Here is a 57,671-nt window from a genome sequence, read left to right as displayed (position 1 = left end):
CGCTTAACGCTCGTCCGCCTGGCGGACCATGCCGCCCTTGCGCGGGTGCGCGGCGCGGGCGCCGCCGGCAGCGCGGAAGCTGCGCGCCCGGCGCTCGTCATCGTCACGGGCGCGGTTGGCGCGTACCGCTCCTTCGAACCCATTGTCTGCATACGCCCGGTCGAGGCGACCGTCGTAGCGAGCAAGGAAAAGATACTTCCACATCTTGGCTCTCCTATCCGTCACCAGCGACCGCCTCGGCCGGAGAAACCCGGCCTGCGCGATCCTGAACCTCACTTCTGCTCATCGGCAGCGACTCTTATGTAGCAAAAGCGCACTCAATGCGCAATAGCTTTTTCGTGAGAGCACCGTGTGCGCGTTACGACGGGTATAGTGTCATGAAACTGTCGTGGAAGCGACTAGGTTCCGGGCAGGCCCAAAAAAAAAGCGGCGCCGGAGCGCCGCTTTTGGTGTCGTCACAGGAGAGGACGACGTCTCAGGTCTCCTGAATGGCGGAGAGCTGCCAGGTGCCGCCGACAGGGCGCACGAAGGTCCAGATCTCGGTCGTCTCGCTCGGGGTGGTGTCGCCTTCGCGAATCTCGCCGGTCTGCCGGTCGCGCATCACGTCGACGCTTTCGTAGCGCATCGCCACGGTGGCATATTCCTGATTGCCTTCGCGCCAGGCTTCGGACAGGTCGCCCTCCAGGAATTTGACGCCGGTCACCTCGTTGCGCACGCCGTTGACCGCGTTCTGGCTCAGCTCTTCGGAGAGGAAGGAGACGATCTCGGGGGTGCAGCGGGCGCGCAGGGCCGCATAGTCCTCGCGGGTGAAGGCGGCCTGCACCTCGGCCAGGAGCTGCTCGAAGGCGTCGTAGTCGTCACCGCCGAGGCCGATCTCGTCCGACGGGGCGCCGGAGCCGCTCTGAGGTGCGCCCATGGCAGCACCGCCGCCCGTCGCGCCGCTTCCCATGCCGCTGCCGCCGCCGAAGAGACCGCCGCGGGGCGCGCCTTGGGTCTCGTAAGCGTGCGAGCTGGTGTCCTGCCGGGGCGGGGCCTGGAAGCGGTCGCGGGAGGAGGAGGCGCCGGCCATCGCCGTCTGCTGCTGGCGGCCGCGGAACAGGCGCATGACCAGCATGACGACGAGGATGCCGAGGCCGACCTGCAGAAGAAGGCCGAGGAAGCCGGCCATACCGCCGAGGCCGTTGCCCATCAGCATGCCGATGAGGCCGCCCAGCATCAGACCGCCGAGGAGACCGCCGGCGAGGCCGCCGAACATGCCGCGACGGCCCTGCTGCGCGGCCTGGGCGCCGGCCGCGGACTGCGGGGCGGCCTGCTGGCGCGGGGTCATCGAGTTGTTGATCGGGCTCGTCGTGCGCGGGGCCGTGCTCGTCGGGGCGGGGGCGCTGAAGGTGCGCGCGCCGCGGCTGCCGAACGAGCCGCCGCGCCGGGCCTCGGCATAGTCGACGGTCACGAGCGAGACGCTCATGGCGAGGACGGCAAGGGCCATCACAGCCTTCAGGGAGTGGAAGAAACGCATTGTCACCTCGGTGAGGGGGTGGGTTTGCAGATGCATATGGGGGTTGCGCCAGGCGCATACAATTTCAGCAACGGCCTTCGTTCCGCATTGTCATGCGGTGAAGCACCGCACCCCCATGGTGGACCGGCGGGCGGAGCCTCCCCGTACCGTGATGACGCACCGCGCACCGGCTGACATAAGAGACGGTAACTTCGCCGGACGCCGCATGGAGGGGACGTGACCGGATCGAACGCGCGTCCGTCACCTGCCGCAGCGCGGGCGGACCGGCACTATCACCGGCGCCGGCGCATCCTCGCCGTCTTGGACGGTTATGATCCTGTCTTCGGCCGCGCGGTGGCGTTGGCCATCCAGGCGCTGATCATCGTCTCCGTCGTCTCGATCGCGGTGGCGACGATGCCGAACCTGCCGCCGTGGCTCCATAGAGCGCTCCTCATCGAGGAGTGGGTCGTCGTCGTCATCTTCCTGGCCGAGTATGTGCTCAGGGTTTATGCAGCGCCCCACCGGCTGCGCTACATCTTCTCCTTCTTCGGGCTCGTCGACCTCATGTCGATCCTGCCGACGCTGCTGCTCCTCGGCTACGATGTGCGCTCCATCCGCGCGCTGCGAGCGATGCGTGTGCTGCGCCTCTTCAAGCTCATCCGCTATGTGAAGGCGTTCGAGCGGCTGGGCCGGGCGTTCGCGCGGGTGCGGGACGAGCTGACCGTGTTCGCCGCGATCGCGATCATCATTCTCTATTTCTGCGCGACGGCGATCTACCATTTCGAGCATGAGGCCCAGCCGGAGGCCTTCGCCTCGATCCCCAAGGCGATGTGGTGGGCGATCGTGACGCTGACGACGGTCGGCTATGGCGACGTCTATCCGATCACCGTGGGCGGACGGATCTTCACCGGAATGGTGTTGATTTTGGCGCTCGGCATCATCGCGGTGCCGACCGGCCTTCTGGCGACGGCGCTGTCAGAGCAGGTCCACGCCGAGCGGAACGAGGAGGGCGGCCGCGGCAGCGCCCCGGCGGCGCAAGAGCCGGGCGACTAAGGCCCTTTGCGGTCGACAAGCGCGCGCTGGGGGCCCAATTGGGCAGGTGTCATCATCCGCGTTCGAAGTCCGATGCCAACAGATCCATTCAACCGCCGCGTCCTCGTTCTGGCCGGTGCCGCCGCCATCCTCATGCTGGCCTACGAGGCGGGGCCGGCGCTGCGCCTTGCCCTGATGTCGCCCGCCGCCGAGCCGCGAACCGTCACAGCCCGCGGTGACCTTGCCGCCAGCGAGGCTTCGGTGATCGAGGCCTTCGAGGCCTCGCGCGACGCGGTGGTGTCGATCTCCACCTCGCGCCGCGTCGTCGACTATTGGACGCGCAACGCCCATGACGTTCCGCGCGGCACCGGGTCCGGCTTCTTCTGGGACAAGGCGGGGCACGTCGTCACCAACAACCACGTGATCCAAGGGGCGAGCGCGGCGACGGTGCGGCTGGCGGACGGGCGGCAGTTCGATGCCGTTCTGGTCGGCGCCGATCCCACCCACGACCTCGCCGTTCTTCAGATCGACGTGCGCGACGCGGACCCGCCGGTTCTCCCCATCGGCACCAGCGCCGACCTCAAGGTGGGGCAGAGCGTGATGGCGATCGGCAACCCCTTCGGCCTCGACTGGACGCTGACGACGGGCATCGTCTCCGCGATCGACCGGGAATTGCCGAACGAGACGGGCGGGCTGATCCGCGGCCTGATCCAGACCGATGCGGCGATCAATCCCGGCAATTCGGGCGGGCCTTTGATCGATAGTGCGGGGCGGCTGATCGGCGTCAACACGGCGATCTACAGCCCGTCCGGGTCGAGTGCGGGGATCGGCTTCGCGGTGCCGGTGGACACGGTGAACCGCGTCGTGCCGCAGATTTTGAAGGCCGGCCGCTATACGCCGCCGGTGCTTGGCGTCGCGTCGGACCAGCGGGCGGACGAGATTTTGGCGCGTCAGGGGCGCACGGGGGTGATGGTTCTGGGGGTCGATCCCGGCAGCCCCGCGGCCAAGGCGGGGCTTGTTCCGGCGCGTCTGACGGGGCGCGGCCAGGTGGTTCCGGGCGACGTGATCGTGGCGCTGGACGGAGAGGCGCTGCGCGATACGGCGGATTTGCGGGCGGCGCTGGACCTTCGCGAGGCCGGTGACGTGATCACGCTGAGCGTGATGCGCGCAGGTTCACGTCTAGAAGTTGAGATTACTTTAGAAGCAGCGCAATGACAGCCAAGAGGGGACGGGAGGCTTGGGGGCGGTGGACGTGCCACCGAGCGTCCGCTAAGAGACCTTATCCGCTGGGGTTCCAGTCGGCCGCACTTCGTCACGTTCGCGCCGCGCGAGAGACCGCATGACCATTGCCTCGCTGTTCTTCTACCTCTTTGCCGTGGTCTTGTTGGCCTCGGCGTTGATGGTGATCTCGTCGCGAAATCCGGTTCACTCTGTACTGTTCCTGATCCTCGCATTCCTTAACGGTGCCGGCATCTTTATGCTGACCGGCGCCGAGTTCCTCGCCCTGATCCTGATCGTGGTCTACGTGGGTGCGGTGCTCGTCCTGTTCCTCTTCGTCGTGATGATGCTCGACGTGGACTTTGCCCAGTTGCGGCAAGGCTTCATGCAGTATCTTCCGGTGGGGGCGCTGGTCGGTATCGTGCTTCTCGTGGAGCTGATCCTGGTCCTCGGGGCCTACACCTTGGCGCCGGCTGTGGCTGAGCACGTCGTCGTGCCGATACCGCCACCGTCCGAGGTGTCGAATACCGAGGCGCTCGGCCTGGTCCTCTATACGCGCTACGCCTTCTACTTCCAGGTGTGCGGGCTCATCCTGCTGGTTGCGATGGTGGGGGCGATCGTCCTGACCCTACGCCACCAGGCGAATGCCAAGCGCCAGAACGTGGCCGCGCAGGTCAACCGCAGCGTCGAGGACTCGGTCGAAGTTCGCGACGTGGCATCGGGCAGGGGGCTCCAGTTGTGATCGACATTTCCCACTACCTGACCGTCTCGGCGATCCTGTTCGTCATCGGTGTGTTTGGCATTTTTCTCAATCGAAAGAATGTCATCGTCATTCTGATGTCGGTCGAATTGATCCTGCTCGCGGTGAACATCAACTTCGTCGCCTTTTCGGCGGAGTTGAACGACCTGGTGGGTCAGGTCTTCGCGCTCTTCGTTCTCACGGTGGCGGCGGCCGAAGCCGCCATCGGCCTCGCCATCCTGGTGGCCTTCTTCCGCAACCGTGGCTCGATCGCGGTTGAAGACATCGACACGCTGAAGGGCTGACCCGGTGGTCCAACTTCTCGTCTTCCTGCCGCTCTTCGGCTTCCTCTTCGCCTTCCTGTTCGGCCGCAAGGTCGGACACACCGCCGCGATGGTGGTGACGACGGGCTTCCTGTTCGTCTCCGCCACGCTCGCCTGGATCATCTTCATCGCCTGGGGCTTCGGCGACGCGCCGACCGAGCGGATCGTCCTCATGGAGTGGATGATCTCCGGCGACCTCGAGATCGACTGGGCGCTGCGGGTCGACACGCTCACCGCGGTGATGCTGGTGGTGGTCTGCACAGTCTCCGCGCTCGTCCACCTCTACTCCTTCGGCTACATGAGCCACGATCCGGGCAAGGCGAAGTTCTTCGCCTACCTGTCGCTCTTCACCTTCGCCATGCTGATGCTGGTGACGGCAGACAACCTCCTCCAGATGTTCTTCGGCTGGGAAGGGGTGGGCCTCGCCTCGTACCTCCTCATCGGCTTCTGGAACGACCGCCCGTCCGCCAACGCCGCCGCCATCAAGGCCTTCGTCGTCAACCGCGTGGGTGACTTCGGCTTCCTTCTCGGCATCTTCACGCTGTTCGCCGTCTCCGGCGTCGTCCAGCTCGACGCGGTGTTCGCCGCCGGCCCGGCGATGAGCGAGACGACCTTCACCTTCCTCGGCATGACCTTCAACGCCGTGGAGCTCGCCTGCTTCCTCCTCTTCATCGGCGCGATGGGCAAATCCGCCCAGTTCGGCCTCCACACCTGGCTGCCGGACGCGATGGAGGGGCCGACCCCGGTGTCCGCCCTCATCCACGCCGCCACCATGGTGACCGCCGGCGTCTTCATGGTCGCGCGCATGTCGCCGCTCTATGAGTTCGCGCCGACCGCACTCGCCTTCGTCACCTTCATCGGTGCCACCACGGCGATCTTCGCGGCCACCGTCGGCTGCGCCCAGAACGACATCAAGCGCGTCATCGCCTATTCGACCTGCTCGCAGCTCGGCTACATGTTCGCCGCTCTGGGTGTCGGCGCCTACGGGATCGCCATCTTCCACCTCTTCACGCACGCCTTCTTCAAGGCGCTCCTGTTCCTCGGCGCCGGCTCGGTGATCCACGCCATGCACGACGAGCAGGACATGCGGAACATGGGCGGGCTCGCCAAGAAGATCCCCTACACCTACGCGGCGATGATGATCGGTACTCTGGCGCTGACCGGCTTCCCGCTGACGGCCGGCTACTTCTCCAAGGACCTCATCGTCGAGTCGGCCTTCGTCGGGCAGAACTTCTGGGCGCCCTACGCCTACATCATGCTGGTTCTGGCCGCGCTGCTGACGTCCTTCTACTCCTGGCGCCTGGTGTTCATGACCTTCCACGGTCCGACCCGCGCCGCCGCGGACGTCTACAAGCACGCCCACGAATCCGGCCCGGTGATGCTGATCCCGCTGCTGGTCCTCTCCCTCGGTGCGCTCCTCGCGGGCTACGTCTTCGTCCACGCCTTCGAGAGCGATCCGACCGGGCACTTCTGGAACGGCGCGCTGTTCGCGGGGGCGGACAACCACGTCATCCACGACATGCACGAGGTCGGCACCCTGGTCGCGCTGTCGCCCACCTTCGCGATGGTGATCGGCTTCCTGATCGCGCTCGTCACCTATCTCCTGAAGCCCGAGCTGCCGAAGCGCTTCATCGAGAAGGCACCGCGCTTCCACCAGTTCTTCCTGAACAAGTGGTACGTTGACGAGCTCTACGACTTCCTCTTCGTCCGCCCGGCGCGCTTCCTCGGCCGCCTCTTCTGGAAGAACGACACGCAGGTGATCGACGGCTTCGGGCCGGACGGCATCGCCGCGCGGGTCAAGGACCTCGCCGGCTTCGCCCAGCGCTTCCAGTCCGGCTACCTCTACCACTACGCCTTCGTGATGCTGACCGGGATCGCCGTGTTCATCACCCTCATGATCGCATTCGACAGGGGCATTCTATGATCCGCCCGTCCCTCACGCTTGAGGCGGAGGTTTCTCGATGACCGACTGGCCGCTCCTTTCGATCCTCACCTTCCTGCCCCTCGTCGGTGTCGCCTTCATCCTCGCGGTGCGCGGCGACGATGCGGCGGCGGTGGAGAATATCCGCCGCGTCGCGCTGATCACGACGATCTTCAACTTCATCCTCTCGCTCGGCCTGTGGTTCGCGTTCGACCCGGCCGACGGCGGCTTCCAGTTCGTCGAAAAGAGCGAGTGGATCCCGGGGCTGATCTCCTACCACCTCGGCGTCGACGGCATCTCCATGCCGTTCGTGGTGCTGACGGCGTTCCTGATGCCGTTCTGTATCCTGGCGTCCTGGAAGGCGATCACCGACCGTGTCCGCGAATACATGGTCGCCTTCCTCGTCCTCGAAATGCTGATGATCGGCGTCTTCTGCGCACTCGACATCGTCATCTTCTACATCTTCTTCGAGGGCGGCCTCATCCCGATGTTCATCATCATCGGTGTCTGGGGCGGTGCGCGGAAGATCTACGCTTCGTTCAAGTTCTTCCTGTACACGCTGACCGGCTCGCTGCTCATGCTGCTCGCCATCATCGCGATGTACTGGCACGCCGGCACGACCTCGATCCCCGACCTCATGCAGGCCGACTTCCCGGTCAGCATGCAGATCTGGTTGTGGCTCGCCTTCTTCGCCTCCTTCGCGGTGAAGATGCCGATGTGGCCGGTCCACACCTGGCTGCCGGACGCGCACGTGGAGGCGCCGACCGCGGGCTCCGTCCTGCTGGCGGGCATCCTGCTGAAGATGGGTGGCTACGGCTTCCTGCGCTTCTCGCTGCCGATGTTCCCGGACGCGTCGCAACAGCTCGCCTGGCTCGTCTTCACGCTGTCCTGCATCGCCATCGTCGTCACCTCGCTGACGGCGCTCGCCCAGCGGGACATGAAGAAGCTGATCGCCTATTCGTCGGTCGCCCACATGGGCTTCGTGACCATGGGCATCTTCGCGATGAACACCCAGGGCATCCAAGGCGCCGTCTATCTGATGCTGTCCCACGGCATCGTGTCGGCCGCGCTGTTCCTGTGCGTCGGCGTCGTCTACGACCGCGCCCACACGCGCGAGATTTCCGCTTATGGCGGCCTTGTTCAGCGCATGCCCTGGTACGCGACCGTGTTCATGGTCTTCACCATGGCCAATGTCGGCCTTCCCGGCACCTCCGGCTTCGTCGGCGAGTTCCTGGCGATGGTCGGCACCTATAAAGCGTCCGTGCTTACGGCCTTCGTCGCCGCGACCGGCGTTATCCTGTCGGCCGCCTATGCCCTTTATCTCTACCGGCGCGTCGTTCTCGGCCCGCTGGAGAAGGAGGCCATGCGCCGCATGACGGACCTCGACGTGCGCGAGAAGTTCATCATGGTGCCGCTGGTGTTCTTCACCATCCTGTTCGGCGTGTGGCCGAACCCGGTGCTGAACGTCACCGATGCGTCCATCAACACCCTCGTCGGCATCGTCGCCGAAAAGACCGGGACGCCGCCCGAGGGCCCGCAGATCGACGCCTCGCAGTTCACCGCCGCACACGGCTCCTCCGCCGATGCCGTCGCGCGCGGCATGGAAGCCATCGGCATGACGCCACCGGCATCCGGCCACGGCGAGGGGGCTGCCGAAACCCACGGCGCCAGCGAAACCCACGGCGCCAGCGAAACGGACGCCGCCAGCGTTACGCACGGCGCCGCCGAGAGCGGCGACGCCACCCCTGCGGCCGCCGAGGGCGAGGCGCCGGGGACCGAGACACCGGGTGAGACGAACGAGACCCAAGCGAGCGAATGATGAACCACATTGATCTGCCATCGCTTGCGCCGCTTCTGCCGGAGATCATCCTGGCGCTGTTCGCGATCGTCCTTCTCATGGCCGGCGCCTTCTCCGACGAGGAGGCGACGCCCACCATCTCCATCATGGCGATCGTCGGCATCATCGGCGCGATCGTCGCCATCTGTCTGACGACCCCCGGCCAAACCACCTTCGATGGCGCCTACATCGTCGACGGGTTCGCGCGCTATCTGAAGATCCTCGCCTTGATCGGCGCGGCGATCTCGATCCTGATGACGATCGGCTTCGCGCGGCACCAGGCGTTCGGCCGGTTCGAGTATCCGGTGCTGATCCTGTTGTCGGCCGTCGGCATGATGCTGATGATCTCCGCCAACGACATGATCGGCGTCTATCTGGGCCTCGAGCTTCAGTCGCTCGCCATCTACTGCGCCGTCGCCATCAACCGCGACTCCACGCGCTCGACCGAGGCGGGTCTGAAATATTTCGTCCTCGGCGCGCTGTCGTCCGGCATGCTCCTCTACGGCATCACGCTGATCTACGGCTTCACCGGGGCGACCATCTTCCCGGACATCGCCCGCGTCCTGTCGGACGGCGACGCCTCGCTCGGCGTCATCTTCGGCCTCGTCTTCGTCATGGCGGGTCTCGCCTTCAAAGTGTCGGCGGTGCCGTTCCACATGTGGACGCCCGACGTCTATGAAGGTGCGCCGAGCCCGGTGACGGCCTTCCTCGCCGCCGCGCCCAAGGTCGCCGCGATGGCGCTCTTCACCCGCGTCGTCTTCTCCGCGTTCGAGCCGATCTCCACGGATTGGCAGCAGATCGTCATCTTCCTGTCGATCATGTCGATGGTTCTGGGGGCGTTCGCGGCCATCGGCCAGACCAACATCAAGCGGCTGATGGCCTATTCGTCCATCGGCCACATGGGCTACGCGCTCGTCGGCCTCGCCGCCGGATCGCCCGAAGGCGTCACCGGCGTGGTGGTCTACATGACCATCTACATGATCACGACGCTCGGCACCTTCGCCTGCATCCTCGGCATGCGCCGTGCGGACGAGGGCATGGTGGAGGACATCTCCGACCTCGCGGGCCTCGTGCGCACCAAGCCGTGGATGGCGGCGGCGTTCACGCTGCTCCTCTTCTCATTGGCGGGCATCCCGCCGCTGGTCGGCTTCTTCGCCAAGTTCTACGTGTTCCTGGCGGCGGTGAAGGCTGACCTCATTCCGCTCGCCATCATCGGCGTGCTGTCCTCCGCGGTGTCGGCCTTCTACTATCTGCGCGTCATCAAGATCATGATGTTCGACGATCCACGCGACAGGTTCGAGCCGATGGCGGGTGAACTCAGGACGGTTCTGGCCGTCGCGGGCGCCTTCTCGCTGCTCTTCTTCCTGGTGTGGACGCCGATCCTGTCGGCGGCGACGGCCGCGGCGCAGAGCTTCTTTTGACGCCCGGCCGCGCGGACCCGGCCTCTGCGACGCTGATCCTGGCGGGCGACGTCGGGTCCACCAACGACGACGCCATGGCGCATCTGCGCGCCACCGGCGCCAGCGTGTGGGTTGCGGCGGAGCGACAATTGGCCGGGCGCGGGCGACGCGGGCGGCCGTGGGTGTCGGAGCGCGGAAACCTTTACGCCTCGTTCGCATTTGCCCCCACATGGTCGAACGAAGCGTTCGGCATTCTGCCGCTCGCGGCAGCCGTGGCCTTGGCCGACGCCATTGCCAAACTGGGGATCACGGCCACATTGAAGTGGCCCAACGATGTGCTGGTGACGGGCCTCAAGGTATCGGGGATCCTGATCGAAAGCGAATGGGCGGGAACGGAGCGGCGCGTGGTGGTCGGTTATGGAGTCAATGTTGCGCACCACCCTGAGACCATGCCTGCGACGCACCTGAAGGCGCATAGGCCCGACCTCTCCGTCGACATCGTCCGTTCCGCGCTGATTGGCGAGGCCGCGGCGACATTCAACGCCCTCGGCCATGGCGACGGTGTCGCCACCATCCGCGCGCGCTGGCTGGACCGCGCCGCAGGCATCGGCGGCCCGATCGACGTCCGGCTCGACGACGAAACCCGTTCCGGCGTGTTCGAGGGGCTGGACGAGACCGGCCGGCTGATGCTGCGCCGTCCCGACAACCGCCTCGAGCGCATCAGCGCCGGGGACGTCTTCCTCAAGGCCGCATTATGAAGAAGGGTTCGGAGCTCGTCTTCCTGCCGCTCGGCGGCGTCGGCGAAATTGGCATGAACCTCGCCCTTTACGGGGTGGGGCCGCCGCACGACCGCAAGTGGCTGATGGTCGACTGCGGCGTCACCTTCGCCGAGCCGCGCTGGCACCCCGGCATCGACCTCATCCTGCCGGACACCTCGTTCATCGAGGAGGAGGTGCAGGACCTCGTCGGCATCGTCATCACCCACGCCCACGAAGACCACTACGGCGCGCTGCTGGACCTGTGGCCGCGCCTGAAGGTGCCCGTCTTCGCCACGCAATTCACCGCCGGCCTTCTGAAGGCCAAGGCGGTGGAGAATGGCAAGCTGATCGCGCCGGACGTCACCGTCGTGAAGCCCGGTGAAACGATCGACCTCGCCCCCTTCAGTGTCGAGCTCGTCGCCGTGTCGCACTCCATTCCGGAGCCGACGGCGCTGGCGATCCGCACCTCACACGGGCTGATCGTCCACACCGGCGACTGGAAGATCGACCCCGATCCCGGTGTCGGCCCGGCGATCAGCGTCGACCGCTTCAAGGAGCTGGGCGAGGAGGGCGTTCTCGCCCTCATGTGCGATTCCACCAACGCCACCCGTCCGGGCCGATCGCCGTCCGAGCTGGAAGTCGCGGCGGGGATCCGCGCCTTCGTGGAGACCGCGCCCCACCGCGTGGCCGTCACCGCGTTTTCGTCCAACGTCGCCCGCATCCGCGCGATCTGCGAGGCTGCGGCGGCGTGCGACCGTCATGTGGTGGTGATGGGCCGTGCCATGCGGCGCGTCATCGAGGTCGCCACCGAGTGCGGCTTCATGGACGGCCTGCCGCGCTTCCTGTCCGAGGACGATGTCGGCCATTTGCCGCGCGACAAGGTGCTGGTGCTCCTCACCGGCAGCCAGGGAGAGGAGCGGGCCGCGCTCGCCCGCATCGCCGGCGACACTCACCCCCGCGTGGCGCTGTCCGAGGGCGACCGCGTCATCTTCTCCTCGCGCACCATTCCGGGCAACGAGAAAGCGGTGAACGAGGTGATGAACGGCCTCGCGCTGCAGGGCATCGAGGTCGTCACCGACGCGCAGGGGCTGGTGCACACCTCCGGCCACCCGCGGCGGGACGAGCTGGTCGAGCTCTACGGCTGGCTGAAACCCAAACTCCTCATCCCCGTCCACGGCGAGCCGGTGCACCTTGCCGCCCATAAGCGTCTGGCGGAGGCGAACGGCATCGCCAACGTCTTCCTCACCGGCAACGGCAAGATGACGCGTCTCGATCCCGGCCCGGCCGCGGTCGTCGACGAGATCGAGCCGTCGATGTTCCTGATGGACGGCCGCCTGTTGCGCACGCCGGAGGAGTCCAACGTTCGCGAACGGCGGGCGCTCGCCTTCGCGGGTGTCGTCACCGCCGTCGTGACGCTGGACGAGCGCTACGAGCTGGACGACGACCCGATGGTGGTGCTGATGGGCATCCCCGCGCGGGACGACGGCGGCGAGACCTTCCGCGAGCAGTTGGTGGACGAGATCGCGGGGGCGATCGAATCGATCCCGCGCAATCGCCGGCGCGATCGGGACACGGTGGTGCAGGCGGCGCGGCGGGCGATCCGCTCTCACATGTCGCAGAACTGGGGCAAGAAGCCGCTGTGCCACGTCTTCGTGGTCAACGCCTCCTGACCGCGGGGCCCCGCGTGATTTCGGTGCTTTGCCGCGGCGGCCCGCCAGCCTAAGACGGGCGGCAGGCCGGGCAAAGGCGAAGCGGGAGGATCTATGATCGGGCGTCTCAATCACGTGGCCATTGCGGTGCAGAATGTCGCCGCGGCGTCGGAGGTTTATCGCGGGGCGATGGGCGCTGTGGTGACCGAGCCGCAGGACCTGCCCGAGCATGGCGTGCGCGTCGTCTTCGTGGAACTGCCGAACACCAAGGTCGAGCTGCTCGAACCGCTTGGCGAGGGTTCACCCATCGCGGCCTTCCTCGCCAAGAATCCGTCCGGCGGGCTGCATCACGTCTGCTACGAGGTCGACGACATCGAGGCGGCGGTGGAGCAGGTCACGGCCGGCGGCGCACGGGTGCTGGGTCCGCCGAAGATCGGCGCCCACGGCAAGCCGGTGATCTTCATCCACCCGAAGGACGTCTCCGGCGTGCTCACGGAGCTGGAACAGGTCTGACCCGCGCGGCGCCCGCGCACGCCACGTGAGGCGCGAACAGGATCGGGGCCACTCAGCCTGACCACCGGAGCCGCCGTCGCCCCAAACCCTCGGCGGAGGCGGTGGTGCCTTGCAAAGGAGCCGTAGGCCGGCTTTAGCCGCTTGTCCTTGGCAAGGTGCCGCCGTCTCTGCCATGCGGTGCAGGGGGGATGGCAGCTCCGGTGGTCAGGCGGGCCCTGACCATTGGTGAGCCCGAGCCCGCCGGAGGCAGGCGGTACCGCCCCCTCAGCGAAACCGTTCGAGCCACCCCAGCGTCGCGCCGGTCTCACCGCCGGGCTTGTACTCGGCGCCGAGGGGGCGATCCCAACCGAGGCGTACCAGCTCCGGCAGAATGAACCCGAAATCGAGCTCGCCGTGGTCCGGGGCGCCGCGGTCCGGCACGGCGGCAAACTGCACGTGGCCGATGAGCGGCAGCAGCGCGGCGAAGCGGGTGGTGATGTCCCCCTCCATGCGCCCCACGTGGTAGCAGTCGAACATCAGCTTCAGGTTGGGGGCGGCGACGTCACCGATGACGGCGGCCGCCTCGGCGGTGGTGGTGAGGAAGTAGCCGGGCGCATCGTGCCGGTTCAGCGGCTCGATCATCATCGTGATCTCGGGCGCGGCGGCGCAAGCGAAGGCGAGGTTATCGCGGTAGGTGCGCGCAGCGTCCGGCCCCGAGGCGAAACCCGCCATCACGTGGATCGCGCCGCATTGAATGGCGCGGGCGTAGGCGATGGCCTCCTCGATGGCGGCGCGTGCGTCCGCCTCGCGGCCCGGAAGCGCGAGGAGCCCGTTCTCGCCGGGGGCGCCGCGGCGAGTGTTGAGGCCCAGCATGGGGAGGCCCGTCTCGGCGAGGGCGGCGGCGACGTCGGCGGGCGGCACATCGTAGGGCCAGTGGCATTCCACGGCGTCGAACCCGGCGGCCTTGGCGGCGCGGATGGCTTCGGGCAGCGGCAGATCGGCCCAGAGGAAGCCGAGATTTGCGGAAAACTTCATCCGTCCCACTCCACATCGAATGTCGTCACGACGGCGCGGACCTGATCGGCCGTCAGCATGCGCGGGGAGAGCCCGCGGGTGAGGAGGGCGAGTTTGGCGGTCTCCTCAAGCTCCTCGACGGCGGTCACCGCCGCCTCCAGGTCCTTGCCCGCGACCACGGGGCCGTGGTTGGCGAGCATCACCGCGGTGCGCTTTCCGGCGAGGCCGCGCACGGCATCGCCCATCGCGGCGTCGCCGGGGAGGAAGAAGGGGAGCAGCTTCACCCGGCCGAGCTTCATCAGCGCGTAGGGGGTCAGCGGGGGCAGGAAGTCGTCCGGGTCCACATCCGGCATCATCGACAGGGCGACGGAGTGGCTGGAGTGGAGGTGGACGACGGCGCCCGCGGTCCCGCGCGTCTCGTAGAAGGCGCTGTGGAGGGGCATCTCCTTGGTCGGCTTGTCACCGCCGATGTGCTGCCCCGCGGCATCGAAGCGGGCGAGGCGGGCGGGGTCCAGGCGGCCGAAGCTGGTGCCGGTCGGCGAGACGATGAGCCCGCCGTCCTCGGTGCGGGCGGAGATGTTGCCGGTGGACCCGTGGGTCAGGCCGCGGGCGAAGAGGCTCGCGGCGAAGTCGCAGAGGGTCTCGCGCAGCCGGGCCTCGGCACTCATGCGCCGTGTTCCAGGATGCGGGCGGCCTTCTCGAAGAAGTCGTCGGCGCCGAAGTTGCCGCTCTTCAGGGCGACGACGAGATCGGGGCGCGCGCGCAGCGCAGGCACGCCGGGGTCGATCTCGGGGCCGATCGCGAGTTCCTCTAGCGACAACCCTTCGACGACGGCGCCGGACGTCTCGCCGCCGGCCGAGATCAGCCGGGTTGCGCCGCCCGCGACCACGAGGCGGGCGACCTCGGCGAAGAGGCCCTCCAGCGCGGCCGAGGCGCGCTCGCGGCCGAACCGGTCCTGCACGGCGCGCACCGCGGCGGGGTCGGCGGATGAGAAGGCGAGGGGGATGCCGTCCGCCGCCAGCAGCCAATCGGCGATGTCGCGCGCGGAAAGCCGACCCTCGATGACGTCGGCGGCGGCGATCTCGCGCGCGGGGTGGGACGCTGCGTGGCGGGCGACCTGGGCGCGGGTGGCGTTGGAGCAGGAGCCGGAGAGGGCGACGGTGCGCCCGTCCTGCGGCGTCCACGGCACGGCGCCGGGCGATGCGCCGAAGTTCGCCGGAAGCCCGAGCGCCACGCCAGAGCCGCCGGTGATGAGCGGCAGATCCTTGGCGGCGCGGCCGATGGCGATCAGATCCTCGTCGCGGATCGCGTCGACCACGATAAGGCGGTGCCCTGCGGCGTCCTCGGCGGCCAGCGCCGCGGCGATGGCGTCCGGTCCGGCGAACACCGCGGGAGCGGCGACATGGCCCACCGTGTGGCGCGTCTGCGGGGCCAGCCAGCGGCGGATGTCGGCGTCGGTCATCGGCGTGATGGGGTGGTTCTCCATCCCGCTTTCCGACAAGAGCCGGTCCTTCACGAAGAGGTGGCCTTGATAGATCGACCGCCCGGTGCCGGGGAAGGCGGGGCAGACGATGACCTGGCGGGCATCCAGCGCGTCGGCCAGCGCATCGGCGACGGGGCCGATGTTGCCGTCGGCGGTCGAATCGAAGGTGGAGCAGTACTTGAAGAAGAACTGCGTGCAGCCCTGCGCGCGCAGCCAGTCCAGCGCGGCGAGGGACTGGGCGACGGCCTCCGCCGGGTCGATGGAGCGCGACTTCAGCGCGACGACTCCGGCCTCCACGGACGGATCGGCCGGGCCGGAGGGCACGCCGACATATTGCACCGTGCGCATGCCGCCTTTGGCGAGCGTGTTGGCAAGGTCGCTGGAGCCGGTGAAGTCGTCACCGATGCAGCCGAGGCGCATCATGCGTCTCCCGGCAGTTTGATGCCGGCGTTGCGGGCATAGACCTTGGCGACGGCGGCATCGTCCTCGGCGCCGAGGCCGGAGCCGGACGCGGCGAGGAACTGCTGCAAGGCCGCGGCGGTCAGCGGCGCCCCGAATTTGGCGCTGCGGGCGATGTCCATGACGATGCCGAGGTCTTTGGGCCAGATGTCGACGGTGGAGCGCGGCGTATAGTCCGCGTCCACGATATGGGGGCCGCGGTTCTCGATCATCCAGCTCGCCCCGGCGCACTGGGGGATGACCTTCATGAAGAGCTCCGGCGAGACGCCCTGGGTCATGCCGAAGGTCATCGCCTCGGCCATCGCGGCGATGTGGGTTCCGGCCAGCAACTGGTTCACGGCCTTCATGGCGGACCCGGCGCCCGCGCTATCGCCGAGCTCGAAAACCGTTGCGGATGTGGCGTCCAGCACCGGGCGGGCGGCGGCGAAGGCGTCGGCGCTGCCGGAAGCCATGACCGAAAGCTCGCCGGACGCGGCACGGACGGCGCCGCCGGAGATCGGCGCGTCGAGGAAGAGGACGCCGGCCTCGGCGCAGCGGGCTTCCATCTGGCGGGCGAAGTCGGGCGCGACGGTGGCGCAGGCGACGACGACGGCGCCCTTGCGCAGCCGCGGGACGATGCCGTCCTCGCCGAAGAGCACCGCCTCGGTCTGGGCCGCGTTGAGGACGACTGTCACCACGGCGTCGAGCGTCGGGGCCGCCTCGGCGAGTGCGGTCGCGGCGGCGCCCTCGGCCTGAAGCGCCTCGACGCGGGCGGCGTTGATGTCGGCGCCCCAGGTTTCGTGCCCGGCCTTCAGGATGTTGCGGGCCATGCCATAGCCCATCGAGCCGAGCCCGATGACGGCGATTTTGGCAGGTGATCTCATGGACGTTGTCACCGGCGGGCGGCTCCTATCATCGCGTCGCCTGTGCGGCGATCTTGTGTTGACGCGGCCTCTGTCGGCCGAAGGGCTTTATTGAGCATGGGACGACCTCCCGCGTCCACCAACCGGCGGGCGCGACACCCTGTTCGGGCGGCCCGCTCGCACTGAAGGGCGAAACGGGCTAGTCCAGGGCCGTCAGTGAAGCTTCCCCTTGGAGGGTCCCGATGGATCCCATCAGCGCCGTCGCCATTTTCTTCATCATCTGGTGGCTGGTCTTTTTCCCGGTGCTGACCTTCGGCGACAGGCGGCCCGACGCGGAGGGCGACCGTGTGCCCGGCGCCGACCCCGGCGCGCCGGCGCGCATGAACCTGAAGCGGCGGATGGGGATCACGACGGCGGTGTCGGTGGTCGTCTTCATCGGCGTCTATCTGCTGCTGAACAGCGGGCTGACGCTGGACGATCTGCCGTTTCCGAAGCCGCCGCCGGTGCCGGAATATGGGGAAAGCTGAGGCGCTCTCCATGGGCGCTCCCGTTCAGGGGGCGGTCCAGCGATAGACGGGGTCGGTGCGGCGATGGAGCATGCGCGGCCCCAGCGTCTTCATCGTCTGGTCGCGCGCCAGGTTGAGGGGGAAGGGCATGTGATAGATCTGCCCCTGCTCGGCCGACATGGCGGCGATGCGACGGGTGCGCGGGGCGCGGGCGTCCGCGTAGGCGGTCAGCGCGTCCGGCGTCGGACCGTGGGCGGCGACGGCGTGGGCGAGAACGGCGGCATCCTCCAGCGCCATGGCCGCCCCTTGCGCCATGAAGGGCACCATCGCGTGCGCCGCATCGCCGATGAAGCCGACGCGCCCCGCGGCGAAGACGTGGCGCGGGCGCACCGCGATCGGCCACGGTGCCCAGCGGCCGACATCGGCGATCAGCGGCCCGGTGTGGGTGCGGGCGATGCCGCCCGGCCCGCGGCTCTTCTCCGGCGCGACGAGTACGCAGTTGGCGTCCGCATCCGTCAAAGCGTAGCGCACGAGGTGGTGGCCCGGCGCCATCACGAGCTCGGTGGCCGCGCCTGAGGTGTCACCGAGGCCGCGCCAGGCGATCCAGCCGGTGGAGCGCGGCGCATCGCCGACGACCGCGTGGCGGATCGCCGAGTTGACACCGTCGGCGGCGATGACGAGGCGCGCCTCCATGTCCACCCCGTCGACGGCGCAGTGGTCGTCGTAGCGGCGGACCTGACGAACGTTGCGGTCATAATGGACCTTCACGCCGCGTTTGAGGGCGGCGGCGAGAAGGGCGCCATGGAGCGCGGCGCGCGATGCGGTGAGGTAGGGCGCGCCGTAGCGCGTCAGCATCGCGCTGCCGTAGGGGAGTGTCGTGATCGCACCGCGGCGGCCTGCGGCGCGCACCACCAGCGCGTCCGGCGTGTGGGCCACGGCGGTGACGGCGGCGGCCGCGCTGATCCGCGCCAGCGCCTTCACCGCGTTGGGGGAGATCTGAATGCCGGCGCCCGCGTTGGCGGCATCGGGCGCGCGGCGTTCCAGAACGTGAACCTCGCCGAATTCGGCGAGCGCCAGGGAGGCGGCGAGCCCCGCGATCCCGGCCCCGACGACGACGAACAAGTTAGACGGTCGAGCCGCGGGCGACCTTGGCGTCGGTGATGCACTGGGTCGGCCGCGCGTCGTGCTCCCTCAGCGAAGGGTCGAAGGCGTAGACGGTGGAGCAATAGGGGCAGATCGTTTCCGAATCGCCGCCCATGTCCAGGAACTCGTGCGGGTGGTCGAACGGCGGCAGCGCGCCCATGCACATGAAGCGCTTGGCGCCGATGGTCACCTTCCGCACTCCGACGGTGTTGTGAAACAGCGGTGTCGCGTGATCTGCCATCGTCGCTCCTTACGGCTCACATGCCGACATAATTCGGGCCGCCGCCGCCTTCGGGCGTGGTCCAATTGATGTTCTGGTTCGGATCCTTGATGTCGCACGTCTTACAATGGATGCAGTTCTGCGCATTGATGACGAAGCGCGGCTCCGAGCCTTGCGTGTCCCACTCGTAGACACCCGCAGGGCAGTAGCGCGCCGACGGGCCTCCGTACACATCGAACTCGGATTTCTTTTGCAGGTCCATGTCCTGGACCTTGAGGTGCACCGGCTGGTCCTCTTCGTGGTTGGTGTTGGACAGGTACACCGAGGACGCGCGGTCGAAGACGATGGTGCCGTCCACCTTGGGATAGGTCTTCGGCTTGCACTTGGCGGCGGGTTTGAGCTGGGCGAAGTCCGGCCCCTTGTGGCTGAGGGTGCCGAGCGGGGAGGTGCCGAGGAGCTGGTTCACCCACATCTCTACCCCGGCGACGGCGACGCCGAGCGCTGTGCCGAGGCGCGACCACAGCGGCTTGACGTTGCGCACCTTGTAGAGCTCGCGGCCGACGGGGGAGGTGCGCCACGCCGCGTCGTAGCTCTCCAGCACGTCGCCGGAGCGCCCTTCGGCGATCGCCTCCACCAGATGCTCGGCCGCCATCTTGCCGGTCAACATGGCGTTGTGGTTGCCCTTGATGCGCGGCACGTTGACGAAGCCGGCCGAGCAGCCGACCAGAACGCCGCCGGGGAAGGCGAGCTTGGGCACCGCCTGATAGCCGCCCTCGGAGATGGCGCGGCCGCCATAGGCCTCGCGCTTGGCGCCGTCGAGGTAGTCGGCCATCATCGGGTGGGTCTTGAACTTCTGGAACTCCTTGAAGAGGTCCATGTTCGGGTTCTTATAGTTGAGGTGGACCACGAAGCCGACCGCCATCAGGTTGTCGCCATAGTGGTACATGAAGGAGCCGCCGCCGGTCTGGTTGTCGAGCGGCCAGCCCATGGTGTGGACCACCATGCCGGGCTTGTGGACCTCCGGCCGCACGCGCCAGACCTCCTTCATGCCGAGGCCGTATTTCTGTGGCTCGCGGCCCTCGTCCAGCTTGAACTCCTTGATGAGGCGCTTGGAGAGCGAGCCGCGCACACCTTCCGCGAACACCACGTACTTGCCGCACAGCTCCATGCCGGGCGTGAAGGAATCCTTCTCGGACCCGTCCTTCGCGACGCCCATGTCGCCGGTGACGACGCCGATGATCTCGCCGTTCTCGCCGCGTACGACGTCGGCGGCGGCAAATCCCGGATAGATCTCGACGCCGAGTTCCTCGGCCTTGGCGCCCATCCAGCGGCAGAGGTCGCCGAGGGAGCCGACGTAGTTGCCGTGGTTGTGCATGAAGGAGGGCATGGCGAAGTTCGGCAGCGGCAGCTCGCCGGCCGGGCCGAGCACCTTGAAGACGTCGGAGGTGACCTTGGTCTTCAGCGGGCAGTCCGGGTCGTCGCGCCAGCCGGGCAGCAGAGCGTCGAGGCCGGAGGGGTCGATGACGGCGCCCGAGAGGATGTGGGCGCCGATCTCGGACCCCTTCTCGACGATGACGACGGTCAGCTCTTCCTCGCGTTCGGCGGCAAGCTGCATTATGCGAATCGCGGTGGAGAGGCCGGCCGGCCCTCCGCCGACGATCACCACGTCATAGTCCATGCGCTCGCGCTCGATGGCCATGGGCTCCCTCTTGTCTCTCGGCGCGGCTCTGCCGCTTATTGTCAGGGCGGCAAGGCCGCTTTGTGTCGTGCGGCGTCGCCGCGACTCGTTCGGCGCGGATTTGAGGGCCGCGCGCTGTTGGTTTAGCTTTGTCTACGTCGAAGGTGGGCCGGGATGGAAGAGCTTCAATACAAAGACGATCCTCTCCACGGCTTCCTTGCCGCGTGCGGTGTGACCGCGCGGCTGATGGACGCTCCGGTGAACCGCTTCGAGGAGGGCGAGCCGGTGGCGCCGTCCGCAGCCGGAGCGCCGGCGGGCCTCGCCGCGATGATGGCCGCCGCCGAGGCCGACGATTTTCCCCTTACCGAGAGCGACGAGTGGGACGACGCTCCGCCCGCCGCCGAGGACGACGAGGCCGTCCACGCCGCGCGGGAGCTTGCGCGGGGGGCGGCCGATCTCGCCTCGCTCCACGCGGCGCTGGCGGGGTTCGACGGGTGCCCGCTGAAGACCCTCGCCCGCAGTACCTGCTTCGGCGAGGGGCCGGTGGGCGCGCCGGTGATGTTCGTCGGCGAGGCGCCGGGGCGGGACGAGGACGAGGAGGGCCGCCCCTTCGTCGGCCGGTCCGGGCAGCTTCTGGAGAAGATGCTGGCGGCGATCGGGCTGAAGCGCGAGGACGTCTATATTTCCAACGTCATTCCCTGGCGCCCGCCCGCCAACCGCACGCCGAGCCCGATCGAGACCGCGACCTGTGAGGTGTTCGTGCGCCGCGAGATCGCGCTGGTGCGGCCCAAGGTGCTGGTGGCGTTGGGAGGCTCTGCGGCGAAGACGCTGTTTTCGGTGGACAGCGGCATCATGCGCCAGCGCGGCCGCTGGGTGAGGTTCGACGCCGGAGAGGCGGGCGAGATCGATGCGGTGGCGATGTTCCACCCCGCCTACCTGTTGCGCACGCCGGCGGAGAAGCGGCGCGCCTGGCAGGACCTCATCGCCGTGCGCCGCAAGCTGGCCGAGCGCGGCGCCTGAGCGCGCAATTCCGTTCTGTTAGCAATGGTCGACGCTGAGGAGGCGGTAGCGGCGGTCCTCCAGCACGATCGCCGTGAGCCGCCCGCCATAGACGGCGCCGGTGTCCACATTGGCCCGCCAAGGGGTGACGGTGGGAACATCGACCGGGGTGTGGCCATGGACCACGAAGGCGGGGAGCGGACCCTCGTGGTCCAAGAAATCCTCGCGGATCCAAAGGAGGTCGTGCAGTGCCTGTTCGCCGAGCGCGACCCCGGGCCGAATTCCGGCATGGGCGAAGACGACCCCTCCCACCTGATGCGAGGAGGTGAGGCGGCCGAGAAGAACGAGATCCTCTTCCGGGATCACCGCCTGCGCCATCGGCTGAAGGGCCTGCGGGTCGTGCAGCCATTGCCGCACGTCGATCCCGTAGGAGGCGAGCGTCGCCTCGCCGCCGAAGGCCAGCCAGCGGCTCATCAGCGTGCCGTTGCCGAGCGCGTCGATCATCGCCTGCTCGTGGTTGCCCATGAGGTGGATGCGCTCGCGGTCCGCCCGCACCTCGCGCAGGCGCCGCAACACGCCCGCGCAGTCCGGCCCGCGGTCCACGTAGTCACCCAAGAAGACCTCCGAGACGCGCGCGGGCGGGTCCGCCGCGATGTCGTCGTCGATCAGCGCCAGAAGCTTGTCCAGCATGGTCGCCGCGCCGTGGATGTCGCCGATGGCGTAGATCCGCAGGCCTTCCGGCAGCCGGGCATTGGGGCACTCTCTCCAGCTATTTTGCATCATGTGCTTGCGCACGGGTTCGGCGCGGCGCAGAACTCTTCACGTGTGCCCGACCGGGCCGCACCGGCTCCCGTCTCCGCCGTCCCCTCGGTCGTCCGCCCCGCTGCACAGGCTGGGGGCGGTGCGGACCGGGGTGTGCCGGACGCTGCTGGGACCGGGCGGACGCCCGCAAGGTGCTGCGGGCGACGGATGGTCCAACGCCCTGCTGCGTCGCGGCGGTCATCAGCGTCGCAGTAGTCTCCTGCGGCGCGGCGGTCCGCTTCGTCCCGGCGGTCTTGCCGCAGGCGGCCAGTGCGGCCGCCGGGCGGGCACACCCTTGCTCCGCATCGCCTTGGGGCGGGCGGGCGTCCATCGCGAGGCGGCGTGCGGCAGGTTCCTGCCGGGCTCGGTCTCACCTGTTCTGTCGTGCCATCGAGGTCCACGTGCTCGATATTCTCTTCTTCGCGGCGATCCTCGCCGTCGCCGGGTCCCTCGCGGGAATTATCGCCGGGTTGCTCGGCGTCGGTGGCGGCATCGTCATCGTCCCGGTCCTGTTCTATCTGCTGCCCTTCGCGGAGGTGCCGGAAGAGGTGCGGATGCACCTTGCAGTGGCAACCTCGCTCGCCACGATCATTTCCACCTCCATCGTCTCGGCACGATCGCACTATAAACGCGGCGGTGTCGATGTCGGTCTGCTCAAGCGTGTGGCGCCGGGGGTGGTGATCGGCGTGATCATCGGCGTTCTGGTCGGCACCGCGGTGAGCGCGAAGGCGCTGACGGCCGTGTTCGGCTGCGTCGCGCTGCTGGTCGCCATCCACATGGCCTTCTTCAAGGGCCGCCAGATCGCGCCGGCTCTGCCGGGCCAGCCGTGGATCACCGGCATCGGCATCTTCATCGGCAGCATCTCCACGATGATGGGCATCGGCGGCGGCTCGCTCTCGGTGCCGATCTTCACCCTGTGCGGCATCCCGATCCGCCGGGCGGTCGGTACGGCGGCGGCCATCGGCCTCGTCATCGCCGTGCCGGCCGTCATCGGCTTCGCCATCGGCGGGTGGGGCGAGCCGGGTCTTCCCATCGGCAGCGTCGGCTATGTCAATCTCATCGGCTTCGCGCTGATCGCACCGTTGTCGATGGCGTTCGCACCGCTCGGCGCCAAGCTCGCCCACACCATCCCGCAGGATTGGCTGGGGCGCATCTTCGCCCTCTTCCTCGCCGTCACCTCGGTGAAGATGCTGATGAGCCTCTGAGGCGACCTCGGCGGCGCCAGCCGGACGGTCTCGGTCCCTCGCCGCGTCAGACGGGGGCCTGCCTCACGCAGCAACTCCGGCGTCCCTGACCCGGCACGAACAAAGGCCCGCCCTCGATCGAGGGCGGGCCTTTTTGTTCGGCGTCGGTCCTGTTGGCTCCCTCGCCGGGGTCTTTTAGCCGGGGTCCTTGCCGCCGTGGTCGTCGTCGCTATCGACACCGGCGGCCTCGATCGCGTCGGCGACCCAGTCGTTCTCGCGGGTGTCGCGCGGGACGATGGTGGTGCTGCCCTGCACCTCGGGCGCGGCGCGCGGCGTGATGACGTGAATGTCGCGCTGCGGGAACGGGATCGACACGCCGTTGGCGCCGAAGCTGCGGACCACCCGCGTCAGCACCTCCGACTTCACCTTGAAGCCGGAATAGTTGCCGTAGAGGTCGATGTAGTAGCAGACGCGCAGGTTGATGGAGTTGTCGCCGAACTCTTCGACCGTGACCATCGGCGCCGGTGCCTTCAGAACGCCGGGGTGCTCCTCCAGCGCGTCATAGACGAGGCTGATCGCAAGGTCCGGATCGTCGCCATAGCCGATGCCGACCATCAGGATCACGCGCATCACCGAATTGGTGCGCGTCCAGTTGGTGAAGGTATCGGAGATCAGCGCCGAGTTGGGCACGATGAGGTCGAACTCGTCGAACGTCTTCATGCGCATGGAGCGGATGCCGATCTGCATGACCGTACCCGAGTTGGCGCCCACGGTGACGATGTCGCCGATCCTGAGCGGCCGCTCCACCAGGAGGAGCAGGCCCGAGATGAAGTTGTTGACGACGTTCTGCAAGCCGAAGCCGATGCCGACGCCGAGAGAGGCTGCGAACACGGTGAGGGTGGTGATGTCGAAGCCGATGGCCGAGAGGGTGATGATGACACCGATCACCACCACGACATACTGGGCGAAGACCGAGAGGGACTGGCGGATGCCGATGTCCTTCATCTTGCCGAAGACCACCGTGTAGGCGACGCGCCGGCTCCAACCGGCCACCCAGAACACGAACGCGAAGGCGAGGGCGGCGATAATGACGCTGCCGATCGTGTAGGTGGTGCCGCCCGCGGTGAAGACCGAGGTTTGCCAGAAGGTCACCACTTCGCGGATGACCGGCGTTTCGGCGGTGAAGCCGAAGATCTGCACGCACACGGCGATGGTGACGGCGAGGAGCACGATCTGCGCCGCACGGTTGAGCGGTTGCAGGAAGTTGGCCCGCGCGAAGAAGGCGCGCGCCGGGTCCTTGGTGCGGATCCGCGCGGTGATCCCCTCCATCAGGTCGTTGAGGATGCCGACGGCAAGGGCCAGCGCGGCGATGATCAGGATCGCGAGGCCGAGATTTTCCAGCATCATGACCGCGAGGCGGGTGTAGCCCAGGAGGCCGGTGACGCCTGTCGCGATCAGCGCGACGGGTGGCAGCAGCGACAGCACCGCGGCGATGTACCGGCGGATGTGCCCGTAGGATCCCCCGCCGCGCGAGGCGGTGAAGAAGAACACGAAGAGCAGCATCGGCAGGCCCGACAGCACGAACACCGAGTAGGCGAGACGGTTGATCGCCGTTTCGGTCGACGGCAGCAGGTTGAGTTCGCCCAGCACCACGTAGGCGAGCACGAAGGCCGCCGACAGCACCACGGCGATTTCCGTGGCGCGGGTGATGATGGTGCCGATGCGTCGCTGCTGGCCGTAGGTCTGGCGTGAGACGATGACCTGGGTGAAGTCGCGCAGCGAGGCGGCGACGGCGGGGATGACGATGATCTTGAGGATCGACATGGTCGTTTCCTCGGAGATCTGGAACATCACCGCGAAGGCGTACCAGGCGGCGACGGGGAAGAGCCAGAAGAGGTTCCGCCGCACGACTTCCAGCGGGATCTCCGTGGCGCGGGTGGCATCGGCGGAGATGAAGCGGCGCAGGAGGCTCTGGCGCAGATAGAAGGTGAAGGCGAGAAGCACCAGGATCACCGCGCCGAACAGGATGAGCGTGCGCTGCGGCGCCACCTCGACGGCGGTCATCACCTCCAGCATCCGGCTTTCGTAGATGTCGCGCAGCTTCTGCGGGATGGTGGCGACCTCGGCGGCGATGCGTTCGCGCGCGGCCTGGTCCGTGCGGGCCACTTCGCGCGTCAGGAGAACGGCGCGCTCGCGAACCGCCCGCTCACGCGACAGGGCGCCGATCTCGTCGCCGATCTGCTCCTGAAGCGAGCCGATCTCCTCGGCCTGATCGTCGAGGAGGGTGCTGAGGGCGTTGATGCGTTCGCTGAGGGCGCGCGCCTGGACGGCGTCCTGCGTCGGCTCGGCAAGGATACGGCTGAGGTCGCCCAGCCCATCCCGGTTCAGCGCGATCGTCTCGGCACGCTGGGCGAGGAGCTCCAGCGCATCCTCCAGCGTGTCGATCGCTTCGTCGAACAGGCGGATCGGGATCGACGGCTCTTCGCGGATCGGCTGCAAGGCGGCGAGCTTGCTGCGCGATTCGACGATGGCGATGTCGGTGAGGCGGGTGTTGGAGCGCAGCAGCGCCTCGTCCGAGCGCAGGCGCAGAAGGTTGCGGCGCTGCACCGCGGCGGGGTTGCCGTCGACGATGTTGGCGGCCTCGTTGGAGAGGGTGATCGCCTGCTGGGCGAGCTGGTTGACGAGGCGCCTGAGGCGCGTCACCACCGGGCTGTCCTCCACGTCGCCGACACCGGCGAGCGCATCGAGGCTGATGTAGCGCTGGAGGATGCTGAGCTGCTCCTCGCGCAGATTGAGATATTCGGCCGACAGGGCCTGGAAGGTGGCGAGGCGCGACATCATCGTGGTCGACGCGGTGCGGATCCTGTCGCGCCAGTCGATCGCCGCTTCGTCCAGAATGCGCTGCAAGGTGTCGCGCTCGTTGGCTCTCAGCGCGGCGGTGGCCGAAACGATCTGGGCGCTCAACTGGTCGGCGCGCTGGTCCTGTTCCGTCAGCCGGTGGGCGAGGGTCAGGAGCCGGGTTCGGGCGATGTCGACCTCGAATTGGGCCTGGCGAAGTTCCTCGAAGGTGACGCCTTGGCCGGTGTCGCGCACCTGACTCAAGACGTTGATGAGGCGGGCATTCTCGGCCCTTTGCCGCTCAATGGCAATATCGACGTTGCGGGTGTCGCCCTCGATCTGAGCCAGTTGGCGCTTGAGGGCGGCAAGGTCGACGGTCTGAGCCTGGGACGCCCCGACAACCAGGGCGGAAACCAGGATCGCAAGGCAGAAACGGACGACGATGGAGACCATTGAGAACTCGTGACGCGGACAGAACGGATGGCCCGACCTTGTGGCCGCGCCAGGACCCGGACTATGACGACCGGGCGGTAGAGACAACTCCTGCGCGCCGGAATTGAGCAAACCGGGGGCGGGACGACCCTGCCGCACGTCGTCGATTGAGTGGAGTAAAATGCGTGCGTTTGCTGCTTCTTGCCACGCTGGTGTGCCTGTCCGCGAGCCCGTTGAAGGCGGCGGATTTGACGCTGGCCTGCCTCTCCGTCGGACAGGCGAGCGAATTCTGTAGCGAGAGTGCCGCCCGCTTCGCCCGGCAGAGCGGACACACGGTGCGTGTCGTCAGCGCCGATCCGAATGGGCGAACCTCGCTGGAGAATTACCGGGCTTTGTTCGATGTGCAGAGCCCCCGGATCGACGTGCTGCAGTTTCCCGAGAGCTGGATCCCCGCCCTCGGCGGCGACCTTGCGACCTTGCCGGAGCCACCCGCGGGGACAGAGCTTCCCGGCATCCTCGAGATCGGCCGCGACGCCGGCCGGCTCGTCGGCCTGCCGCAGCATGTCGCGGTGACGCTCCTCTTCATGCGCAGCGACGTCCTGGGCGACGATCCCAAAGCGTGGTCGGACTTGCGCGACAGTCTGATGTCGGCGCCGAGCGACGGGGCCAACGGACTGGCGTTCGGCGCCGCCGGGCCGACGCTCTTCCCGCTTTTCCTGGACTGGGTCTACTCCGTCGGGGCGAGCGGGCTGCAGGACCATGACGCGCTTTTGACCGCGCTGCAGCTTCTCAACAGCGCGATCGGGTCGGTCACCACGTCGGGCGTGACGAGCACCACCGCGCAGGGCGCCATCAACGATTTCACGAGCGGCATCACGGCCGCGCTCGTCGCCCGATCCACGGCGTTGACGGCGGTGCGCAGCTCCGCCGTGGCGCAGGACGTGGCGACGGTGCTGCGGCCCCAGGGCCGGGGCGAGGAAGGCACGTCGCCGCTGCTGGTCTCGACCTGGTACACGGGGGTGTCGCGCCACTCGCGCAGCAGCGAGGCGGCGACCGAGCTCGCCGCCTTCATGACGAGCGAGGCCGAGCAGCGGCGCGCCGCGCTCGCCTACGGCCTCGCCCCGACATGGCGTGCCCTCTACGACGAGGATGAAATCTTGGCCGTGAATGCGGTGTTGCGGATCATCGGCGAAAGCGTGGATCAACTGGTGGCCGCTCCGGTCGATCGCTACGGCGCGAACTATCTCGACCTTGCCGACGATGTGGCTGCGGCCGTGCGTGACATGCTGAACGGCGAGGCGGACCCCGAGGCGACGACCCGTGTCATTGAACTGGCCGCCCGCCGCGCCAGCCGACAGGTGAACTGATGCGCATTGTCTTCGCGGGGCTGACGGCCCTCACGCTTCTCGCCGCCCAGGCGACCCACGCACCGGCGTTCGCACAGGATGCCGGAGCCGACAGCGCATCGGGGCTTTCGGAGGATGCGGCGATCGGCGCCGCAGGGCTCGGCCTCACCGATCCGCCCGCCCACAGCGACCGCAACATGACCTTCGACGCGGATGGGCGTCCCGTCGCCGCACCCGAGGCCGGGGAGGTGTCTTCCCCATCCGCCGGGGAGGCTGCCGCGCCGTTGCCGCAGACCGCGACCGGCGACGCTGCGGCGCCCGCCGCGGCCACGGACAACGCACCTCAGAATGCGGAACCGTCTGCTGCGGCACAAAATCCGGCACCGGAAGGACAGACGGCCGAGTCGGCAACGCCCGCATCGGAAGCCGCCGATGCAGCGGCATCCGCACCGGCACCCGCCGCGGCGCAGGCGCCCGCCGCGGCGCCGGGAGGCGAGGCCGACGCATCCCCCGAGGGCGCTGTGGAGACGGGCGCCCCGGCCGAGACTTCGACCTCGGCCGATGTCGCGGCCCCCTCCGCCGAAACGGCAGCGCCGGCAGCGGCGACGGCCGACGCGGTGACCGCCGCCGAAGTTGCGACCGACGCGGCGGACGCGACCGTCGAAGGAGCGCCGGTGACCCCGGTGACCGAGGAACCGTCCGCCCCCGCCGCCGCGGGCGCGACTGATGACGTCGACACGGCCGAGGTGGACGCCGACGTCGAAGACATCGTCGACGAGGACGACGATGCCGCCGCGATCGCCGCGGGCGCGCTCGGCCTCACCTCGCCGCCGGACAATGCGGCGGGCGCGGAGAGCAGCACGGCCGGCGACGCCGCATCCGCGAGCGCCACCGCCGATCCGCAGGACGAGAGCACGGCGGCCACCGCCGCAGGCGCGCTCGGCCTCACCACGCCGCCCGAATCGAGCGGCGCCACCACGGGCATTTCGGCCGACTCCGCCGCCACCGCGGCCGGTGCGCTCGGCATCCCCGTCGAAGCGGCCGCGGCGGCTCCGGCCCAAGCCGCCGCCGCCGGCAGCAGCACCCCGATCAACGTCGCGATCCTGGACGACGCGGCGCCGTTCTCCTTCGCCGGACGCTTCGGCGTGCGCAGCGGGTTCGACGTTGACCTCGTGAATGCGCTCTGCCGCACCATGAAGGCGAACTGCCAGATCATGCCGATGGCCGCCGAGGACATCATTCAGGCGCTCCTCGACAGGCGCGTCGCCTTTGCCGTCGCCACACCGGCGATCGCGGCCCAAGCGGGCTCGCCCATCGCCTACAGCGCGCCCTATCTCAGCCTCAGCGTGCGGTTCGTGACGCCGCGTTCGGCTCGGCGCGATGCGGAGGACGGTCGCGCCGTCTACGGCGCACTGGCCGGAACGCCCCAGGCCAGCTTTCTGGAGAAGACCTATCCGGAGCCCAAGGAGGTGCGCCTCTACCCGCACAACGAGGGCATGTGGATCGACCTCGTCCTCGGCCGGCTGGACGGTGTGCTCGCCGCCGCCATCACCGCCCGGCGCGAGTTCCTGTCCACCCCGCTCGGGCGCCGCTTCGGCTTCTCCTCCACCATCACGCAAGGGGAGGACCAGTTGGCGCGGCCCGCGGCGATCGGCGTGCGGCCGCAGGATTCGGACCTTCTGGACGCGATCAACGCCGCCCTCGCCAAGCTGCGCGCGGACGGTGACTTCGACGCCATTCTGGCTCGCAACCTCGACCGCGATCTGGTGACGGCGGTGTCGGCCCCCGCTCCCTGACCCTCACACGGACTTGACATCGCGGCGGAACGATTCGCCGTGATTCCTCGTTGGTGATTCGTTCTGCGGAACGTTTGTGGACAGGGCGCCGTAGGGGCGCCGCCACCCCGGCGAGGATCCCATGGCAAAAGGCGCGACGAAGCGGAAAGACCCCGGCCCCTCGGTCAAAGACCCCGAGACTTACGAGGCGCTGCGCGATGACGGCGCCAGCAAGGAGAAGGCGGCGCGGATCGCCAACGCCAAGGCGAACGGCTCCCAGCCGTCCAAGAAGGGCGGGAAGGCCCCGGCCTACGAGGACATGACCAAGGACGATCTCTACGCCCGCGCCCAGGAGATCGGCATCGACGGCCGGTCCAAGATGTCCAAAGGCGAATTGATCGACGCCCTCAGGAATCACTGAGCCATGGCCCCGCGCGCTTATTGGAAGGGCCATGTCCGCCTCGCACTCGTCTCCTTTCCCGTGCGCCTCTATGCGGCGACGACGAACACCGAGCGCGTCTCCCTCCACCGCATCCACAAGGAGACGCACGAGCGCGTGCGCATCCAGAACGTGGTGCCCGACGAGGGGCCGGTGGAGCGTGACGACATCGTCATGGGCTACGAGTACGACCGCGACAAATACGTCCCCGTGACCGACGAGGAGCTGGATTCGCTCCAGGTCGAGACGCGCCACACCATCGACCTGTCGCGCTTCGTCGACCTCGACGACATCGACCCGATCTACTTCGACCGGCCCTATTTTCTGGCGCCTGACGGGGACATGGCAGCCGAAGCCTTCGTGACCATCCGCGATGCCCTGCGCGGAGCCAAGAAGGTGGCGCTCGGCCAGATCGTGTTGTCCCGGCGCGAGCGGATCGTGGCGATCCAGCCGTGCGGCGACGGGATGCTGTTGGAGACGCTGCGCTTCGCCGACGAGGTGCGCGAATCGAACGCCTACTTCGAGGACATCGGCGAGGTGAAGGTCTCGCGCGATCAGGTCGACATGGCGCAGAGCCTCATCACCGCGCGGTCCGGCGAATTCGAGCCGGACACCTTCGTCGACCACTATCAGGCGGCGCTGAAGGGGCTGATCGAGTCCAAGCTGAAGGGCGGCAAGATCAAGCCCGAGAAGGCGGCGAGGGAGAAGGGCTCCAACGTCATCAATCTGATGGACGCTTTGAAGGCGAGCTTGGACGACAAGGCGGGCTCCGGCGCGGAGGACAAGCCCGCCGCGCGGCGGACCCGTCGAACCGCCGCCGAGGCCCCGGCGAAGAGTTCGCCCAAGACAAGCGCGAAAACCACCCCCAAGACGGCCGGCAAGAGCACCGCGAAGTCTGGTGCGAAAACGACGGGGACGGCGGCGAAAACGTCGAAGGCCGCGTCCAAACGTCAGACGGAGACGCGCCAGAAGAAGAGCGCCTGACGTGTCGGACCGGCTGAAGGCCTATCGGGACAAGCGGGACTTCTCGGTCACGCCCGAGCCGCGCGCCGCCGCCACGCGCGGGCGAAGGGGGAAGGGCGCCGCCAGCTTCGTGGTGCAGAAGCACGCCGCGCGCCGCCTGCATTTCGATTTTCGCCTGGAAATGGACGGGGTGCTGAAGTCGTGGGCGGTGACCCGCGGTCCGAGCCTCGACCCCGCCGAAAAGCGCCTTGCCGTGGAGACCGAGGACCACCCGCTGAGCTATGGCGGCTTCGAGGGGCGGATCCCGGAGGGCGAATATGGCGGCGGGACGGTCATGCTGTGGGACCGCGGCACCTGGGCGATGGCGGACGGGAAGGACGCGGCCGAGGGCCTTTCGGCCGGGGCGCTGACCTTCGACCTCTTCGGCGAGCGGATGACCGGGCGCTGGCACCTTCAACGCATGAAGGCGGAGAAGGGACGCCCGCCCCAGTGGCTTCTCATCAAAACCCGCGACGATGCCGCCGACCCGGACCGCGACCTGATCGGCACCGCAACCACCAGCGTTGCGACGGGCCGCACGATGAAGGCGATCGCCGCGGCGGACAGCGTGTGGCACTCCGACCGGCCGGCGGACGATCAGCCGGAGGCCGCGCTCACCTCCGCAACCGCCACTCCCGTACCCGGCGAGGCGGCGGCTGGCGCCAGCGGCGGGGCCGGCAGCGTGCCCCGCTTCGTGCCCCCCGCGCTGTGCCAGCCGCGCAAGATCCCGCCCAAAGGCGACTGGCTGGCGGAGGTGAAATATGACGGCTACCGCGCGATCCTGAGGGCGGCGGACGGCGCCGTGACGTTGACAACGCGCAACGAGAACGACTGGACGGACCGTTTCGGCGCGATCGACGAGGCAGCGCGTCCGCTGGCGGCGCGCGGGGTCATGCTGGACGGCGAGGTCGTCGTCTTCGACGCTGACGGCAAGACCGACTTCGGGCGTCTGCAGCGCGCCTTGCGCGACAGCGGCGGGGACGGGGCCGCCTACGTCGCCTTCGATCTTCTCTTCGCCGACGGCAAGGATTGGCGCGGCGAGCCCATCGAGGCTCGCAAGGCGGCTTTGAAGCGGCTCGTAGGTGAGCTCGGCGGCGGCCGCGGCGGGCCCATCGTCTACGGTGATCATCTCGGCCCCGGCAAGCAGGAGGCGCTGTTCGAGCGCGCGGCGGCGATGGGGCTGGAAGGGATCGTCGCCAAGAAGGCGGGCAGCCTCTACCGCTCCGGCCGGCACGGGTCGTGGGTCAAGGTCAGGGCCGTTCGCACGGGCGATTTCGTCGTCGGCGGCTATACCAAAGGGGGCGCGTCGGGGCTCGGTGCGCTCCTCCTCGGCGCCTATCGTGATGGGCGGCTCATCCCGGTCGGCCGAGTGGGGACCGGGTTCAACGCCGCGGAATCGCGCCGGCTCCTCGCCCTCCTCGAAGAGCGGGAGCGAAAGACATCGCCCTTCGCCGTCAAGCCTGCCGCCCCGACGGGCGCCCAAGGGAAGCCCTTGTTCGTCCGGCCGGACCTCGTCGCCACAGCCGAATATCTGACGATGACCGATGACGGTCAGCTTCGCCACGCGGCCTACCGAGGCCTCGCGGACGTCGATGCCTCTGCCGTGGAGCTTCCGTCCGACCATCCCGCCACGAGCACCGACCGGGAACCGCCTTCGAACGCACGGTCCCGGACGGCCGCCGCGCCCGCCGCCGCACCGGCCGAACAACGCCCGAGGCGGACCCGCGCCGCGGATGGCGCCAGCGAGGACACCATGGGCGAAACCTACGGCGTCACCCTCAGCAATCCGGACAAGGTGCTGTTCGCGGATCAGGGCATCACCAAGTCCGGGCTCGCGGCTCACTATGCGGCGCACATGGAGCGGATGCTGCCGCACATCGAAGGGCGCCCGCTGACATTGGTGCGCTGTCCGCACGGATCGGGGAAGGCGTGCTTCTATCAGCGCCATCCGGAAGGCATGCCGGAGCGCATGGGCCGCGAGATCGGCGAGGACGGCAAAGCCATCGTCGTCAGCGCGCCGGAAGACGTGATGCAGCTCGTTCAACTCGGCGTTCTGGAAATCCACCTGCGCGGGGCGCGCGTGGATCGGCCCGACCGTCCCGACCGGCTGGTGTTCGACCTCGACCCCGGCGAAGGCGTGGGGTTCGACGCGGTCAAGGACGCCGCTCTCACGGTGCGCGAACGGTTGGCGTCGCTGGACATGACCGCGTTCTTGAAAGCCACCGGCGGCAAGGGTCTCCACGTCGTCGTGCCGATCGACAGGCGCACCGGTTGGGACGAGGCCAAGGCCTGGACGCGCGCCTTCGCGGAGCGGATGAGCGAGGCGGAGCCCTACCGCTACCTCATCACGATGTCGAAGGCCAAACGGAAGGGCCGCATTTTCATCGATTATCTGCGCAACGATTGGAAGGCCTCGGCTGTTGCTCCTTACTCGACCCGCGCGCGTCCGGGTGCCCCCTTCGCGCTTCCGTTGTCATGGGACGAGCTCGACGCGCTGAGCCAGCCTCAGCCCATCCACGTCGGCCAAATTGCCGAGGGGGAGCCGTGGAATGAGCTCGACGGCGTGCATCAAAGTCTGACTGCGGCGCGAATGCGGGCGGTGGGGCTGTGATGTCGCATGCACATTCGTGCAGCAACTAAAGTCTCATCGCCGGCGTTACCCTCCTGCATGTCAGAGAGAGGGCAATCGACGTCTATGGGCTCCATCGGTCAGGTATGGGTTGACGCAATACGGCCCCCGATCGGCACGGCCAAACTGGACGGGAGGTTAATCGCGGTTTCCAATCGCGTCTCGCGGCCCACCAAGGCGGCGACGGCGGGCGGCCTGGCGCAGGCCTTGTCGGAAGCGCTCCGCGGCGGCGACGGATTGTGGGTCGGCTGGTCCGGCGAATATGGCCACGCGGGGCATGCCGACAACGGGTTCGACTTCGAAACCGTCGGCGACATGGCCTTCGGTCTCCTCGACATCGATCCCGACACGTTCCGCGGCTACTATGAAGGCTATGCCAACAGCGTGTTGTGGCCGGTCTTCCACGGGCGGCCGGACCTCGTCGCCCGCACCGACGGTGATTTCAGCGCCTACAGCACCGTCAACACCGCGTTTGCCGAGGCGATCGCCCGCACCGCGGTGCCCGGCGACACCATCTGGGTGCATGACTACCATTTCCTGATCCTCGCCTCCGCATTGCGCGCGCGCGGGATGGGCGGGCCGATCGGGCTCTTCCTCCACATCCCCTTTCCGCAGCCGGCGACCTTCCGCACGCTTCCCGAGGCGCGTCACATCGTGCGCGCTCTGGCCGCCTATGACACCATCGGCGTGCAGACCCGGCGCGATGCCGTCCGCCTCGCCGAAACGCTGGCGTCGGTGGGCGAGGGGACCATCGTCACCGATCGTGCCGGCTTCCGCGTTCTCGTTCACGGCTCCCATGTGCGCATCAAGGTGCGGCCCATCGGCACGCAGCCGCGCGAGATCGAGGCGAGCCTCGCCAAGCCGCCGCCGGAAGACGTTGCCGCCTACCTCGCCTTCGCAGCCCGCACGTACAGCCTCATCGGCATCGACCGGCTGGATTATTCCAAAGGCATCGCCCATCGCATCCGCGGCTTCGAGCGGTATCTCGCCGCCGATCCGGCGAGAGCGGGCGATACCGTCTTCACCCAGATCGCGCCGCTCAGCCGCGAGACCGTGCCCGCTTATTCGCGCGAGAGAGCGGAGGTGGAGGCGGAGGCCGGTCACCTCATCTCCCGCTTCGGCGGGCTCGCCGATTCGCCGTTCAAGCTGATGACGAAAGGCTGCGACCGGGTCGGCGTCGCCCACCTCCTGCGCGGTGCGGATGCAGCACTCGTCACACCGCTGGCCGATGGGATGAACCTCGTCGCCAAGGAATATGTCGCGGCGCAGGACCCGGCGGATCCGGGTGTGCTCATCTTGTCCGACATGGCCGGGGCGGCGGAGGACATGACCGACGCGCTCATCATCGACCCGCACGACGCCGAGGGGATCGCAGCCGCGATCCGTGCATCACGCGCGATGCCGCTGGGCGAACGACGCGAACGCCATGCCGCGCTCATGAAGGTGGTGGAGGCGACGCGAGTGGACCGCTGGGTCGCCGCCTGCGTGGCCGACCTCGCCGCCGACTGAACGCCCTCCGGCGGCCGCTCGCCGCGAAGTGCACCGCGTTCACATGATCGCAGAGGCGGGGCCGCGAGGTCCCGCCTCTTTCGTTCGTGGTGCCGCTCAGGCGATGGCGATCGTCTTCACGTTGACGAACTCGCGGATGCCGTGGGCGGCAAGTTCGCGCCCGACGCCGGACTTCTTCACGCCGCCGAAGGGCAGGCGCGGATCGGACGCGACCATGGAGTTGATGAAGACGCTGCCGGATTCGATGTCGCGGGCGAAGCGGGCGATGTCGGCCGGCTCGTTGGTGAAGGCGGCCGAGCCGAGGCCGAAGCGCGTCTCGTTGGCGATCGTGATGGCCTCGTCGATGGACCCGACCTTGAAGAGCATGGCCGCGGGGCCGAAGAGCTCCTCGCACCGGGTCGCGCTTCCGGACGGGATGTCGGCGAGGACGGTCGGCTCGTAGAACCACCCTTTCCCTGTCCGCGCCTTGCCGCCGGTCAGCACCTTGGCTCCATCATGAACGAGCTGGTCGACCTGCTTGGTCAGGTCCGTGCGGATCTGCTCCGTGGCGAGCGGGCCGAGGGTGGTCGCCTCGTCCATCGGATCGCCGATGACCTGGGCCTCCATCCCGGCGACGAAGCGCTCGGTGAACTCATCGTACACGTCGGCGTGGACGATGAAGCGCTTCGCGGCGATGCACGTCTGGCCGTTGTTGTTGTTGCGCGCTTTCACCGCCGTGTCGGCCGCCGCGGCGATGTCGGCCGACGGCATGACGATGAAGGGATCCGATCCGCCGAGCTCCAGCACGACGTGCTTGATCTCTTCGCCGGCGATCTTGCCGACGGACATGCCCGCAGGCTCCGAGCCGGTGAGGGTGGCGGCCTGAATGCGCGGGTCGCGGATCACCCGCTCCACCTTGGAGCCGCCGATCAGGAGGGTTTGGAAAATACCGTCCGGATAGCCCGCCTCACGGAAGATCCCCTCGATGGCGAGCGCCACCTGCGGAACGTTGGACGCATGCTTGAGGAGGCCGACATTGCCCGCCGCAGTGGCCGGCGCGGCGAAGCGGAAGACCTGCCAGAAGGGGAAGTTCCAGGGCATCACCGCCAGCACCGGCCCCATCGGCTGGTAGCTCACGTAGCTCTTGGACGCGTTCGACTCCAGGATCTCGTCGGCGAGGTAGGCGGCCGCTTTCTGCGCATAGTGGCGGCAGACGAAGGCGCACTTCTGCACCTCGGCGCGGGCGGAACCGATGGTCTTGCCCATCTCCAGCGTGGCGAGAGCGGCGAGGCTCTCGCAGTCGCGATCGAGGATATCGGCGGCCTTGTTCAGCATCGCGGCACGGTCGGCGATGTCGACGAGGCGCCAGTCCCTGTAAGCGCTTTCGGCGGTGTCGATCTTGGCGTCGACCTCCGCGTCGGAGTGGGCGCTGAAGCTCTTCAGCGTGTCCCCGGTGGTGGGATTGATGGTGGCGATCGCCATGGGCGTTCCTTCGTGTGGAGCTCGCGCGCACCGTCTTCTGGTCCGCAGACGCACGAATTGCGGCGGCCGAGCGAGCATGGTCCGTTCGCGTCCGGCACGCACGCGCCTGCCGGCCTTTCCCTGGAGATGTGTTCGCCAAATTCGGCGCGGCAAGGGAACACCTCGCGGGACGCCGGTCTTCCTACACCATGTGGGAATTTTCCGTCACGACCGCGTACGTGGTCTTTGCCGCCTCCGCCACCGTGATTGCGCTGGCCGGAACCCTTCTGTCGCGCGTGGCCGATCGCCTGGCCGACCGCACCCGGCTCGGTGAGGCGATCGCCGGTGCGGTCCTCTTGGGGGCGACCACCTCCATTCCGGGCACGGTGACGTCCGTGGCGGCGGCCGCCAACGGCAACGTTGACCTTGCGGCGTCCAACGCCTTGGGGGGGATCGCCGCGCAGACCGCATTCCTCGCCATCGCCGATATGGCCTACCGCCGCGCCAATCTCGAGCATGCGGCCGCCTCGGTGGCCAACCTCACCCAGGCCACGCTTCTCATCCTGCTTCTCGCCGTGCCCGTGGTGGCGATCTATACGCCCGACGTGACGGTTCTGGGCATCCACCCGGCCACCTTCGTCCTTCTCTTCTCCTACGTCGCGGGGCTCAAGATGGCGGGGCGCGACCGCGACAACCCGATGTGGAAGCCGATCATGACGGCGAAGACGCGCGAGGACGTGCCGGAGGACGAGCGCGATCCGCGTGCGCTGTGGCAACTCGTCGCCCTGTTTCTGGGATTGGCGGCGGTCATCGGCGCGGCGGGCCTTGCGATCGCGCAGTCGGGCATCGTCATCGCCGAGGAGACGGGGCTCGGCGAAACCATCGTCGGCACGCTCTTCACCGCCGTCGCCACGTCGCTGCCCGAACTCGTGACGACCATCGCCGCCGTGCGGGCGGGCGCCCTGCAGCTTGCGGTCGGCGGCATCATCGGCGGCAACGTGTTCGACGTCCTCTTTCTGGCCGCCGCCGATGTCGCCTACCGCGATGGGTCGATCTACCACGCCATCGACGGCGGCAGCGTGTTCTGGGCGCTGGTCGGACTGATCATGACCGGCGTCCTTTTGCTTGGATTAATCCGCCGCGAAGAACATGGTGTGGCAAATATCGGCTTCGAAAGCGCACTGCTGCTCGCAATTTATGCTACGGCGGTCGCAATCATGGTTCTTTAATCAGCAGTTGGATGCTGAGACGGCTTTTGAACTTGACCGTGCAGGCAAGCATCGCTCACTAGTGACAGGCCGAAATCGGCGGGCGTAGCCGAGACTTTGTGCGCAACGGCTTTCAGCAAGCCTTCGCCAGCGTCCGTCTTGATCCCATCGCCTCAGCGAGGAACCGTTTAAGCGTGCGACCCAGACTTTCGTTTTCGACCCTGCCGCTCGCGTCTCACAAGCCGGGCGGCGGACCTGTCCTGTTTTCCAGCATTGCGGCTATCGGCCGATGATCGGAAACGGAGCACTGCATGTCGCGCCCGGCAAGTTGCCGCGCACGGCTCTCGTCACCGGCGGGGCCGGAGCGCTTGGTTTCGCGGTCGCCCGGCGGCTCGCGGCGGACGGCAACCGGGTCGCGATCGTCGACCTGTTGAACGAGACGCCTGAGCGGGCGACTGAACTGCCCGGCGGCCTCGGCCTGTCCTGCGACGTGTCCGACACCTCGGCCATGGTCGACGCCTACCGCGCCGTGCGCGACGATTTCGGACCGCTCGGCATCGTCGTTCACTGCGCCGGCATCGCCCCTCTGGCCCCTTTCCTCGACGTCGACATCGCCACCTTCGAGAAAGCGCTCGACGTCCACGTCCTATCCGGGTTCACGGTCTATCAGCTTGCTGCGCGTGACCTCGTCAACGAGGGACTTTCGGGCCGGTTCGTGATGATCGCCTCGATTTCCGGCATGCGGGCGGGCTTCGGGCGGACGGCTTACGGCACCTCGAAGGCGGCGGCGATCCACCTGATGAAGCAGCTCGCGCTGGAGCTGGGACCGTACGGCATCACCGCCAACACCGTGGCGCCGGGGCCGGTGGACACGCCCATGTCGCGCGATCTCCACACCGCCGAAATGCGTGCCGATTATACCCGCACGATCCCGATGGCGCGTTATGGGGAGGAGGACGAGACCGCCAACGCCGTCGCCTTCTTCACCAGTCCCGACGCAGGCTATGTCAGCGGCCAGACGTTGACGGTGGACGGCGGCTACCTCGCGGCGGGAACGGGCGTTCCCATCGCCCAGTCGTCGGCCGCGGTGCGCCGGGCGCCCCCGCGCGCGTCGTGAGGCGCCGCGGGGCCGGTCATCGGCGATGAGGGGTGCCTGCAAATATGTGCGCATGCCATGCTTCCGCCGTGCTTTTGCAGCTAAACCATCCGATGCAAGCTCGACGCGTGCATTCTCGGTTACCTTTCGCGAGACTGATGAGCCATCGGGGCGCGTGACATGTTGAAGTATTTCAACGCCGCACTGACCAAGCTGGGACGCGCCCAGCCGTTCGACCACCTTGCGGCCATGGCTCAACTCGCGCTGGATTCGGGGCCCGTCGCCCTTGTCGATCTGTCGCCGCAGCCGACCATCATCGGGTGTAGCGACGACGCCGTGTCACTGCGTGACAGCGTCGTTCAGATGGCGTGCGACATCGACCCGATCGACATCGCCGAGACCGGCGACCTCGGCCTGCCGCTCGCCGGAACGTCGCTGCCCTTCGAGGCGCCGTGGAACGCCGTCATCATGCTGCCCATGGTCGGCGGCGGGCGGCGGCTGGCCTTCCTCATCTTCGTGCCGCGGACGGGGCTCAGTGCACAGCGCCTGTCGCGCTTCATCGTCGCGGCCAAGCGGCAGGTGGCGGAGAACGCGCTCACCCAGCGCTACCGCATCGACCTGAAGCGCTACATCCTGATGTTCGACCATCTGGAGCGCACCGCCAACATCGGCGTGTGGGAGTGCGATCTCATCTCCGGGTCGATGTTCTGGTCGGACGAGATGTTCCGCATCCACGACCGCTCGCCGGGGGAGCCGATGCCCTCCGTCAGCGAGGCGCTGAACTACTTCGTCAGTCCCTACAACAAGCAGCTCGAGAAGCTGCTTTTGTCGGCTGCCGTATCCTCCGACCCGCTCGATGTGACGATGCCGATCGAGACGGCGGCGGGCCGCAAGCGCACCGTGCGCGTCATCGCCCAGCGCCAGAGTGCGGACGAGGAGAGGCCGGATCGCCTCGCCGGCGTCCTGCAGGACGTGACGGCGGCGCACGAGGCCAACGAACGCCTTTGGTGGACGGCCAACCACGACGCGCTGACACGCTTGCCCAACCGCGCCCTCTTCGCCGACCGCTTCAAGACCGCGCTGGAGCGGCGAAAGCGCACCAGCAACTACGTGTGCCTCGTCCTGGTGGACGTGGACGACTTCAAGCACGTGAACGACACGCTGGGCCATGCCGCCGGCGACCGTCTCCTGTGCCTGGTGGCCGAGCGTTTGAAGAAGACCGTGCGCGCCAACGACACGGTCGCCCGCACCGGGGGCGACGAGTTTTCGATCCTGCTTGAAGACCTCGAATCGCGCGAAGCGCTCAACGCGGTGCTGGAGCGGCTGCGCAACAGTCTCGACATCTATCTGACCTGGGAAGAGCAGACCGTGCTCGTCCACCTTTCGGCGGGCGCGGCGATTTCGCCCGACCATGGCGAGGCCGAGCACGACCTCATCTGTGCCGCCGACCTCGCCCTCTACCGGATGAAGGAGGAGGCGCTTTCCGCGCTCGCCCTTTACGACCCGACCTTCGGCCAGGCCCAGCAGGAGCGCACGCAGACCATGCTGTCCGCGCGCGAGGCGCTGAAGGCCGGCAATATCGTACCCTATTATCAGCCGCAGCTCGATCTTGCGTCCGGCCGCATCGTCGGTGTCGAGGCGCTCGCCCGTTGGATCGACGGGGAGAGGGTGCGCACCGCCAGCGACTTTGCCTGCGCGCTCGCCGACCATGAACTGGGCGCCCAGATCAGCCTTGCCGTCGTGGACCGCGCCATCGCCGAGATCGCCCAGATCAACCGCGACCGTGCCGACAAGCTGACGCTTGCCGTCAACGCCTCGGCCGGCGATCTCGTGCGTGACACCTTCCTGCAACGCATCGGCAAGCGGGTCGAAACGCTCGGCTCGGACAACGGCCAGATCACCATCGAAATCACCGAAGGCGTGGTGCTGGACGATCCCACCGGCCGCCTCGGCGCCGAGATCCGTGCCGCCAGCGAACGCGGCGTCAACTTCTCGCTGGACGATTTCGGCACCGGCTATGCGTCGCTGATCCACATCTCGACGCTGCCGATATCCGAACTCAAGGTGGACCGCCGCTTCGTGTCCGGGATCGAGACCGATGCCGCCAAGCAGAAGATTATCCGCGGTATCATCGAGGTGGCGCGCTCGCTGCAATTGCGGCTGATCGTCGAAGGCGTGGAATCGGCCGAGCAGGTCCGCATGATCACGGAGCTCGGCGGCCGCTTCCTCCAGGGCTACTATTTTTCCAAGGCCGTTCCGGTGGACGAGCTGAAGGCGCTGCTCGCCCAGGAGGGGAAGGACCAGCCCCGCATCGCGATCGCCGCCTCCGGCTGACGCGGGGGCGGGCGGTCGCACCGTCATCGCATCTCGTCGCGGCGGGGTCGCATCGTTTATGGTCCTGCCGATTGCCGGCCCCGCCGGCGGACGGAGACCATGATGAGCCAAGCCGATTCAAAGACCGGCACCGAGGCCGACCTCGACGCGCGCCACGCCGAGAAGATGCGCAAGAAGAAGGAGGCGCGGGACAAGATCCTCGCCACCAAGACGATCGAGAAGGGGCTTCTCATCGTCCACACCGGCAAGGGCAAGGGCAAGTCGACCGCCGCCTTCGGCATGGTGATGCGCGCCATCGGCCACGGCATGAAGGTGGGCGTCGTCCAGTTCATCAAAGGCCGCATTGAGACCGGAGAGAAAGCGGTCCTCGACCGCTTCCCCGATCAGGTGACCGTCAAGCGCATGGGCGAGGGCTTCACCTGGGAGACCCAGGACCGCCAGCGCGACATCGCCGCCGCAGCCGCCGCATGGGACGCCGCGAAGGCGATGATCCTGTCCCGCGAGCACCGCATGGTGCTGCTGGACGAGCTCAACATCGTCCTGCGCTACGACTATATCGACCTTGCCGACGTCGTCGCCTTCCTGCGTGACGAGAAGCCGGACGATGTCCACGTGATCGTCACCGGACGCAACGCCAAGGACGAGCTGATCGAGATCGCCGACCTCGTCACCGAGATGACGCAGGTGAAGCATCCCTTCCGCTCCGGTGTGAAGCCTCAGGCCGGGATCGAGTTCTAGGCCGCGTCGGTGGGCACCGCGCGTGAGGCCGCGCGGTGCGTCGTCGGGCGAGGACGATCAGCAGGGGACGCGCGTGCCGTACTGGTTCACGCAGCGCGGCGCCGTCGCCGCACCCAGCGCCGCACCGCCCACCGCGCCGACGCCCGCGCCGACCAGCGTGCCGCCCGCGTTGGCACCCGTCGCCGCCGCCACCGTGGCGCCCGTCGCAGCGCCGAGCGCGCCGCCCACCAATGCGCGGTCGCCGGGGTCGTTGGAATTGCAACCGGCGAGGCCCGCTGCGACGGCGGCGATGATGAGATATTTCTTCATGACACACTCCACGTTTGAAGGCGGGCCAGCCGGGGGCCCGCCGTCACACCGACATCTGCGCCGGGCGATGAATGCGTAATGAAGCAGGGCTTTGAGAGATCCGCCGCCGTTCCGGCCATCATGCTGCAGGGAACCGGGTCCGACGTCGGCAAATCGCTTCTGGTGGCCGGCCTTTGCCGCCACTTCGCGCGCGCCGGTCTGGTGGCTAAGCCGTTCAAATCGCAGAACATGTCCAACAATGCCGCGGCGACTCCGGACGGCGGCGAGATCGGCCGCGCGCAGATGCTCCAGGCCCGCGCCGCCGGAATCGAGCCTTCGGTTCACCTCAACCCTGTGCTTTTGAAGCCACAGTCTGAGACCGGCGCCCAGGTGGTCGTGCAGGGCCGCGTGATGACGAGCGCCAGCGCCTCCGCATATGGCGACCTGAAGGCCGGGCTGATGCCGTTCGTGCGCGACAGCTTCGCCCGCGTGGCCGAGGGGGCGGACATCGTGATCGTGGAAGGGGCGGGGAGCCCGGCCGAGATCAACCTGCGCCGCGACGATATCGCCAACATGGGATTCGCCCGCGCCGAGAACGTGCCCGTGGTGTTGGCCGCCGACATCAACCGCGGCGGGGTGATCGCCAACATCGTCGGCACCCACGCGGTGCTGGACCCGGCCGACCGGGCGATGGTGGCGGGCTATGTCGTTAACAAGTTCCGCGGCGACGTGCGGCTGTTCGACGGCGGCGTCAGCGCCATCACCGCGCGCACCGGATGGCCGTTCTTCGGCGTGGTGCCCTGGTTCGCAAATGCGCACCTCCTGCCCGCCGAGGACACGCTGGGCCTTCCCGTCACGGCCGAACGGGAGGGTCTGCGCGTGGTGATGCCCGCCACGCCGCACATCTCCAACTTCGACGATTGCGACCCGCTGCGGCTGGAGCCCGGCGTTGCGTTCCGCATGGCGCAACTGTCGGCGCCGATGCCGGATGCAGATCTGGTGCTTCTCCCGGGCTCGAAGTCGACCATCGCCGATGCGAAGGCGCTACGGGCGGCCGGATGGCACATCGACCTTGCGGCCCATGTCCGCCGCGGCGGACGCATCGTCGGACTGTGCGGCGGCTACCAGCTCCTCGGCCGCGTCATTCGCGACCCCGAGGGCCACGAGGGGCCGCCGGGCGAAACCGAGGGGCTGGGGCTTCTCGACGTCGAAACAGTGATCGCCGCCCCCAAGGTGACGCGACAGAGCCGCGGCGTGTGCCGCCTCCCGGGTCTGGAGGGCGTCCCTGTGGAGGGCTATCGCATCCACATGGGGCGGACGTCGGGCCCCGACTGCGCGCGTCGCGTCGTGGCGCTGGAGGAGGGGGAGGACGGCGCCATGTCTCCCGATGGGCGCGTGATGGGCGCCTATCTGCACGGCCTCTTCGGCAGCGACGCCTTCCGCGCCGGCGTTCTGGGCGGCCTCGGCACCGCCTCCGGCCTCGCCTACGAGGCGGCCGTGGACGCCACGCTCGACGCGCTCGCCGACCACGTCGCCGCCGCCCTCGACGTGGACGCGCTGTTGGCGCTGGCACGGATGCGCGCGGACCGGTGAGGCGCGGCGGGAAGGCCGGGGTCGCGAGGACAGGGGTCGCGAGCACACGGGGCGCGAGGACACGGGGAGGGGCAGGCGCGGAGCGAGGCGCCGTAGCCTCCGGCGGGCTCCGGCTCACCAACGGTCAGGGCCCGCCTGACCGTCGGAACCGCCATCACCCTGCACCGCATGGCAGAGACGGCGGCACCTCGCCAAGGACAAGCGGCTAAAGCCGGCCTGCGGCTCCTTGGCAAGGCACCACCGTCTCCGCCAAGGGATTGGGGCGATGGCGGCTCCGACGGTCAGGCTGAGACGGGGCGGACCTGCGAGCGGCGCCAGGCCCTCAGATACGGGGCAGGATAGAGGTTCAGTGCGTCGTCCAGACCGGGAGGCCCTCGGCGGCCGCCATGAGCCGGTGGTGCAGCGTGCGGTCCGGCACGGTCCCGTCGATCAGCGATTGGTAGAGGCCCGTGGCGCCGGGGGCATGGGAGAACTCGGCGAAGGCGGCGGGGTTCAGCTCAGACGTGTCGATGCCGAGACGCTGCGCCATCGCCTCGGTGAAGGCGTCGGCGTGCTCGCCGAATCCGATCGTCACCGGCAGCGCGGTCAGATCGGCCATGATCCGGTCCATCTCCGTGCCGACGCCCCTCTGCCTGAGGCCGCGCATCATCGCCTCCGTCGCCACCATGACGGGGTGAATGCGCTCGTCCAGCGCCTCACGCAGGTTGAAGGTGTGCGGCACCCAGTGCTGCGGATGGCGCGCCTGCCTCTCCCACGCCTGCCAGGTCGCCATCATCCTCAGCACGGGATCACCGGCGACCGCGCTGTAGGCAGTGACCCCCTTCATCTCCAACGCGTCCGCCAGCGTGAAGCGCCCGCCCACGAGCCTGTATTTGTTCGGCGCATCGTCCGCCTTCAGATCATCGAGCGTGGCGTTGCGGCCGAGCCAACCCACCGCATTGGCCCCCAGCGCCTTGGTGAAGGCCTGAAACGCTCCGCGGCCGGCGGAGAAGGGAATCTCGATGAAGACGATCACGTTCGGTCCTTCGATGACAGACAATCCACAGGCCGAAGCAAGCCCCGGCAACAAACACCGATGAAGCATGTTGACTTTACGTCCGGAGCCTCGCATATCGGCGCGAACGGGGCCGTAGCTCAGTTGGGAGAGCGCTGCAATCGCACTGCAGAGGTCAGGGGTTCGAATCCCCTCGGCTCCACCAGAAGAATGATCTGGTACGAATTTTCCCCAACATTTCCGCTGATGTGTACGACGGTTGAGGCCGGGTACGGGCTTGCGCCTGTTTCGCCGCCGTCGAGTCGTGGCGTTTCGCTGCGTCCCATGATTCGTGTGGGTCGGCGTGTCGAGCAAATGGGCGGACGCGGGGAGCGCCGGCAGGCCACCCGCGGAAGTCGGAACGGCCTTCATGTTCCGGCAATTTATGCACCCATTCCTCTGACCCAATGAAATATCGTGCTGCGTCGCGACGGGCGGGGCGGTCGGTCTTCGGCGCCGCCGCTCTGGTCAGCGGCCGGATTCGCAGGTGCCGCCGGAAGCGCCCGATCCTTACATTGCGGCAAGAGAACCTATTGAGGCGCCTAGGCAATCTTGCCTTCGGGACCGGCTCGTGCTCTTCTGCATGCAACGGCGACAGAAAAGATCGCCATATTCAACCGGGAGGATACCGTGGAACGACGCGGTTTTGTGAAGGCGCTTGCGCTTTCGACGATGATGCTGGCCGGGCTTTCGAGCGCCCCTGCTTTTGCCGAATATCCCGAGCGTCCGATTCAGCTCGTCGTGCCGTGGGGCGCAGGCGGCGGCACCGACGCCGTGGGCCGCATCTTCGCGACGCTGCTGGAGAACGAGCTCGGCCAGCCGGTCAACGTGGTCAACCGCACCGGCGGTTCGGGCGTCGTCGGCCACACCGCGATCTCTTCGGCCCGTCCCGATGGTTATACGCTCGGCGTGATGACCGTCGAAATCAACATGATGCACCACCAGGGCCTCACCAACCTCACCTACGAGAACTATGACGTTCTGGCGCTCGTCAACGCCGATCCGGCGGGCGTGATGGTGTCGGCCTCGTCCGACTACGACTCCGTCGAAGAGCTGCTGGACGCGATCAAGGCCGAGCCTGCGGGCACCTTCAAGGCGTCCGGCACGGGCCAGGGCGGCATCTGGCACGTCGGCCTGGCCGGCTGGCTGATGTCCGAAGGCGTCGACCCCAACAAGGTCACCTGGGTGCCGAGCCAGGGCGCCGCGCCCGGCCTGACCGACATGGTCGCCGGCGGTGTCGACATCGTCACCGCATCGCTGCCCGAGGGCCGCGCGCTGATCGAAGCCGGCAAGGTGCGCGCACTCGCCAACATGGGTGCCGAGCGCAGCCCGCTCTTCCCCGACACGCCGACCCTCGCCGAAGCGACCTCGTCCGACTGGACCGTCGCCGCCTGGCGCGCTCTCGTTGCGCCCAAGGGCCTGCCGGAGGACGTGAAGTCCAAGCTCGAAGCCGCGGTCGAGACCGCCTACAACTCCGACGAGTTCCAGTCCTTCATGAAGGACCGCGGGTTCGGCCTGATGTGGCAGTCCGGCGATGATGCCGCCGCCTTCATGGGCAAGGCCGACGAAGACTTCGGCAAGGTGATGAAGGAAGCCGGGCTCGCCCAGTAGGGCGCCCGAGGGGCCGAGGCGGACACCGTTCCGCCTCGGAGTCCTGTCCGGCGGGGCGGAGACTGGTCCCTGCGGTCCTCGCATCGGGCCGGACTTCGCCTTTTTCCCGCTGCACCGGCGCCGAACGGACGAGAGAGCGCACGGCCGCGCGGCGTTCCTGTTCCCCGATCCTTTCCGTTGCGCCCGGTAATTGAGCCTGAGCCGTGACGGTTCTGGCTCGTGGGGCGGGACAACGCAGGTGATCGGCCGTCCGGTCGGCAACTCCGGCACACTCCCTCTGCCAGGGGGCGCCCGAGTGGCCGACGTTGACCGTCGATCCGCAATTCCTGTGCCGGGTCGTGCCGCCGATTAACGGCACTGTGCCGTTTTCGTCCGACGTGCCGCGTTTCAGCGCCGCTCGTCGGATCCGGGACTGCGGGTCTTGATCGTCGAGCCGGAGAATGCGGCGCCGGACTTCGCCGCTGTGCCATTGCCGGACGGGCCGGACCGCGCCGGGATGGCCGGCCCACGCAGACCGATGCGCCACCGCCGCCACGCCGCGGCGCATCCCATCGCCTCAATTCTGGAGTGTCCATCATGCGCGTTGGCGACGCTGCGATCGGTGTGCTCGTCGTGCTCCTCGGCCTCGCCGTGGCGATCACGGCATGGCCGATGCCCAATCTTCCCAACCAGTCCTACGGCGCGGCCACCTTTCCCGTCGCCATCGGCACCTGTCTCATCGGTCTCGGCGCGGTGATGGTCATCACCGGGGTCGCCCGCGGCGGCGGCTTCACGGTCGCGCTGGAAGGGTGGGGCCGCGCGCCCAGCTCCTGGCTGCGCCTCCTCGCCCTCGTCATCCTCATCGTCGCCTTCGTCCTCACCGCCCACGCGGTCGGGTTCATGGTCGCCGGCACGCTTTTGATGTTCGGCATGCTGCTGACCTTCCGCTGCGGCGTTCTCCCGGCCCTCCTCATCGCGCCCGTCGCCACCTATGCCGTGGCCTGGGCGTTCGGCAACATCCTGCGCGTGCCTCTGCCGCGCGGCATCCTTTCAAGCCTGTGGTAGGCCATGAGCGATCTTTCCACCGCCTTTCTCCTGGTCGCTGACCCTTACGTTCTCTTCGTCATCGCGGCGTCGGCGGCGTTCGGGCTCTTCGTCGGCTCCATTCCGGGGCTCACCGCAACGATGGCGACGGCGCTCCTCGTCCCCGTCACCTTCTTCATGGATCCCGTCCCGGCGATCGCGGCGATCGTCACGGCGACGGCCATGGCGATCTTCTCCGGCGACATTCCGGGCTGTCTGCTGCGCATTCCAGGAACGCCCGCCTCGGCCGCCTACTGCGACGAAGCCTATGCCATGACGCGCAAGGGCCAGGCCGAGAAGGCGCTCGGCACGAGCTTGATCTTCTCGGTCATCGGCGGCCTCTTCGGCACCACGGTGCTGGTTTTGGCGGCGCCGACCCTCGCCAATTTCGCGCTCTCCTTCTCGTCGTTCGAATATTTCTGGCTCGTCTGCCTCGGCCTCTCCTGCGCGGTCTTCATCTCGCCCGCGTCGCCGATGAAGGGGCTCGTCTCGCTCTTCATCGGCCTCCTCATCGCCACGGTGGGGATCGACAATCCGGCCGGTCAGCCGCGCTTCACCTTCGGCGACTACGAGCTTCTGACAGGCGTTCCCTTCATCCCGGCGATGATCGGCCTCTTTGCCATCTCCGAGGTGATGCGCGCCGCCGTCGCCCGTTCGACGCCGCCCAAGCCGCAGGCGGGGGCGATCTCCGGCATCTTTTCCGGCCAGGTCGCCAACGTGAAGCGCTACTGGAAGCAGGGCCTGCGCGGCTCGGTGCTGGGGACGGCGATCGGCGCGCTGCCGGGGGCGGGGGCGGACATCGCTGCCTGGATCTCCTATGCCATTTCCAAGCGCTTTTCCAAGACGCCGGAGAAGTTCGGCACCGGCCACGAAGAGGGGCTGGCGGAGGCGGGCTCGGCCAACAACGGTGCGCTGTCGGGGGCGTGGATTCCGGCGCTGGTGTTCGGCATTCCAGGCGATTCCATCACCGCGGTGGTGATCGGCGTCCTTTATGTGAAGGGCATGAACCCCGGCCCGACGATCTTCATCCACAATCCGGAGCTGATCCACGCGGTCTTCATCGTCTTCTTCCTCGCCAACCTGATCCTGCTGCCGTTCGGCTGGCTGGCGATCAAGCTGTCCAAGCAGGCGCTTCGTGTACCGCCGCGCGTGTTGATGCCGGTCATTCTGATGTTCTGCGTGGTGGGCGCCTTCGCCATCACCAATTCCATGTACGGCGTGGTGATTGCGCTGTGCCTCGGCGTTCTCGGCTTCTTCATGGAGGAGAACGGGTTCCCTGTGGCGCCGGCGATCCTGGGTCTCGTGCTGGGGCCGATGCTGGAGCAGAACTTCATCACGTCGCTCATCAAGGCGGACGGGTCGATGCTGGCCTTCTTCGAGCGGCCGATCGCCGGCGGGCTCGGGGTGGTGACGATCGCGCTTTGGGTGGTGCCGATCCTGTTTCTCATCATCGCCCGCCGCAAGAGGATGGCCCCGGCGGCGTGAGCCGGCCGCGATGGACAACAGTGAAACCGCCGGCATCGCCGGCGGTTTTTTATTTGGGCCCCTTGTCCGCCCGTACTGCTCCACCCGCGCCGGGGCGGTCATGCGTCGGCCGTGTCAACGTGATCGGGCTGTCCTCGCAAGCCTCGATCCAGGCAGGCGCGCTACTTACGGCATAAGAGCGATACGCAATTCGGTGGCGCCGGCCGCGCGGTAACGTGCTGACGGGGCGGAACGAATGGGCATCGCCAGTGTTGGTCGGTTGGGATGTCATGTGACATTGCAAATCGACTGTCGATCGGTGTGAGTGGGGAGGCGGGAACGCAGCGATGTATTTCCCGATCCGTGAAATTTGCCGCGGATGGCGAACTTAACGGCCTCATATCTGTTCTTACCGGGGAAATCTGTCATTCTAATCTGCGAGGCGGGGGAGAACCCGGCCTCGAGCCATCGGCGGAGGGCTGGCTTCATGAGCGACGCTGAACTGACTCGTGATCGTGACCGGATCGTGGCATGGGCCGAGGCCCGCAAGGCCCGTCCGGCAGTTGTGGCTGACACGGCGGACAACGGTGTTCCCGGCGCGCTTCTGCGGTTCGACTTCGGCCGCAGGAACGACACGCTCAACCCGATCTCCTGGGACGACTTCTTCAAGATGATGGACGAGTACGATCTCGCCCTTCTTCTTCAGGAGCGCACCAAGTCGGGGGCGACGAGCAAGTTCGCCAAATTCGTCGAAGCCGGGGAGGGAGACGCCCCGGCAAAAACGAAGTCGGCGCCGAAGCCCGCCGCGGCCAAGGCTGACGGCAAGGCGAACGGCAAGGCCGCCGCGCCGAAGTCGATCGGGGCAAAAAAGACGGCGGCGAAGAGCACGGAGGCGAAGAGCACGGCGGCGAAGAGCACGGCTAAGGCTTCCGCGAAGCCTAAGACTGAAAAGGCCGCATCGAAGGCAAGCACCGCGAAGGCCGCAAAATCCGCGCCGGAGCAGTCCGCGAAGGCGCAAAAGGCGTCGTCCGGTGCCAAGACGAGCGCGAGCACCAAGGCATCCGGCTCCAAGGCCAAGTCGAACGGCGCTCCGGCGAAGATGAACGGATCCGCAACGAAAGCTGCGCCGTCCAAGTCCACCGCCAAGTCCTCGTCACCGGCAAAGGCGTCCTCCAAAGCGTCGACCGCCAAAGCCGAGACGAAGGCATCCCCGTCGAAGGCGTCCGCAGGCAAGGCCGCGTCCAGCGCCAAGGCCGACACGGCGAAGACGGCCGCCAAATCCTCGGCGAAGTCCACCGGTGCGAAGGCCGCGGCGAAAACCGGCATCAAGGCGGCTCCGTCGAAGGCCGGCGCGCAGAAAAGCGCGGCGTCGAAGTCCGGCAAATCAGCCGCGACGAAGGACACCGCGGGAGACGCGAAGTCCGCTTCGGCCAAATCGGCGGCATCGCGGAAAGCATCCTCCAGTGCGGCCAAACCGGCCGAAACGCGCAAACGGACCACCAAGGCCAGCACCGCCGCAGGCGCCAAAGCCTCGGACGAAGCCGCCGGCAAGGCGCGCAAGGCCGAAGCCGAGCCCGGTGACGATGCGGTCCAGACCGTCGACCACACGCGGATCCGCGAATGGGTGGAAGCCCGCGGCGGGCGCCCCTGCCACGTTGCGGACACGGCGAGCAAGGACCACCTCGGCATCCTGCGGATCGATTTTCAGGCGCCGGACGACGGATTGGAAGAGGTCGAGTGGGATACCTTCCTCAGCGCATTCGACGAGAAGAAGCTCGCCTTCCTGTTCCGCGAGAAGACGAAGTCCGGCCGCACCAGCCGCTTCCACAAGTTCATCGAGCGGAACTGACCCATCCGGCACCGGCTGCGTCCCCGCGCAGCCGGCCCGCCTTCCGGCCGGACGGGGAGACAAAGAATGGCACAACGCGGGACCCGGTTGGTCGCGTGCCTTCGATCGTGCCGAAGAGACCCGCGGCTTGTCATCGCCCGCAGGCACGGCCGCGGGCTGGCGCCGTCAGGCGGGCAGCGCCTCAGGGCAGCTTGAGCTCGTGCAGCATGTACCATTGCTCGAGGTGAGCCAGAACATGCGGCTCATAGACCGCGTTCAACGCCTGCCCCGCGGCCTGAAATCCCTCCGCACCGGGGCCGACCTCGATCGGCTCGCAATAGCGGTAGGTGAAGCGCGTCGGCCCCGTGCGGGTGATGGTCACCGGGACGATCGCCGCCTTGGTGCGCTGGGCCATGTAGAGCGCGAAGGCGAAGTTGCACTTCTCCTCGATCGGCCGGCCGAACAGCGGAAACTTCACCTGCTTTTCCGACAGCTCGTCGATCACCAGAACGATCGTCTGCCCCGGCACGGACAGGATGCGGAAAAGCTGCCGCGCCAGCTTCGGCGTCGCCGGAAGCACCTTGATGCCGAGCTTGTGGCGCGTCGTGGCGACGATGCGATTCTCGAACCGGTTCGTCTGCGGCGCCCACGCACCGGTCCCCAAGTCGTTGAAATGACGCGAGGTGTTGTAGGATACCATCTCCCACATCCCGGTGTGGACTGTGGTGATCACGGTGGACCGGCCCTCCGCCTGCAGGCGGCGCACGATGTCGAGTCCCTCGACCGTGGTGCGCGGCGGCGTCGCCACCGCCTCGAGCTGGGAGAACTCCGCCATCGCCCGCGCGGTGTTCTCGAACCATGCGTCGATGATCGCCGAGCGCGCCGCAGGATCGTCCGCCAGCGCCGGGCGCAACCGGCCGATCATGCGGTCCATGCGCTGGATGAAGGGCTTCTCGCCATAGAACCTGCGCGAGCGCGGGGCGACGATGCGCCCGGCCAGATGCGAGCCGGCCTCGGGAGACAGCAGCTTGAACAGCCGGTGCAGTGCGACCTTCCCGCCGCCATAAACGCGGTCGGCGATATGGAAGCGCCTGGCAGCCTTCTTCAGCGCCGGGTCGCTGGAGAACATGTCGCCGAGCGGCGGGGCGACGGGCTCAGGCGCATAGGTCGCCGCCCAGGGGATCTCGCTGTTACGCAACGGAGCGCTCGTGTGCGGTGGCGCGGTGGTGGATCGTCATCTTCAGCGGCGAGGTCGGCCGCAGCGTCAGGCGGCAATCTGCCTCCACCGTCACGCCCTCGGCTAGCCGCACGTCGAACTTCTGCGCCAGCGCGGCGAGGCAGATGACCGCCTCTGTCAGCGCGAACACCATGCCGGGGCACACGCGCGGTCCGCTGGCGAAGGGGATGTTGGCATACTTGTTCGGCCGCGGCGCAAGACCGGGCACGAACCGCTCGGGCACGAAATGGTCGGGCAGGGACCACACGTCCTTGTTGCGCTGCAACAGCCACGGGGCGACGATGAGGAGGTCCCCCGGCTCCACCGAATTGCCGAGCAGCGTCCCCTTGCCGGTTGCGGTGCGACCGAGCAGCGGCACCGGCGGATAAAGCCGCAGCGTCTCCTCGATCACCGCGCGGGTGAAGGGCAGGCTCTCCACGTCGTCCAGCGTCGGTGTGCGTCCGCCCAGCACCGCGTCCACCTCCGCGAACAGCTTTTCACGCACCCGCGGGCTTTGGGAGATGAGGTAGAAGGCCCAGGCGAGGGTGTTGGCCGTCGTCTCGTGCCCCGCCATAAAGATGACGATGGCCTCGTTGCGGATCGCCGTCATCGTCAGCGGCGCGCCTTCCGCATCGCGCGCCTCGAACAGGCTGCGGATGACGGCCCGCTCGTCCACATCGCCGGACTTGAAGCGGGTGATGATGGCGTCGATCACCCGGTGGACCTGGTCGCGGGCGCGCAGCGTGCGGCGGCTGCGGAAGCGCGGAAGCCAGTCCGGCAGGTCGAGCAGCGTCAGCCAGTCCAGCACCTGGATGGACTTCTGGTAAGCCGCGAACCCGGCTATGATCTCGTGCGTGTTCTCCCGCCCCAGCTTGGCGCCGAAGATGGTGCGCGAGATGATTTCCGCCGTCAGCTCGCCCATCTCGAACAGCACGTCGAGGGTGGCGCCGTCACCGGCGCGGGTCCAGTGCTCGCACCACTCGGCGGCGACGTCGGACATGATGGGGGCGAACACGTCGACCCGGCGGCCGTGGACGATGGGGGCGACGATCTTGCGCCGCTCAGCCCAGGTGCGGCCGTCCGAAACGAACAGTCCGTCGCCCAGCAGCGGCTGCAGCGTGTGGCGCTGAACGGGCGACTTCTTCTCGAACACCGCCGCCTGCTGGTGCAGCGTCTCGCGCACGCCCTCGGGCTGGTTGCAGACGTGGAGGGTGTGGCCGAGGAAGCTCTGTTTGATGCGCTTGTTCTGAAAGTCGTAGACGCGGAAGGTGGCGAGGAGGTTCTTCGACCCCAGCCTGATCCGCTTCCAGACCGACAACTTTTCGACGTAGCGGTGCGGGAAGGGCGGGATGAAGCTGTCTGCGAGTCCGTGGGTTCTGATGGTCTCATCGGACAGGTGCATAAGGGTCGAACTCTCCCGGCGGAACGCGGGGTTAGTGCCATGCGTTAAACGCCGCTTCAAGGTGCGGTGCCGCTGAGGCGGCGGACGCATCGTGGCGCGGCCCGCCGCTACGCCGCCCCGCGCCTCGGCCGCGCGGTTGACCTTTGCAGGCCGTGCCGTTATGTGGGGCGCTCTCCACCGGAGAACGAGAACGCACCCGTGGGCCGCGGCGGTCGTCCGCCAAGGCCCTGTCAGTGTCTTTCCCGCCTGTTCAGGCACAGCGAAGGATACAGAGGAGGGGCGTCTTTCCAAGCCGTTTCGTGCGGCCGCGGGGCGGATGGGCCGTCTCGCGCACCCAAAGACGTGACAGATGACGAAGAGACATTCGCAGAAGTACAAAATCGACCGCCGCATGGGCGAAAACATCTGGGGACGCCCGAAGTCCCCGGTGAGCCCCGGCCGCCGCGAATATGGCCCCGGCCAGCACGGCCAGCGCCGCAAAGGCAAGATGAGCGACTTCGGCACGCAGCTGCGCGCCAAGCAGAAGCTCAAGGGCTACTACGGCAACATCTCCGAGAAGCAGTTCCGCGCCATCTATGACGAGGCGGTCCGTCGCCGCGGCGACACCGGCGAGCAGCTCATCGGCCTGCTGGAGTCCCGCCTGGACGCGATCGTCTACCGCGCCAAGTTCGTCCCCACCGTGTTCGCCGCGCGTCAGTTCGTCTCGCACGGTCACGTGAAGGTGAACGGTCAGCGCGTGAACATCCCGTCCTACCGCTGCAAGCAGGGCGACCTGATCGAGGTGCGGGACAAGTCGAAGAACCTCCTGGCGCTGCTCGAGGCGGTCGGCCTCGCCGAGCGTGACGTGCCGGATTATATCGACGCCGACCACTCCAAGATGACGGCCACCTACGCCCGCGTCCCCACCTTGGGTGACGTGCCTTATCCGGCGAAGATGGAGCCCAACCTGGTGGTCGAGTTCTACTCGCGCTAACAGCCGGCGTCCTTCGACGATGCGACGGGGAGGCCGCACACACCGTGCGGCCTTTTTCTATGAGCGGGTGTCAGAGCTGCAGGACGGCTGACGGGTCGGCGAGGCGGAGCGCCCCCACCGTCGAGACCAAGCCGCAGCCGACCGGAGATCGCGCCATGATCAACCGCACGCGGGCCGGAATCGGAACGATCGCCGGGGCGAGTATCGCCGTCGGCATGGTCGTCTTCGCCATCAAGCTCCTCGCCTGGTGGATGACGGGGAGCGTCGCGCTTTTTTCGGACGCGCTTGAAAGCATCGTTAACATCGGTGCGGCCATCGCGGCCTATGTCGCCGTGCGCTGGAGCGCCCAGCCGGACGATGCGGACCACCTCTACGGCCATCACAAGGCGGAATATCTGTCCGCGGTGCTGGAAGGGGCGCTCATCGTTCTGGCGGCGGCGCTGATCCTGCGCGAAGCCTTCTTCGCCGTCATGAGCCCCATAGCGCTGGACGCGCCGTGGAGCGGCCTCGCGGTCAACCTCGCCGCCGGGGCGATCAACGCGGTGTGGGCCGTGGTCCTGATGCGCTATGGACGCAGCTTGCGCTCGCCCGCCTTGGCCGCGGACGGAAAGCACCTGATGGCGGACGTGATCACGTCGGCCGGTGTCGCCGTCGGCCTGGTGCTGGCGGTGCTGACGGGCTGGTCCATTCTCGACCCGCTGCTGGCCGCCGTCGTCGCGGTCAACGTTCTGCGGTCCGGCTTCGCGCTGGTGACCGAGAGTCTTGGCGGTCTGCTCGACGCGGCGCCGCCGGAGGAGGATCTCAGCCGCATCCGCAAGGCGATCCTGGAAAACAGCGACGGGGCGATCGAGTCGCACGACCTGCGGGCGCGCCACGCCGGGCGCCGCACCTTCGTTGATTTTCACCTGGTGGTGCCGGGCGAGATGCCGGTGGCGCGGGCGCATGTGATCTGCGATCAGATGGAAGCCGCCATACGGCGCGAAATGGGTGAGTGCGTGATCTCCATCCACGTCGAGCCGGCGCACAAGGCGAAGCAGGAAAATCTCGTGGAGATGTGAGCGGGGCGGTGCGGGCCGATCCGCGGCGGAGGAGGCGACGATGCGCGCAATAGTAGGCCTTCTTTTCGCGGTGGTGCTCGCGGCCGCCGCGGTTCCGGCGCAGGCGATCCCGGCCGACGGTGTCTTCACCGCCGCGCAAGCCTGTCCCGCCTCGCGCGCCATCGCCGGCGCCAATCCCGGCAACGTGACCACCGAGCCCGGCCGCACTTACGAGGTGCGCGAGATCAACAAGGTGGCCGGTGACTTCTGGCGCATCCTGGTGCCGGGAGCGCCCGAGCCGCGGCTGCGCTGGGTGGCGCGCCGCTGCGGCACCCATGCGGCCGCGGGCGCTGCGCCGGCCGTCACCACCCCGCGGCCGGCTGCGACCACCACGCGGCAATCGGCGGAAAACGTCCTCGCCGTCACCTGGCTGCCGGCCTTTTGCGAGGGGCAGCCCGGCGCGCGTGACTGCCGGGCGCTCGCCGAGGGCCGCTTCGCCGACGCCAATGGCCGCTTCTCTCTCCATGGCCTCTGGCCAGAAAGCGGCTGTTGGTGTGGCGCTGCGGGCAAGGCCCGAAGCTGCTTCGGCGACGACCGTGGGGCCCGTATCCTGGCGCCGTCCCTCTCGCGCGCCACGGCCGCACGGCTCGCCCCCTTGATGCCGGGCACCCTCGCCGGGCTGGACGATCACGAGTGGAGCAAACACGGGACCTGCTATCTGGCGCCCGGCGGCGCGGAGACCTATTTCGCCGACGCGATCCGCCTGGTGGAAGCGCTGAATGCCTCGCCCGTGGGCGGCTTCTTCAAATCGCGCATCGGCCGCACGGTTACGTTGGATGAAATCACCGCCGCCTTCGCCCGCGCCTTCGGGCCGGGGGCGGGGGAGCGGGTCGCCGTCACCTGCCAGCGTGACCGGGGCGTCATCCTCATGCGTGAATTGCGGATCGAGCTTAAGGGCCTGGTCGCGCGCGGTGTTTCGCTGGGCGACCTCATCCTGGCGGCCGACCCGCTGCCGCGCCGCGAGCGCCTCGCCCGCAATTGCGACGGCAAAAGGACGTTCACCATCGACCCCGCCGGGCTGCAGGACTGAGCGATCCCGTTGCAACGGCGCGGCTGTTGCGCCTAAGTGTGCCGCGCGCGCCGCTTCGTGGCCGCGCTAGACGTGAATTCAAGGAATTGTTCATGACCGCTGCCGAGACTGCCGCCGCGACCGAGTCCGCCGCCGCGCCTTACGTCCTCGGGGCCCGCCAGGCCGATCCGTCCCAGTATATCAAGGGCGCGCTGGACGATTGGGAAATCGTCATCGGCATGGAAATTCACGCGCAGGTCCAGTCCAACGCGAAGCTTTTCTCGGGCGCCGCGACCGCTTTCGGGGGCGCGCCGAACGACCACGTCTCGCTGGTGGACGCGGCGATGCCGGGGATGCTCCCGGTGATCAACAAAGCGTGCGTGGAGCAGGCGGTGAAGACCGGGCTCGGCCTCAACGCCAAGATCAATCTCGTCTCCCGCTTCGACCGGAAGAACTATTTCTACCCCGACCTGCCGCAGGGCTATCAGATCAGCCAGTTCGCCCACCCGATCGTCGGTGAGGGTGAGGTGATCGTCGACATGCTGTCCGGCGAGCGCATCGTGGTCGGCATCGAGCGGCTGCATCTTGAGCAGGACGCCGGCAAGTCCGTGCACGATCTGCACCAGGGCCGCTCGTCCGTGGACCTCAACCGTTCCGGCGTGGCGCTGATGGAAATCGTCTCGCGGCCGGACATCCGCTCCGCCGACGAGGCGCGCGCCTACCTCACCAAGATGCGCCTCATCCTGAAGACGCTCGGCACCTCCGACGCGGACATGGAGAAGGGCAACCTGCGCGCGGACATCAACGTATCGGTGAGGAAGCCCGGCGGGCCGCTGGGCACGCGGTGTGAGATCAAGAACGTCAACTCCATCCGCTTTGCCGGCCAGGCGATCGAGTACGAGGCGCGGCGTCAGATCGGCATCCTGGAGGACGGCGGCAGCATCGACCAGGAGACCCGCCTGTTCGACGCCCGCACCGGCGAGACCCGCTCCATGCGCTCCAAGGAAGAGGCGCACGACTACCGCTATTTCCCCGATCCCGACCTTCTCCCGCTGGTTGTTCCGCAGGAGACCGTGGACCGGCTGAAGGCCTCGCTGCCCGAGCTGCCGGACGAGC

The 57,671-nt window shown here is 67.9% G+C and carries 47 protein-coding genes, 1 tRNA gene and 1 pseudogene (1 of these 49 only partly in view); 33 read left to right on the top strand and 16 right to left on the bottom strand.

The window, feature by feature from the left end:
- Positions 1 to 3 precede the first annotated feature (3 nt).
- Both BIX52_RS13920 and BIX52_RS13915 read right to left on the bottom strand, forming a co-directional pair.
- Positions 4 to 204: a hypothetical protein gene (locus tag BIX52_RS13920; protein WP_083548170.1), complete on the bottom strand. Its 201-nt coding sequence runs from the start codon at positions 202 to 204 to the stop codon at positions 4 to 6.
- Between the two features lie 271 nt (positions 205 to 475).
- On the bottom strand, positions 476 to 1,516 hold the full coding sequence (locus BIX52_RS13915; RefSeq protein ID WP_075221865.1) for a Tim44 domain-containing protein: 1,041 nt from the start codon (positions 1,514 to 1,516) through the stop codon (positions 476 to 478).
- 216 nt (positions 1,517 to 1,732) lie between these two features.
- On the opposite strand from BIX52_RS13915, the gene BIX52_RS13910 reads away from it, so the two are divergent.
- The 10 genes and pseudogenes from BIX52_RS13910 to mce all read left to right on the top strand — a co-directional run bounded on the left by BIX52_RS13910 (position 1,733) and on the right by mce (position 12,885).
- Positions 1,733 to 2,548, top strand: coding sequence for an ion transporter (locus tag BIX52_RS13910; protein ID WP_205647832.1), 816 nt, complete (start codon positions 1,733 to 1,735; stop codon positions 2,546 to 2,548).
- A gap of 72 nt (positions 2,549 to 2,620) precedes the next feature.
- Positions 2,621 to 3,742, top strand: a complete 1,122-nt coding sequence (locus tag BIX52_RS13905) for a S1C family serine protease (RefSeq protein ID WP_075221687.1) — start codon at positions 2,621 to 2,623, stop codon at positions 3,740 to 3,742.
- 124 nt (positions 3,743 to 3,866) lie between these two features.
- Complete coding sequence (locus tag BIX52_RS13900) at positions 3,867 to 4,487, top strand: NADH-quinone oxidoreductase subunit J (RefSeq protein WP_075221686.1); 621 nt, start codon at positions 3,867 to 3,869, stop codon at positions 4,485 to 4,487.
- Positions 4,463 to 4,789, top strand: a complete 327-nt coding sequence (gene nuoK, locus BIX52_RS13895) for an NADH-quinone oxidoreductase subunit NuoK (RefSeq protein WP_075221863.1) — start codon at positions 4,463 to 4,465, stop codon at positions 4,787 to 4,789. Before BIX52_RS13900 ends, nuoK begins: the two co-directional genes overlap by 25 nt.
- A 4-nt stretch (positions 4,790 to 4,793) precedes the next feature.
- Positions 4,794 to 6,731, top strand: coding sequence for an NADH-quinone oxidoreductase subunit L (gene nuoL, locus BIX52_RS13890; RefSeq protein ID WP_075221685.1), 1,938 nt, complete (start codon positions 4,794 to 4,796; stop codon positions 6,729 to 6,731).
- 37 nt (positions 6,732 to 6,768) lie between these two features.
- Positions 6,769 to 8,235 (top strand): annotated as a pseudogene (locus tag BIX52_RS13885) (NADH-quinone oxidoreductase subunit M); the annotation flags it as partial.
- Between the two features lie 308 nt (positions 8,236 to 8,543).
- Entirely contained in the window at positions 8,544 to 9,986 is a 1,443-nt protein-coding gene (gene nuoN, locus BIX52_RS13880) for an NADH-quinone oxidoreductase subunit NuoN (RefSeq protein WP_108676578.1), read from the top strand.
- Positions 9,935 to 10,723 carry a biotin--[acetyl-CoA-carboxylase] ligase gene (locus tag BIX52_RS13875; RefSeq protein ID WP_083660267.1) on the top strand — a complete coding sequence of 263 codons (789 nt, stop codon included), beginning with the start codon at positions 9,935 to 9,937 and terminating at the stop codon, positions 10,721 to 10,723. The genes nuoN and BIX52_RS13875 overlap by 52 nt, the downstream gene beginning before the upstream one ends.
- The gene (locus tag BIX52_RS13870; RefSeq protein ID WP_075221684.1) at positions 10,720 to 12,393 is read left to right on the top strand and encodes a ribonuclease J; all 1,674 of its coding nucleotides are present in this window, start codon (positions 10,720 to 10,722) and stop codon (positions 12,391 to 12,393) included. Before BIX52_RS13875 ends, BIX52_RS13870 begins: the two co-directional genes overlap by 4 nt.
- Positions 12,394 to 12,486: 93 nt before the next feature.
- Positions 12,487 to 12,885 (top strand): methylmalonyl-CoA epimerase, encoded by a 399-nt coding sequence (gene mce, locus BIX52_RS13865; protein ID WP_075221683.1) that lies wholly within the window; start codon positions 12,487 to 12,489, stop codon positions 12,883 to 12,885.
- Positions 12,886 to 13,149: 264 nt separating this feature from the next.
- Here the strand turns inward: mce and BIX52_RS13860 are convergent, their stop codons facing one another.
- Genes BIX52_RS13860 through ltnD form a run of 4 tightly spaced genes read right to left on the bottom strand, consistent with a single transcriptional unit; the run spans position 13,150 to position 16,683 of the window.
- Positions 13,150 to 13,899 carry a hydroxypyruvate isomerase family protein gene (locus BIX52_RS13860; RefSeq protein WP_075221682.1) on the bottom strand — a complete coding sequence of 250 codons (750 nt, stop codon included), beginning with the start codon at positions 13,897 to 13,899 and terminating at the stop codon, positions 13,150 to 13,152.
- Positions 13,896 to 14,546 carry a 3-oxo-tetronate 4-phosphate decarboxylase gene (gene otnC / locus BIX52_RS13855; protein WP_075221681.1) on the bottom strand — a complete coding sequence of 217 codons (651 nt, stop codon included), beginning with the start codon at positions 14,544 to 14,546 and terminating at the stop codon, positions 13,896 to 13,898. The genes BIX52_RS13860 and otnC overlap by 4 nt, the downstream gene beginning before the upstream one ends.
- Positions 14,543 to 15,781: a 3-oxo-tetronate kinase gene (otnK, locus tag BIX52_RS13850; protein ID WP_075221680.1), complete on the bottom strand. Its 1,239-nt coding sequence runs from the start codon at positions 15,779 to 15,781 to the stop codon at positions 14,543 to 14,545. Before otnK ends, otnC begins: the two co-directional genes overlap by 4 nt.
- A complete protein-coding gene (gene ltnD / locus BIX52_RS13845) occupies positions 15,781 to 16,683 on the bottom strand; it encodes an L-threonate dehydrogenase (RefSeq protein ID WP_075221679.1) in 903 nt (300 codons plus the stop codon). Before ltnD ends, otnK begins: the two co-directional genes overlap by 1 nt.
- A 221-nt stretch (positions 16,684 to 16,904) precedes the next feature.
- Between ltnD and BIX52_RS13840 the strand changes: the two genes are divergently transcribed.
- Positions 16,905 to 17,189, top strand: coding sequence for a DUF1467 family protein (locus BIX52_RS13840; RefSeq protein WP_075221678.1), 285 nt, complete (start codon positions 16,905 to 16,907; stop codon positions 17,187 to 17,189).
- A gap of 24 nt (positions 17,190 to 17,213) precedes the next feature.
- Here the strand turns inward: BIX52_RS13840 and BIX52_RS13835 are convergent, their stop codons facing one another.
- From BIX52_RS13835 to BIX52_RS13825, 3 genes are read right to left on the bottom strand one after another with little or no spacing between them, the layout of a single operon-like run.
- Entirely contained in the window at positions 17,214 to 18,290 is a 1,077-nt protein-coding gene (locus tag BIX52_RS13835; protein ID WP_075221677.1) for an FAD-dependent monooxygenase, read from the bottom strand.
- A 1-nt stretch (position 18,291) separates the two neighbouring features.
- Positions 18,292 to 18,552, bottom strand: a complete 261-nt coding sequence (locus tag BIX52_RS13830; RefSeq protein ID WP_075221676.1) for a zinc-finger domain-containing protein — start codon at positions 18,550 to 18,552, stop codon at positions 18,292 to 18,294.
- Positions 18,553 to 18,568: 16 nt separating this feature from the next.
- A complete protein-coding gene (locus tag BIX52_RS13825) occupies positions 18,569 to 20,230 on the bottom strand; it encodes an electron transfer flavoprotein-ubiquinone oxidoreductase (RefSeq protein WP_075221675.1) in 1,662 nt (553 codons plus the stop codon).
- Positions 20,231 to 20,383: 153 nt separating this feature from the next.
- On the opposite strand from BIX52_RS13825, the gene BIX52_RS13820 reads away from it, so the two are divergent.
- A complete protein-coding gene (locus tag BIX52_RS13820; protein WP_075221674.1) occupies positions 20,384 to 21,229 on the top strand; it encodes a uracil-DNA glycosylase in 846 nt (281 codons plus the stop codon).
- A gap of 18 nt (positions 21,230 to 21,247) precedes the next feature.
- On the opposite strand, the gene BIX52_RS13815 is transcribed toward BIX52_RS13820, so the two are convergent.
- Positions 21,248 to 21,991, bottom strand: a complete 744-nt coding sequence (locus BIX52_RS13815) for a metallophosphoesterase family protein (protein WP_083660266.1) — start codon at positions 21,989 to 21,991, stop codon at positions 21,248 to 21,250.
- Positions 21,992 to 22,410: 419 nt separating this feature from the next.
- Between BIX52_RS13815 and BIX52_RS13810 the strand changes: the two genes are divergently transcribed.
- On the top strand, positions 22,411 to 23,214 hold the full coding sequence (locus tag BIX52_RS13810) for a sulfite exporter TauE/SafE family protein (RefSeq protein ID WP_075221673.1): 804 nt from the start codon (positions 22,411 to 22,413) through the stop codon (positions 23,212 to 23,214).
- A gap of 174 nt (positions 23,215 to 23,388) precedes the next feature.
- On the opposite strand, the gene BIX52_RS13805 is transcribed toward BIX52_RS13810, so the two are convergent.
- Positions 23,389 to 26,484 (bottom strand): mechanosensitive ion channel domain-containing protein, encoded by a 3,096-nt coding sequence (locus BIX52_RS13805; RefSeq protein ID WP_075221672.1) that lies wholly within the window; start codon positions 26,482 to 26,484, stop codon positions 23,389 to 23,391.
- A 164-nt stretch (positions 26,485 to 26,648) separates the two neighbouring features.
- Between BIX52_RS13805 and BIX52_RS13800 the strand changes: the two genes are divergently transcribed.
- The 6 genes from BIX52_RS13800 (at position 26,649) to BIX52_RS13775 (ending at position 35,163) form a co-directional block, all read left to right on the top strand.
- On the top strand, positions 26,649 to 27,830 hold the full coding sequence (locus BIX52_RS13800; protein WP_157956263.1) for an extracellular solute-binding protein: 1,182 nt from the start codon (positions 26,649 to 26,651) through the stop codon (positions 27,828 to 27,830).
- On the top strand, positions 27,830 to 29,605 hold the full coding sequence (locus BIX52_RS13795; protein WP_075221670.1) for a transporter substrate-binding domain-containing protein: 1,776 nt from the start codon (positions 27,830 to 27,832) through the stop codon (positions 29,603 to 29,605). The genes BIX52_RS13800 and BIX52_RS13795 overlap by 1 nt, the downstream gene beginning before the upstream one ends.
- A 121-nt stretch (positions 29,606 to 29,726) precedes the next feature.
- On the top strand, positions 29,727 to 30,005 hold the full coding sequence (locus tag BIX52_RS13790) for a Rho termination factor N-terminal domain-containing protein (protein WP_075221669.1): 279 nt from the start codon (positions 29,727 to 29,729) through the stop codon (positions 30,003 to 30,005).
- A gap of 3 nt (positions 30,006 to 30,008) precedes the next feature.
- A complete protein-coding gene (ku, locus tag BIX52_RS13785; protein WP_075221668.1) occupies positions 30,009 to 31,007 on the top strand; it encodes a non-homologous end joining protein Ku in 999 nt (332 codons plus the stop codon).
- A gap of 1 nt (position 31,008) precedes the next feature.
- On the top strand, positions 31,009 to 33,636 hold the full coding sequence (ligD, locus tag BIX52_RS13780; RefSeq protein ID WP_075221667.1) for a DNA ligase D: 2,628 nt from the start codon (positions 31,009 to 31,011) through the stop codon (positions 33,634 to 33,636).
- Between the two features lie 6 nt (positions 33,637 to 33,642).
- Positions 33,643 to 35,163 (top strand): trehalose-6-phosphate synthase, encoded by a 1,521-nt coding sequence (locus BIX52_RS13775; protein ID WP_083660264.1) that lies wholly within the window; start codon positions 33,643 to 33,645, stop codon positions 35,161 to 35,163.
- A 96-nt stretch (positions 35,164 to 35,259) separates the two neighbouring features.
- Here BIX52_RS13775 and BIX52_RS13770 read toward each other — a convergent pair whose 3' ends face one another.
- Complete coding sequence (locus tag BIX52_RS13770; protein ID WP_075221666.1) at positions 35,260 to 36,624, bottom strand: NAD-dependent succinate-semialdehyde dehydrogenase; 1,365 nt, start codon at positions 36,622 to 36,624, stop codon at positions 35,260 to 35,262.
- Positions 36,625 to 36,842: 218 nt separating this feature from the next.
- Here BIX52_RS13770 and BIX52_RS13765 point away from each other — a divergent pair, with 218 nt between their 5' ends.
- The 4 genes from BIX52_RS13765 (at position 36,843) to cobO (ending at position 41,979) form a co-directional block, all read left to right on the top strand.
- Positions 36,843 to 37,832: a sodium:calcium antiporter gene (locus BIX52_RS13765; protein ID WP_245803201.1), complete on the top strand. Its 990-nt coding sequence runs from the start codon at positions 36,843 to 36,845 to the stop codon at positions 37,830 to 37,832.
- A 268-nt stretch (positions 37,833 to 38,100) separates the two neighbouring features.
- Positions 38,101 to 38,928, top strand: coding sequence for an SDR family NAD(P)-dependent oxidoreductase (locus BIX52_RS13760; RefSeq protein WP_075221664.1), 828 nt, complete (start codon positions 38,101 to 38,103; stop codon positions 38,926 to 38,928).
- Positions 38,929 to 39,087: 159 nt separating this feature from the next.
- Positions 39,088 to 41,241, top strand: a complete 2,154-nt coding sequence (locus BIX52_RS13755; RefSeq protein ID WP_075221663.1) for a putative bifunctional diguanylate cyclase/phosphodiesterase — start codon at positions 39,088 to 39,090, stop codon at positions 41,239 to 41,241.
- 99 nt (positions 41,242 to 41,340) lie between these two features.
- Positions 41,341 to 41,979: a cob(I)yrinic acid a,c-diamide adenosyltransferase gene (gene cobO / locus BIX52_RS13750; RefSeq protein WP_075221662.1), complete on the top strand. Its 639-nt coding sequence runs from the start codon at positions 41,341 to 41,343 to the stop codon at positions 41,977 to 41,979.
- A 57-nt stretch (positions 41,980 to 42,036) separates the two neighbouring features.
- On the opposite strand, the gene BIX52_RS13745 is transcribed toward cobO, so the two are convergent.
- Positions 42,037 to 42,288, bottom strand: coding sequence for a bacteriocin (locus BIX52_RS13745; protein ID WP_075221661.1), 252 nt, complete (start codon positions 42,286 to 42,288; stop codon positions 42,037 to 42,039).
- Between the two features lie 78 nt (positions 42,289 to 42,366).
- On the opposite strand from BIX52_RS13745, the gene BIX52_RS13740 reads away from it, so the two are divergent.
- Positions 42,367 to 43,860: a cobyric acid synthase gene (locus tag BIX52_RS13740; RefSeq protein WP_075221660.1), complete on the top strand. Its 1,494-nt coding sequence runs from the start codon at positions 42,367 to 42,369 to the stop codon at positions 43,858 to 43,860.
- A gap of 346 nt (positions 43,861 to 44,206) precedes the next feature.
- Here BIX52_RS13740 and BIX52_RS13735 read toward each other — a convergent pair whose 3' ends face one another.
- Positions 44,207 to 44,875, bottom strand: coding sequence for a hypothetical protein (locus BIX52_RS13735; RefSeq protein ID WP_075221659.1), 669 nt, complete (start codon positions 44,873 to 44,875; stop codon positions 44,207 to 44,209).
- A gap of 108 nt (positions 44,876 to 44,983) precedes the next feature.
- Here BIX52_RS13735 and BIX52_RS13730 point away from each other — a divergent pair.
- From BIX52_RS13730 to BIX52_RS24025, 5 genes are all read left to right on the top strand, one after another.
- A tRNA-Ala gene (locus tag BIX52_RS13730) sits at positions 44,984 to 45,059 on the top strand.
- 482 nt (positions 45,060 to 45,541) lie between these two features.
- Positions 45,542 to 46,504, top strand: a complete 963-nt coding sequence (locus BIX52_RS13725; protein WP_245803200.1) for a Bug family tripartite tricarboxylate transporter substrate binding protein — start codon at positions 45,542 to 45,544, stop codon at positions 46,502 to 46,504.
- A gap of 576 nt (positions 46,505 to 47,080) precedes the next feature.
- The gene (locus BIX52_RS13720; protein ID WP_075221658.1) at positions 47,081 to 47,548 is read left to right on the top strand and encodes a tripartite tricarboxylate transporter TctB family protein; all 468 of its coding nucleotides are present in this window, start codon (positions 47,081 to 47,083) and stop codon (positions 47,546 to 47,548) included.
- Between the two features lie 3 nt (positions 47,549 to 47,551).
- A complete protein-coding gene (locus BIX52_RS13715; RefSeq protein ID WP_075221657.1) occupies positions 47,552 to 49,051 on the top strand; it encodes a tripartite tricarboxylate transporter permease in 1,500 nt (499 codons plus the stop codon).
- A 349-nt stretch (positions 49,052 to 49,400) separates the two neighbouring features.
- Positions 49,401 to 50,879: a hypothetical protein gene (locus tag BIX52_RS24025; RefSeq protein ID WP_342743834.1), complete on the top strand. Its 1,479-nt coding sequence runs from the start codon at positions 49,401 to 49,403 to the stop codon at positions 50,877 to 50,879.
- Positions 50,880 to 51,060: 181 nt separating this feature from the next.
- Here BIX52_RS24025 and BIX52_RS13705 read toward each other — a convergent pair whose 3' ends face one another.
- Together BIX52_RS13705 and BIX52_RS13700 are read right to left on the bottom strand one after the other, a co-directional pair.
- The gene (locus BIX52_RS13705; RefSeq protein ID WP_075221656.1) at positions 51,061 to 52,056 is read right to left on the bottom strand and encodes a lysophospholipid acyltransferase family protein; all 996 of its coding nucleotides are present in this window, start codon (positions 52,054 to 52,056) and stop codon (positions 51,061 to 51,063) included.
- On the bottom strand, positions 52,049 to 53,476 hold the full coding sequence (locus BIX52_RS13700) for a cytochrome P450 (protein ID WP_075221655.1): 1,428 nt from the start codon (positions 53,474 to 53,476) through the stop codon (positions 52,049 to 52,051). Before BIX52_RS13700 ends, BIX52_RS13705 begins: the two co-directional genes overlap by 8 nt.
- A 349-nt stretch (positions 53,477 to 53,825) precedes the next feature.
- On the opposite strand from BIX52_RS13700, the gene rpsD reads away from it, so the two are divergent.
- The 4 genes from rpsD to gatB all read left to right on the top strand — a co-directional run.
- Positions 53,826 to 54,449 carry a 30S ribosomal protein S4 gene (rpsD, locus tag BIX52_RS13695; protein ID WP_075221654.1) on the top strand — a complete coding sequence of 208 codons (624 nt, stop codon included), beginning with the start codon at positions 53,826 to 53,828 and terminating at the stop codon, positions 54,447 to 54,449.
- Between the two features lie 155 nt (positions 54,450 to 54,604).
- A complete protein-coding gene (locus BIX52_RS13690) occupies positions 54,605 to 55,507 on the top strand; it encodes a cation diffusion facilitator family transporter (RefSeq protein WP_075221653.1) in 903 nt (300 codons plus the stop codon).
- A 40-nt stretch (positions 55,508 to 55,547) separates the two neighbouring features.
- Positions 55,548 to 56,576 (top strand): ribonuclease T2 family protein, encoded by a 1,029-nt coding sequence (locus tag BIX52_RS13685; RefSeq protein WP_083660263.1) that lies wholly within the window; start codon positions 55,548 to 55,550, stop codon positions 56,574 to 56,576.
- Between the two features lie 92 nt (positions 56,577 to 56,668).
- Positions 56,669 to 57,671, top strand: the 5' portion of a protein-coding gene (gatB, locus tag BIX52_RS13680) for an Asp-tRNA(Asn)/Glu-tRNA(Gln) amidotransferase subunit GatB (protein ID WP_083660262.1). 527 nt of this gene lie beyond the right edge of the window; 1,003 of the gene's 1,530 nt are visible here — the first part of the coding sequence; it begins with the start codon at positions 56,669 to 56,671; its stop codon lies off the right edge, out of view.

It is taken from the genome of Acuticoccus yangtzensis (assembly GCF_001927245.1).
Taxonomy (GTDB): domain Bacteria; phylum Pseudomonadota; class Alphaproteobacteria; order Rhizobiales; family Amorphaceae; genus Acuticoccus; species Acuticoccus yangtzensis.
This window is presented reverse-complemented; position numbering and strand designations above follow the sequence as displayed.

Excerpts from the sequence above, each read along its gene's own strand:
- BIX52_RS13760 (WP_075221664.1), top strand. The coding sequence starts at position 38,101 with ATGATCGGAAACGGAGCACTGCATGTCGCGCCCGGCAAGTTGCCGCGC.
- ltnD (WP_075221679.1), bottom strand. The coding sequence starts at position 16,683 with ATGAGATCACCTGCCAAAATCGCCGTCATCGGGCTCGGCTCGATGGGC.
- BIX52_RS13720 (WP_075221658.1), top strand. The coding sequence starts at position 47,081 with ATGCGCGTTGGCGACGCTGCGATCGGTGTGCTCGTCGTGCTCCTCGGC.
- BIX52_RS13715 (WP_075221657.1), top strand. The coding sequence starts at position 47,552 with ATGAGCGATCTTTCCACCGCCTTTCTCCTGGTCGCTGACCCTTACGTT.
- cobO (WP_075221662.1), top strand. The coding sequence starts at position 41,341 with ATGATGAGCCAAGCCGATTCAAAGACCGGCACCGAGGCCGACCTCGAC.
- BIX52_RS13795 (WP_075221670.1), top strand. The coding sequence starts at position 27,830 with ATGCGCATTGTCTTCGCGGGGCTGACGGCCCTCACGCTTCTCGCCGCC.
- rpsD (WP_075221654.1), top strand. The coding sequence starts at position 53,826 with ATGACGAAGAGACATTCGCAGAAGTACAAAATCGACCGCCGCATGGGC.
- BIX52_RS13775 (WP_083660264.1), top strand. The coding sequence starts at position 33,643 with ATGCACATTCGTGCAGCAACTAAAGTCTCATCGCCGGCGTTACCCTCC.
- otnC (WP_075221681.1), bottom strand. The coding sequence starts at position 14,546 with ATGAGTGCCGAGGCCCGGCTGCGCGAGACCCTCTGCGACTTCGCCGCG.
- nuoN (WP_108676578.1), top strand. The coding sequence starts at position 8,544 with ATGATGAACCACATTGATCTGCCATCGCTTGCGCCGCTTCTGCCGGAG.
- ku (WP_075221668.1), top strand. The coding sequence starts at position 30,009 with ATGGCCCCGCGCGCTTATTGGAAGGGCCATGTCCGCCTCGCACTCGTC.
- BIX52_RS13700 (WP_075221655.1), bottom strand. The coding sequence starts at position 53,476 with ATGCACCTGTCCGATGAGACCATCAGAACCCACGGACTCGCAGACAGC.
- BIX52_RS13740 (WP_075221660.1), top strand. The coding sequence starts at position 42,367 with ATGAAGCAGGGCTTTGAGAGATCCGCCGCCGTTCCGGCCATCATGCTG.
- BIX52_RS13900 (WP_075221686.1), top strand. The coding sequence starts at position 3,867 with ATGACCATTGCCTCGCTGTTCTTCTACCTCTTTGCCGTGGTCTTGTTG.
- BIX52_RS13860 (WP_075221682.1), bottom strand. The coding sequence starts at position 13,899 with ATGAAGTTTTCCGCAAATCTCGGCTTCCTCTGGGCCGATCTGCCGCTG.
- BIX52_RS13790 (WP_075221669.1), top strand. The coding sequence starts at position 29,727 with ATGGCAAAAGGCGCGACGAAGCGGAAAGACCCCGGCCCCTCGGTCAAA.
- BIX52_RS13870 (WP_075221684.1), top strand. The coding sequence starts at position 10,720 with ATGAAGAAGGGTTCGGAGCTCGTCTTCCTGCCGCTCGGCGGCGTCGGC.
- BIX52_RS13690 (WP_075221653.1), top strand. The coding sequence starts at position 54,605 with ATGATCAACCGCACGCGGGCCGGAATCGGAACGATCGCCGGGGCGAGT.
- BIX52_RS13815 (WP_083660266.1), bottom strand. The coding sequence starts at position 21,991 with ATGATGCAAAATAGCTGGAGAGAGTGCCCCAATGCCCGGCTGCCGGAA.
- BIX52_RS13770 (WP_075221666.1), bottom strand. The coding sequence starts at position 36,624 with ATGGCGATCGCCACCATCAATCCCACCACCGGGGACACGCTGAAGAGC.
- BIX52_RS13915 (WP_075221865.1), bottom strand. The coding sequence starts at position 1,516 with ATGCGTTTCTTCCACTCCCTGAAGGCTGTGATGGCCCTTGCCGTCCTC.
- BIX52_RS13685 (WP_083660263.1), top strand. The coding sequence starts at position 55,548 with ATGCGCGCAATAGTAGGCCTTCTTTTCGCGGTGGTGCTCGCGGCCGCC.
- BIX52_RS13820 (WP_075221674.1), top strand. The coding sequence starts at position 20,384 with ATGGAAGAGCTTCAATACAAAGACGATCCTCTCCACGGCTTCCTTGCC.
- otnK (WP_075221680.1), bottom strand. The coding sequence starts at position 15,781 with ATGCGCCTCGGCTGCATCGGTGACGACTTCACCGGCTCCAGCGACCTT.
- BIX52_RS13825 (WP_075221675.1), bottom strand. The coding sequence starts at position 20,230 with ATGGCCATCGAGCGCGAGCGCATGGACTATGACGTGGTGATCGTCGGC.
- BIX52_RS13745 (WP_075221661.1), bottom strand. The coding sequence starts at position 42,288 with ATGAAGAAATATCTCATCATCGCCGCCGTCGCAGCGGGCCTCGCCGGT.
- BIX52_RS13920 (WP_083548170.1), bottom strand. The coding sequence starts at position 204 with ATGTGGAAGTATCTTTTCCTTGCTCGCTACGACGGTCGCCTCGACCGG.
- mce (WP_075221683.1), top strand. The coding sequence starts at position 12,487 with ATGATCGGGCGTCTCAATCACGTGGCCATTGCGGTGCAGAATGTCGCC.
- BIX52_RS13830 (WP_075221676.1), bottom strand. The coding sequence starts at position 18,552 with ATGGCAGATCACGCGACACCGCTGTTTCACAACACCGTCGGAGTGCGG.
- BIX52_RS13805 (WP_075221672.1), bottom strand. The coding sequence starts at position 26,484 with ATGGTCTCCATCGTCGTCCGTTTCTGCCTTGCGATCCTGGTTTCCGCC.
- BIX52_RS13905 (WP_075221687.1), top strand. The coding sequence starts at position 2,621 with ATGCCAACAGATCCATTCAACCGCCGCGTCCTCGTTCTGGCCGGTGCC.
- BIX52_RS13840 (WP_075221678.1), top strand. The coding sequence starts at position 16,905 with ATGGATCCCATCAGCGCCGTCGCCATTTTCTTCATCATCTGGTGGCTG.
- BIX52_RS13755 (WP_075221663.1), top strand. The coding sequence starts at position 39,088 with ATGTTGAAGTATTTCAACGCCGCACTGACCAAGCTGGGACGCGCCCAG.